The organism is Yersinia sp. LJYL362, from assembly GCF_048323875.1.
Genome location: NZ_JBLWEX010000311.1, coordinates 1 through 52,717, shown reverse-complemented (window position 1 = coordinate 52,717; position 52,717 = coordinate 1). Strand labels below are relative to the sequence as shown.

Genomic DNA, 52,717 nt, shown 5'->3' with positions numbered 1-52,717 from the left:
TGGCTGGTGGGCAGTTTAAATCCTCAACTGATGGCAATTCAGCCTTATTTATCGGTAATGTGACGGGCAAAGAGTTTAACCGTGTATTTCTGGCACAATTGCGGCCAAACGGTAATCAGCGCCCCTCTGTGGTGGTTGCTGATAGCGGCCACATGACCGAACGGCCTGATGGTTCACAAGTGGTTATCTTAAATAAAGGTACCCGCTATGAAGGCACCGCATTATTGCGTGATTTCCGTATTACTGATTTTGTTGATTACCAGGCCATTATTGGTCACCAGGAAGTCCAACAAAATAATAATACGGCTGACCAAATGACCATGAAACAGCTGTGGCGCTCGCATCAGCCCGATGCCCGCGCCGAGTTCCATTGGCGCCTAACGCTGATTGTGTCGGTTATCGTCATGGCGCTGCTGGTGGTGCCCCTCAGTGTGGTCAACCCGCGCCAGGGCCGTGTACTGAGTATGTTGCCCGCTATGTTACTGTATTTAATCTTCTTCCTGTTACAAAGCTCCCTGCGCTCTAATGCAAGCAGTGGCAAGCTGGACCCCTCAGTCTGGATGTGGGCTGTAAATGGGGCTTATCTGGCTCTTGCGGTGATATTGAACCTGTGGGATGGCCTGCCGGCTCGTAAGTTACGTGCTCGATTGAGAGGTGCTGCCTGATGTTTGGTGTATTAGACCGTTATATCGGACGGACTATCCTCAATACCATCCTGATGACGCTATTCATGCTGGTATCGCTGTCCGGCATTATCAAGTTTGTCGATCAGTTACGTAAAGTCGGGCAGGGCGATTACTCAGCAGCATCTGCTGGCATGTACACCTTGCTCAGCATTCCTAAAGATATCGAGATCTTCTTCCCGATGGCAGCGCTGCTGGGTGCATTGCTGGGGCTGGGTACATTGGCTACGCGCAGTGAACTGGTGGTAATGCAGGCTTCGGGCTTTACCCGCATGCAAATTGCCGCCTCGGTGATGAAAACAGCTATTCCACTTGTATTGCTGACCATGGCCATCGGTGAGTGGGTTGCGCCGCAAGGCGAGCAGATGGCGCGTAACTTCCGTGCGCAGCAAATGTACGGTGGTTCATTGTTATCGACGCAATCTGGCTTATGGGCAAAAGACGGTTCTGACTTTATTTATATCCAGCGTGTATCGGGTGATAAAGAACTGACTGGGGTGAATATTTATCATTTCGATAAACAGGATCGCTTACTCTCGGTTCGCTATGCCGCTACGGCAACTTTTGAAGACAATCTGTGGCGTTTATCGCAGGTTGATGAGTCTGATTTAAGGAATCCCATTAAGGTGACTGGCTCGCAAACACTAACCGGTGAATGGAAAACAAACCTGACACCAGAGAAGTTGGGTGTGGTGGCCATGAACCCAGATTCCCTTTCTATTAGTGGATTGCATGATTACAGCAAATACCTGCGGCAAAGTGGGCAGGAGTCGAGTCGGTATGAACTCAATATGTGGGGCAAGATTTTTGCACCATTCTCCGTTGCCGTAATGATGTTGATGGCGTTGTCATTCATTTTTGGCCCATTACGCAGTGTAGCAATGGGGGTTCGGGTGGTCACCGGTATCTTCTTTGGTTTTGTTTTCTACGTACTGGATCAGATTTTTGGCCCGCTTAGTTTGGTTTACAACATCCCTCCGATCATCGGCGCGCTGTTACCGAGTATACTTTTCCTCCTAATCAGTGTTTATTTGCTGCTAAAACGGCGTTGATGGCGTTTTTTTCAACACTTAGACTAAACTTGGTGGGATAACAGTTGCATGCGGAGTTCGGGTAGGTATAATTCACCTCGTTCTCCGCATACTACTTCAGTGCCGAAGTGGCGAAATCGGTAGACGCAGTTGATTCAAAATCAACCGCCGCGAGGCATGCCGGTTCGATTCCGGCCTTCGGCACCATTAGTATGTAAAGAGACCTCAACTGAGGTCTTTTTTTATGTCTAAAATCCAGTCCCCGCAAGGCTCTTCTCGCTTTTTCACTCAACATAAGTCAACCTGATTCAATCTACATCAACTTACTGATGTGGGTACAATTGCGGGTATATCCCGGTTCGATAATGTTTGTACCCACGCAGAACCCTTGAAAGGATACTCAACATGGCTCTGAGTGATGTGAAGGTTCGTACGGCCAAGCCAGAAGTAAAAGCCTATAAGCTTACAGATGGTGACGGTATGGTGTTACTGGTTCACCCTAATGGCTCGAAATACTGGCGGCTACGTTATCGCTTTGGCGGTAAAGAGAAGATGCTGGCGCTGGGGAAGTACCCTGAAATATCGTTGGCTGATGCCAGGGCACGGCGTGACGAAGCTCGTAAGCTGTTAGCTAACGGTGTGGACCCAAGTGAGAGCAAGAAAGCCGTTAAGGTAGAGCAGGAGCAAGAAGCGATAACTTTTGAAGTGGTAGCCAGAGAGTGGCATGCCAGTAATCGCCAATGGTCAGAAGCTCACAGTGCTCGAGTGCTCAAAAGCTTAGAGGACAATCTCTTTCAAGCCATTGGCAAACGGAATATTGCAGACCTCGGAACTCGTGATCTTTTACCTCCCATTAAAGCCGTGGAGATGTCTGGACGTCTTGAGGTGGCTTCCCGCCTGCAACAACGTACCACAGCGATAATGCGCTATGCAGTACAAAGCGGTTTAATTGATTACAACCCTGCGCAGGAGATGGCTGGCGCTGTTGCTACCGGTAAAAGAAAGCACCGTGCTGCACTCGAGTTAAACCGTGTTTCAGAGTTGCTTCATCGCATCGACTACTACAGTGGCAGGCCACTCACTCGGCTAGCGGTAGAATTGACTTTATTGGTTTTTATCCGTTCCAGTGAATTACGCTTTGCCCGTTGGTCAGAAGTGGATTTTGAAACCGCCATGTGGACCATTCCTGGAGAACGTGAACCACTGGAAGGTGTTAAGCATTCGCATCGAGGTTCAAAAATGCGCACTCCCCATCTTGTTCCCTTATCCCGCCAGGCTCTCGCCATTCTGGAAAAGATCAAAAGCATGAGTGGAAATCGTGAGCTGATCTTTATCGGTGATCATGACCCACGTAAACCAATGAGTGAAAACACGGTAAACAAAGCCCTGCGTGTTATGGGGTATGACACGAAGGTTGAGGTTTGCGGCCACGGTTTTAGAACTATGGCCTGTAGTTCATTGATAGAGTCGGGATTGTGGTCGAGGGATGCAGTAGAACGGCAGATGAGCCATCAGGAGCGCAACTCAGTGCGGGCAGCTTATATTCATAAAGCCGAGCACTTAGATGAACGTAGACTGATGATTCAGTGGTGGGCGGATTATCTGGATGCGAATCGGGAAAAGGGGGTTAGTCCGTTTGATTTTGGGAAAACTATGCTGATCAGTAACTAACATCTTTATAAGGCATGCAGAATTTCATGCCTTATTTTTTGTATCTGCCGAAGGCTTACGGTATAAAATAGTATTGGCTTGGATCTGCGGCATATGACCATGTTGTAAAAAATACCGCGATTTGGCTACTCAGATGGGAAATGTGATATTAGTCATGTTTGGAGAATATATGATAAATGAAATAGCAATCGATTTTAATGCGGGTAGAATATGTGAAGCTATTGCCAAAATTGGCTATGAACCACATACTGCAATTATGGATATAATTGATAACTCAGTAACAGCTAGTGCAAAAGATATCAGCGTTAATTTAATTCTTTCTGAAGGTAAAAACCTAAAATCAAGAAATGCAGTGTCTACTTATGTAATTACTGACAATGGGAATGGCATGGATGCAGATGGTATAAAGAACGCCTTTTCACTTGGCTCTAATAATAGTAATTATGCGCAAAATAGTTTGTCAAAATATGGATTGGGTTTGAAATCAGCAGGGCTTTCATTAGGTACATCAATTACTATCATAAGTAAGGTTGATAACTGTATATATGGTCCTTTTACATTTGATAGTGACGCTATTAAGGAACAAAATAAGCTCTTTATAAATAAAAGGGAACTTGATGGTTTTTTGGGGCTAATACCAAGTTTTTTTTCTGAAAGCCGATCAGGAACAGTTGTATTGATTCAAGGATGTGAAAGTATTAACCAAGCATCGCCCAAGTTAACGACAGAGAAGTTGAAGAAGCGTCTTGGGGTGACTTATTTTTCTTTTTTAAAGAAAGATGATCCTTTAAGAATAATATTAGATATAAAACCATATGGTCAGGTTGGTAATATAATATCTATTCAGCCAAGGGATATGTTATTCATGGATAGTCCTGATTTTAAGGAGCGGTACATTCCAGATGAATATGATTATTATAGCCCAATTCTTGCTATGAAGGATGAGTGGATTCTGCAAGATGTAAAAGGAAACGATCTTCCTGTTATAGAGATAAAAGCTGTGGTTTTTCCACAAGCTAGTATGTCTGAGTCTAAATCTCCACTTCCTCAAAATTTAAAGGATAAGATATCGGCATATGAGATATCCAAAGAAAATAGTGGTTTTTTTATATATAGAAATGGCAGGTTAATACGCTGGGGAGATGATTTAGATGGAATAATAACAAAGGACGATTTTAATGTACGAATAAGAATGGATTTAGAAACTGCTCATGATGATGTTCTGCATGTTGATATTACAAAACAGAGATTAGAAATTGATGATGAAACTAGAAATAAATTAAAAGCAATAGTTGATAAGGCTCTGGTTACAGCAAAAAACATTCGAGTTGATTGTCAGGATAAATTAAAATCGACAAAAAATGAAGAAGGATTGGGATTTACTGCAACTATAGAAAATGTTTCGGAGGATGATCCTGATTTAATTACAGGCCAGCTGAATTCTGAAATTATTAAGAGAAGAAATGACAGTGCTATAGATGGAGAAAATGCTAAGCAAGAGCTAGATATAAAAATAGATGATAAAGCTCATCATAGCTTCAGAAAAATTATATATTCAGAAAAAGTTGACTATGGAATGGTTTGGAAAGCGTTTTATGATGCGACAGAAGGCGTTTTTGTAGGTATTAATAAAAATCACCCTTTTTATAAAGAGTTTCTATCTAGATACCCAGAGAATAGCACTGAACGAATTGTCTCAGAAGCTTTGATATTTTCAGTTGGACTTGCTGAAAGAAATACACGTGACAATTTTGTAGAGGTTGATGTAGAGATATTTAATAAGATTTTTAAAAAATTCCACAATAATGTAAACAATTGGTTGGCCGAATGGTCTGGTGAAAATATTAACTTGGCTGAATAATGATTAAAAGTAATGGTATCTTAGTTGGAGCAAGGTATTGTTCTAACATATATTTTATTATTCACAATGGTTATTTATACATTGGTGAAACCGGAGGGCACCCTTCAATTAGATGGGGAGGTCATCTGAGCAAGGGGGGAACCCTGAGGGAAAATTTGAGGAGATTTGAGGAGGATGATATTAATGAATATAAAGAAATTTTTTTCGCGAGCATTGCAACTAATATCATTGACTATGAAGATGATTTAAATAGAAAGATAGCTAGAAAGGCTGTTGAGTACGAAGTTCAAAGACATTTTATTTTAAATTCATATGTTTTTGGTGAAGAACTTCGTGTCGTATCAACGGCCTCTACCAATCCGGTAAGACATAGCTTTGGTTTTGATCCCGAATCATTTTCGCAAGCCATACTACAAATGGCTGTTGAAAAATACAAAAAATGGAAATCAATGCTAGAGTGTGGGGACCTTTAAGAGGGTATTTAAGCCTCGTGATATGTGAATTTTGATAAAGTCATGGATATTCTGATCTACCATATCTTGTTTGCTTCTGAGCAATACGATTGATTCATAAACCTTATGCTCGCTACCAGCAAATGTTCTCCAAGTCATTTCAACATTACTATCCGAAGGAATATCTTCCTTCGGTGGTACTGTTGGATCTGCTAATGATTTACAAAGTGCCCAGCGGCATAGTACATTCCAATTTTCTATACCTGTTTTGCGTTTAAGAGTTATAAGCTGCTGCTTCTGTTTCTCAGATAAACGAATAGTATCAATATGTTGCATAATTAAAAATACCCATCTTTAAAGCTGGACGTTTTGCTTTCTTCATTATAACTAATATAAAACTCGCGACTTACATACGGCTTAAGTTCTTGATGATATTCATTAATAATCTCCTCGTCAGTGGATAGCAAGATTACTTGCGGACCTGCTTTGGGGAAGTAGTTATTTACCAAGTTACTACGGTGTTTACCGTCTAATCTACTAAGAGGGGTATCAATAACTGTTGGTAATTCTTTACCTGATGCTTCAGCTAGACCCCACAATATGGCGATTGCTAGTAGCTGTCGCTCACCTGCTGAGAGTTTAGCCGTCTCAAGTATATTATCTGCTGCATCATATAGTGTGATAGCGAAGCTCTCAGGGCAAATTTTTAACTCACTGATAAGCTGTGATTTACGACCTAAAGCATCAAATTTCTGCTTTATTAATGTCTGCAGCCGATCAATATTTTCACTTATTAACAATTCAGCAAAGCTTTGCAAAGTTGTTTTTAACTTTTTAATATGGCTACTTACTTGGATTGTACGTTTTTGTTCGAAAGTATCTTTGTTTTGCTGTGCCAACAAATTGGTGTAGCGCTGTAATAAAATATTACTTTTTGCAGTTGTCTGTTCAAGCAATTGTTGTTTACGTTTGTGCTGTACTATGAGGCTTTTAAGAATTGCTTCACATCCAGCTAGTTCACTAATTAAATGCTGGACTGATTCATAATCAGGCACTGTATCCAGCTGTTTTTGCAGCAAGGCTTGTTGCTCAAGCAATTGTACTTCTTCTTTTTGCAAATGCAGCCGTTGTTTCTCTTCCTGCGTAATCCGTTCTTCTAAGCCATTAAAAATACTCATGTCCGTTTTCAGAAAGCATTCGATATTAGCCAGAGTCTGTTGTACCTGTGCTTGTGCGGCTATAATTTTATTAACGTGAAAAATGGTCTGCTCAGATGCAGCAGTAGTTTTTAGTACATTGAGAATTTTTTCGTTATAAGTACTAATTGCTTCGTCCAGTACTTTGGCCTGTGTTGCCTCAGTTTCGAGACAGATTTGTGCTTTAGTCTGTTCAATCAGATCTCTTACCAATCCTAGCGGACTGACACCTGCAGCCAGTTTAATTTGTTCTGCTTTATTTAGACTTAATTTAGTTTCAATAGTGCCTAGCTCAAACTTGAGTTCGTCACGTTTTTCTATCAGGTGGGCACCAGCATTACGTACAGCTTGACGAGCTTTGTTGACAGCAATATTTGTGCTACTGATATCATGCTCTATTTCAACCAGTTCTTTTTTCAAATCTGAAACTGCAACATTGTACTGACCCATCTCATTTTCACAGGCCTCCACTTTCGCAATGATGCTTTGGTCAACGTTGGATACACGACGTTTTTTATCGACTTGAGAAAGGTCAATTTGCAATTGCGAAAGCAAATCCAACCCTAACAGGCTCTCAATACCAGTTCTGACTAGTTCTGATGAGCGTTGGGGGTGTGCCAAGTTTTCAATTTTCTCGCCATCAAAGAAGAATAAATCTGATAGGCTAAGTGGGATAAATTCGTTAACAAACTCATCCCAGTGTTGGCTCAAATGCTCATTTAGTTGAAGGTCTACATACACTTTAATTTTATCTTTAGTCTCTAACCCCTTCACATACCAGCTACGTTCAATATCGTAGCGATTAATTCGATTTTCTGTTTGATGTGTAAAGGTTAAATTTATTTTAACTTCGGCTTCAGGAGGTGCAAAACGATTTTTACAACTGGCTAAAAATGCACCATAAACTGTGCCTGCTCGGTTAGAACATCTCGCATGTTTGCCGTACAACACTAACTGTATGGCATCAAGAAAGGTTGTTTTACCTCCACCATTTAATGCGCCTAGTAAGATTACTGGCTTACCGCGTTCCACTTCGAGATTAATCGAGTGCTCACCTTGATAAATACCGAAATTTATAATTTGTAACTTGTTAAAGATCATCGCTGACAACCTCGGTTTCAATCAGCAATGAGCTATATCCCCGTTCTTTGACTGAGCGGGTAATGATAGCAATCTGCTCATTAATAGATTCTTTTTCTTTGTCCGACAAATTTGGTGAATTGTCATGTTGAATTTGTAGCTCGAGCCTTTTACGTTCAAGGGCAAATATTTTTGCCTCATCCAAAGAGGAAAATGCTCCTTTTTCTAAGCTGTCTGTTAACTCTGCAGCTAAGTTAGCTCGTCGTAATTGGCTTTTATGTCTATTGGCAATAGCCATAGCAGCACGTATTTGTTGGTACATTAGACCATCATCATCGTTATTTTCAGTGCAGAAGGTTTTGAGTTTATCCAACACTATTTTGTTCAGAATAGGATGATGAGCACGGCGTGAACCGGGGTAAGGTTTCCCCATTATTTTTTGGTAAATTGTGGGAAGGTTATCTTCTACTTCCAGTTTTTCTTCCAGCCAGATACGACGTATTTCTTCCAGTTCTTCTAAAGGTAACAGTTCAAGACATTTTACCTCTACAGGTCCCATTTCCTGCACTGCTACCTGCGCTAGTAATACTTTCTCAAGTAGTTCTTCACGAAAACTCTGTATATATGGGCCTGGAACAATATCAGCCCCATTTTTTGTTATGTGAACAGTCAACGAACCATTCATACGGCGAAAATCACGACGAGATTTATCACGACGGAGTTTGTTTAGTTTCTTATCATGATCGACGTCGTTAACATCAATTTCATTGCGTAGTGCTAATAATGGATACATCCATTCTTTTTCTTCGTCATTAGCAATCATCGCTGACATTGATTTATCTTCAGACACCATAGTGCAAACATAACAGCCAAATCGACTATCACCACAGCTTTGGGTACTTTTATCGACTACGAGTGGGCACTCGCCACCTTCCGTTGCTCCTTGGTACATACCCATTAAATCCTGATTGGGGAAATTCCAAGGGTTAGGTACCGAGTTCAGGTATACCCAAACATCATCATTAGTCCAGTCGGCAATAGGAGGATAAACCCAAACCCTATCCAGGGTACCATTTGCCGTTAGACCATCAGCTCGGCGGGTGTTGGTTTCAATATTTTCATAGTGTTCCATTGTTGCCGCGCGGGCTGTACTTTCAGCTTTTCGGGTTCCTAAGACTAAAATAGCCTCACCTCGTTTATCAACTAGGTTATTGATAAAAGTATTGGAGGGGGCAATTTTAAGCCGATCGGTACACCAGCGGAATTTATAGCGTGGAGCAGGGTAGCCTTTGCCAATGAGATTAACCCAAAACCGATCTTTGACATCTGGTGTCAGGCGATGTGGTTGAATAGGAATGTCCTGTTGTATTTTTGCTTCAAGCATTCGTTCTAATGACTTTTCTACCCACATTGAGACGATAGGATTTTCTACCAGCGTATCGGTACTGATGACATGAACATCTTTATGGCACTTACCCTCTCTTTTTAGTTCTTGTAGGGCGTACCATACGAGTTGCAGAACAGCTGTTGAGTCTTTACCTCCACTGTATCCAATGACCCATGGAATTTGATCTGATGAGTATAATTTCTTGATATGGGAAATAGTTGCTGCAACAGTCGCTTTGAGACCTTGTTCGTTGAATGCAGAGTAAGGTCTGGTTACTGACAAACTCATTTTTTTGTTCCTAAAAATTTATCTTCGACTTTTTGTTGCTCAGCGCTTAGCGGAAGCTGTAAATGTTGTTTTAAGGCGTTTAATGTCAGTAAAGCAGAATTTACACTATGATCCATACGGCCTTTGTTAAAGCAGCGCTCTACCCATAACTTGTTGGTGCGAGCCCAATTTAAACCCTGGAATTTTTTTAGCCATGGTTTCCAATTTGTGTGTTCAGCAAGCAGTTCATTGCCGAACATAGCAAAGCTTTTCAGCAGAATTGCGCTGAATAATACATAATTCGCCCTGTCTGCCGGTTTTATCTGATGATTTTTTGCTTGTTGCCAGAGTGGTAAATTGTTTGCTAGTTCGTCCCAATATTCCACAGCTTTTTCTGCTTGTTGTTGCCAGTTTTTTTCAGTGATATCAGAGCAAAGCTCCATACAGGCAGCATGCACTGAACTATGCATAAAAAATTTAGCTGATCGCTTGCTAATACGGCTGGAAAATTCAACTACGCCATTAAAAAACTCGCTACCTTGTACGACATGATTAGTCAAATTTTCTTCAGGTGTGGAGCCGTATAAGACAGCGATGGATCTATTGGCAGGGATAGGGTATAGATTCAAGTCACGGAAGATTTTTTGGCGTTGCTTGAGATTTTTATCAACGAAGAAAACGACTGATATCGTTTCATCACCAAGCGCGGGGTCTTCCTCTAACGCTTGTTGAATGGCCGCACTGCGGTGCTGGCCATCAGTGAGGTAAAACTCGGCGTCTTCATCTACGACAAGATTGCCAATTTTATTGCCATGGCCTTCTGTTGCTATTGGTTCAAAATAAGTCTGTCCCTCAATGCATGCGGTGATAGCTGAAAATGTGTAATCATCCCGATTGCTATGGATATAGCGAGCAATTTGTGGGATACGACTATGATTTAATACCCGCTGAGCTTTGTCACTTTCTGCAAGCATAGATTCATCTAGAGTGAAAATCTTTTTGAGTCTTTTTAGTGGGCACATCACAATATAGTATTCGTGCCCAGCTTGAATCCCTCGGATCGCGGGGAAACTGATTCCAGATACGATGTGGTTCACTACAGACCTTCCTCTATGCTGACAGCTCGCATTTTGTTCGAACGAAAAAATCAACTTGTTCGTACGTACATGACATGGCATCCTAACAAAATCGTTGAATGATGTCTTTAGATTTTTAGGATCAAGCAAATGACAGTCTATCTTGATTACAATGCTACTACTCCTGTGCTTCCAGAAGTGGCTGATATTGTTAATAAAATTATGATTGAAGAGTATGGGAATGCTGGCAGTCGTACTCACGAGTATGGGGTTAATGCAAAAAGGGTAGTAGAACTTGCTCGCGCCCAAGTTGCAGCAGTGGTAAAGGCAGATAAAACCGAAGTTATTTTCACTAGCGGTGCAACAGAAAGCAATAATATAGCCATTTTAGGTCTACGCGAATTTGCTGAATTGACCGGGAAAAAACACATCATCACCAGCAAGATAGAACATAAAGCTGTATTGGAACCTATTGCACACTTAGAAGATCAAGGTTTTAATGTGACTTATCTGGATGTCACTTCAGATGGGGTGATTGATACTGCGCAATTAAAAAGATCATTGCGAGAAGATACGGTACTCGTATCGATTATGCACATTAACAACGAGACTGGAGTTATTCAGCCCATAGATGAAGTGTGCCAATTATTGAGTGAGCATAATGCGTATTTGCATGTTGATGCGGCACAAAGCTTTGGTAAGTATTCGTTCAATCTTGAAAATACGCGTATTGATTTCATTAGTGTGAGTGGACATAAGCTATATGCGCCAAAAGGTGTCGGTGCTCTTATCATACGACGTCGTGGTTATCTTAAATCGCCTTTAAAACCAATATATTTCGGTGGTGGTCAAGAAAAAGGATTACGACCGGGCACATTGGCTACTCCATTAATAGCCGGTTTGGGTTTAGCTTGTGAAGTGGCAACTAAAAATGTAGATAAATGGTTTAAACATGTTTCTGTGCTAAAAAACGAATTTATTTCCATTGTTACTGAAATTGGCGCAGTAATTAACGGGAAAAATACTTCACCCTATGTTTTGAATTTTTCTATCCCGGGAATTAATTCAGAGGCGGCGATGGTTAAGCTTAAAGGAGTTATTGCCGTTTCAAATGGCTCGGCTTGTACTTCCACTAGCTATATTCCATCTCATGTGTTAGTCGCTATGGGTATGGACGCTGAGCGGATAGATGGAGCTATTCGAGTTTCCTTTGGTGTTTGTACACAACAAATTCCATATAAAGATATTCAGAAACAGTTAAAAACATTGCTTTGATATTGTATTCGGGTGTGAAAATTGGTGTATGAAAAAGTTCAGGCTGAATATAAAAACTTTACTGAAAAACAGTATAGTTTAAAAGATGCTGAAGCAGAGTAGGCTATTACTGGATTTTTGTGATGGAACTATTTTTTGAACCTGTCAATCATCAATATAAAATAAAGGTCTTGTTCAGCCACTTTTTTGCATATGTACCACTTCTAAAAGTTTCTGCTGCAGCTCGCGAATCGCTAGAATTACCTAACGGACCAGTCTCATGAGATCCAAACGATTTAATCGTTTGCGATGCTATAGGCATCTAATTTACTGATATTATTGTTTCTAACAAGAATATTCAATTTTCTCGCTGACACTCTATAGGCTATTTTTGATATAGATGCTGGTTAATTCGCCACTTAACATCAGCACCGCGTGGCGCAGTTTCCCTGCAGATGAGAGAGCATCGCTCTTAACACCTTATGTGAGTTAATGCACGCAGCTTTATTATCTTCACCAGCAACATCTTTAATCATATGTGTCAGACATGGGGTTTATACCTCCGCCCACACTTTGGTCAATCATTACCAGTCAATTCTTGCAGGGCTCCAGTGGCTGCTTGCACAATTTTCTAGTATGTCTCACCAATACCATAATTCTTCATGACATCTTTGTAGACTTGCAACGCTTTTATCTCTTTAGTGCCGGGGTGAGAGTATCGCTTTTTGCCCGTGCATCTTTCGCTGCAGTAGCGGCCTGTATTTGCCCATACGTGCTAATAATATCAAACACCTGCCCGCCAACCTCGTCAATAAGCTGTGCTTCCCGCAGGCGGTTTTGCTCTTTATCTTTATCAACGATAGGTGAAAGGGGGGAGTGCTTGATGTCGCGACTCAAGCCATCGACATTTTGCTGCTGTTTATCTGTGTCACGTACAGTAATAGTGCTATCGGAGGCTCCGTATGCGTGATGTCTTCGGCACGTTCGTCGACAGCGCACAGCTCAGATTGCTCAACAGGTCAGAGCGTTCCCTACCTCCAGTGCTCAGGCTACCGTCCTGATGTTGAGCTTTGAAATTGGCTTTATTCTCAATATTACTGAAACCGAGTGTGCCGGTACTGAGCGACCGGTACGTCTAGCGATTTATCCTCTGGCGTTAATGGAGCAGGATTTTGGGGTAGGGTCAAATGTCTCGATTTGGCCTACATTGTTCATCACTCGGTCCATTTGACATCTATTATCCTACGGCTGATGTTGAGGTGACTGCTGAATATGTATCGATTCTCTGATCGTTAAATCGCCAACAATCGATAGCAAGTTCCATCATTAAATATTGCCTTGCCACTATATTTTCAGCCGACCATTGATGATATTTATAGTTATAATGTTCTTTAAAACGATTTAATGCCGTGTCGATTCCAATGGAATATGTATCGTTAAGCAGGCGCGTCATGAGTATTTCAGAACTGGTATACTGCTGTTGTTTTCGAGAAAACCATTCAGTACTTAAATCGTTAAAGTTATTTACGGCCTGATTTATTGTTCCTTCAAGCAAGGTAACATTCCCCAGTTTATATACAAAAGTTGAATGCTTATCGTCAGAAAAATCACTTTCAGTAGGTGAATTTTTGACCGTCTGGGGGAGAATATGCTCGATCTGCAATTGCTGAATAGCCATCTGATTTTTCTGCGGGAAACAGCAAAGCTGGCGAATATGGTTTTCTAATTTACCGAGGATGAAACGTTCACGATATTGTGGCGTAAAATGATAATGCGCAATAAGTGAAAATTGCTGCTTAAAATCGGCCAAACGTTCACTAATGAAAGGCACCAAAGTGGTCGAGACAACCTTAGCGATATCTTCTTTGGTATTCATTTTTCGCAGTTTTGCTGCCCACTGGGTAAAACGCTGCTCATAGGTTTTAGTCTGAATCCCCATGGTGTTGGCAAAGAATAAAAAGCTTTCGAGTTGTGCTCCTAGATAATCTATAACGTCATCAGGGCAATTTACGTCCAGTGCCATTAGCAATACCAGATGCTGGCGTGAGCGGTATTTATTAATGTAACCGATGTTACTAACGTGAGGAAAACGGGTATCCTCGCGCCAATTAGCGGCTTCATTTGTTGCATTTACCAGGCTGGCGTAGCGTTCTGAGAGTTTCTCCAACTCTTTAACCAGAACTAAAGGCTGCGATTCATATTTAAGTTGGCTTTCACCTTCGGTTGAAATAATCCACTTATAAATATCATCTTCCCGCAAAATGCCATGATGATAACGTGACATTAAAAAGTAACGCAAAAAACGAAGTGGGTTATCACTCTCGCCACAGGCCTCAAGGTTGTTGGTTATTGACTTCCAGATGGTCTTGATTTGTACGAATTGAGTCTCTTTTGCCTGTCTGAAAAGCAGATTTTTAACCAAATCCATCGCGTTGAGACTAGCTCCACGCTGGTTGATAGTTTCAAATATTTTTAGTGCACTACTGAGATTCTCAGATTCAATCACAACCAGTTCAACTTTTGTCAGAAAAAAACGAGAGAAAGAAATTAGGTTATCTATTCCTTCTCCTTCTCCTAACTGGCCAGAAAGATATGCGTGAATATGGTGATAAGCACCAGCCATTTTCTTGACTGAGGCGGTTTCCGCAAGACCGTCGATTTCTCCCTTGATAAGTTGAGTCATAAATCCTTGACTCTCATCATACTGGAGGTCGAGGCGTATTTGGACTTCATCACTATTGATATCGTAACTGGAGAGCCATTCATCAATAGTTTTCAGGTACTCCTGACCTTTTTTATCCAAGGTATCTTTGCGTTCTTTGAGTAAATTGCGTAGAGCACACATGGTGATGACAATGGTGGTCAGACGTTGCTGTCCATCAATAACATCATATTTTTCACCATTTTTAACGATGATAATTGAGCCGAGGAAATAACCACTTTGATCTTTCTGATCCGGCAGGTATTCGTTATCCAGATCGATGAGAAACTGCTCAACCTGATCGTCAACCTTCCAGACATACTCGCGCTGATAGTCCGGTACCAGAAAGTAATAATCATTTAATTTTGTGATACTTTTTACATCGGCTTCAATTTTCAAGTGATGTCCTTACAGTAAACGGGTCTTGCCGATTAATAGTTCTTGCATCATAGCATGTTTGATTTGACGTATTTTTTCTAGGTGTTGTTCAAGTGCCGGAGGTATCCCTATGCAAGTAAATGCTACGAAACGTAGCTTACTCAATGGTCATTACTCAACTGGCTTCCGTCGTGTACAGGTGCTGTTGGCATTGAGGGCACGTCTTTGGCCCACAGTATTCATATTGGCAGAGCACACAGAAGTAAGTCCTGTGTGGCAGAGTAGTCCTTGGTAGTGGTGGCGTCATGATGGTGTTCCGCTGGGTATTTAAGGTGTGGGTTGCTTGTGACGATATTGATGCGGCTCTTATCGGGTATCGGTATTGGCAGTCCCTCTCCGGTTGGAAATCCGGATGTTCCTGGTCATGAATGAATAGACGTCCTGCAAAATGAGAATGCCGCAATTGCAGCGGATTATGACAAGAGGGGCAGTAATAGTGCTCCGTTATGGAATCAGGAAATAGGTGTGTGCTATTAACATGATGGCCCTGTGCCGTCAGGGCCGTTCTGATGTGTTGATACATGATGATATCCTTAAGTACCCCAAGTTTTATGCATGGCTAAAGCAACCTCCGGTCAGTACGGTGGCTTATGTCATTGGCTTGGGGTTATGAGAGAGAAAAGCTGATAAGGTGGGAAGCTCGGGGCTTAGAAGCCGTGTTGGGATGTTTTGATGCTGTGAATACCGGTCTGGCAGGGTTTACAATATTTCTCCCCATGGTAGTTAGCCGTGCATTTCATACAGTGCCAATCTGCTTTCTGAACCAACGGGTTAGCCTCAGGGACTAACCTGCGTAATGCTCTGACCCTGTCGATTTCTTCCTGTTCCGGATTGAGGTAAGGGCAGTCATTACGACCGCGCGTTGATATAGGCTCCTCGATATGCTCAAACCAGGGAGCTCTGCCTGTTCCTGCATCGTGGAGCACCACCGGGCAGCCACACAGATGGCATACGTATTGATGATTGAATGCTGACAACGCTATACGTGCTGATGTTAATCGTCCGGTGGTGCTGATGGCGATGAATGATTTTGCGTACACGGTATGACTCCTTTTCGCCGGGCTGCAGGCATGGCTTATCCGTCCCTTGAGGGCAGATATCGATGCAAGTACAGGTGCGAAATCTCGGGTGGCGTAAATCGTGGGGAAAGTGGGGTGTTGGTTAATGACTAATCAAGGGACTCAGGGCGGGACTGGGCGATGCGTTCATTTAACCAGGCTTCCAGTTCGCTTTTCAGCCAGCGAGAGCTTCTCCCCAGCTTGATGGGCCTGGGGAATAGCCCCTCACTGATAAGCTTGTAAAACCATTTATCCGATAATCCCGTGAATTTTTTAATGAAAGCCATCGTGACCATTTGGTCATCAAGTAATGTAGACATTCGAATTCTCTCTCGTTAAGTGAAATGAGCGAGAGCGTTGTGTGATGTTATCAATACTCAATGTGGGTATCTGACTGTCACCACATGCTGCTTCTCATTTCATTCGTCAAAGAGATAAAAAATTACAGAGCCCCCTGTGTACCGGTGGTTACATCAGGCTAAACGCAGGCAGTGACAACACTCTGGGCCTGCCACGCTTTTTATCCGGTAATTCCGTGCGCTCTCCTTTCCCAAAAGTCCGTCCTTTGTCGGGTAATGTCAGTCGGGCAAACGTATCGACTTTGGTCAGATAGGTCACTGCTCTTCGTAAGCCCTCCCTCATGGGGTTATCGGCATGGCTTACCAACCCAATGCCATTGATTCTGTAGTTTGCTTTCCGGGCATTGCAGTTGAAATAAAGTCCTGTGCCTTCGGTGATACTGTCCCGCCAGTACTCACCTATCAACCTGGCCAGGGTCACATCCTCGCGCACCTTAGCGCCATCAAAAAAGAAAATCATGTGGTAATGAAAGCCCTTGTATTCACCAAACTCCAACTTCCAGATATAGCCCACTACGTGTTCAAAGAGTCGATTGGATTTCATATTTCGGAACAGGCGTTCACGATGCTGCCTGGCCAGTGTGGCGGTTATTTGTTTATTCGCAGCGCGTTGATAAGATAAATCAACACGCACCACCAGTAATTTTGCGTATCGGTCAAACAGATTATCAATGTAGCTAAATGCACTTCGTTGATTCTTTATTGCCGCCCGCTGGAAATAGCGCAGTGCCAATTTATGCTTTGCGCCAGAGGTTGCTGCCCTGAAATGAGCCAGGAACTGATTAAGGCGTTGCACCTGCATTTCAATATTGGCCATACGAGCAACCCATGACCGTAATGAATAGTGCTCAGTTAACTGACAGAACAATACCAGCGTTGGGTGGAGCGTTCGTTGTGTAGATGCAATATTGGGCAGACGTGTAATTATTTCAAGTGTCTTTTTCCCTATTGTGGTGGTATTGAGTGAGGTATATCCCTTAAGTCTACAGTGCGTCATGCTGAATTCAGTTTGAGTAGATTGTGCTATCTGAGTGACTGTATTGACCCATTTCATCATGTCGTTGAGGTAATTATAATCGTAAGAAAGGGAGAGTGTTTCCTCGTCATCATTATAAGCACTTGTTGACAATGATAAGTATTGTTCATAGTCCATGTCCATCATTAGGTTCCCTACAAAATCTATTGAATGGCTTTATCGAGAATAAAGCCTGAATATTTGCCATTTAGTCATTGATGGATATTAACCAGACTCACCACAATGCTTTACTGAGTATTGTCTATGACTAAGAGCATCACTGGGGTTATCTGTTATATGGGGTGCTATAATAAATAACCTGCCTACGTCTAAAATCTAATGTGTTTGTTGCTATTGCCTAATGTTTCTTATCACTAGGATTAATATTATTATCCATTACCTAATGTTATCATTGCTACGGTTAGTGGCATTGCTTGTCAGCATACTTAACACTATGGCTATGCTTAATGCCACTACCTATTACTTAATTACCACTCAATAATATAAACTCCTAAATTAATTATTTTATTTAGCCTGCTTGGATTAAAACTTCAGTAGAAGATAATAGAATGACAGCGTCAAATAACGATTAGTTAATGTATTTACCCTTATGGTAAGTTAGTGTTTTTCTGACAGTAAAATGAATGTTATTGCATTAGGGCGCTATACTTAAGTACAACGCCAATAAAGGGGCTTGGGACCGAATGCGTATTGCGCTTACTGTAGGATAAAGAATCTTTGATACAAGTAGGGGGAGAATGCGTTCATCCATCGCGTATCGTTCGGGTTCTATTTATGCGACGCAAGAGGCGGTATATTCAACCGAAGACATTAAAAAGTACAGTGAGTACTGTCATTGGCTGTTAATCGTGTTTGCTGGGGTTCATCTCATAGAAGACCTGGGTAAAAAATTACATAAGCTATCACTTTGTTTGTATAAGCGAAGAAATAGCCGTACTCGATAACAGATAGATACAAGGGCTGGTTATAATGAAAGTCATGATGCAGTGTTTAGTAATGAGTTAGGAGTGTCCGATGTATCAAGTATCCTACGGTTATCCTATCGGGTTTAAATACACCAAGAAACTTTGTTTATAGGGATATTCACTTAACCATTTCTTCAATATGTGACTCCTGATACCTAATTAGTACGATTTCCCGACACACGTCCTTGACGTAGCAAGAATGATGGCTAACATGTACTACATCAAATCCTTAACTTGTACATCAAAATGAAAGAAAAATTATATAAAAATGATTTTAAATTTATCATTCCAAATATAGCTAAGACCTCTGAATTAATAGATTTCAATGAAATAATTAATGACTTTTTTAAATTAAAGTCAAAGTATAATATCTATAATTACAATAAAATATCTGGTTTTTATGATGTTTTATCAAAGGTTGAGCCGGACTTTAAAGAGCTTTTAAAAATTAATCCCGAGGGAATATATGTTAACTATTTAAATGAGCTGACTCGGTTGAGAGATTTAATATGGCCTCTTCTTGAACAAAAAGAGAATTTTTATAAAGCCTTGTCAGTGCATTTTTTAAACTTTAAAGCAAAGTACGAAAACATTACAACACAGAGATTTTCATTTTCTCTCAAAAATAATAATATGTTTTCTCCTGCGAACGTAACTCTGAGTGATATTATTAGAAATGCATTAATACTTGGTGACTACTTTAAGCGCTTCCTTAATCTTTCACGGCACAGAGTTATACACGATAAGATATGTGGCTATTTTTGGACATGGATGCGGATGCCAAATGGGATGCCATATTTACATGTCAATTTTTATATGAAGCGAGGATTTAATGCGAAACTTCCTTGCGATATTATCAATCTTTGGTTAAAGTGCTCACTCTATAGAGGGGAGGTAATCTATTTTTCAATTGGTTCTGATTTTGGAAATTCAGAGGTTTATCACGGAAAAGTGAAAACAATACAATCCAGGAGTCTGTCAGGAAATAGGACTGACTCTTTTGATGGATTTTATTGTGATTATAATTACTCTGTAATGTCAAATATGCATAGTTACTATAAATTTGCTAGCACTCCTAACGACATTAAAAAATTCCATCAATATCTTGATATTGTTTCCCGTGAGCACTATGCATTAAACCTTATTCCATCCGATAGATTTCCTGTGTTTGTAAGCAGCAAAAAATCAAAACCAAAAATCATACGTAGTTATGGGTTATCTCAACTGAAATAAAAAAATTACACACCTATATCACTGAATCGAACCTGGCCATGGTATTTCATCGTGGCTTTTCATTCGTTTCAAAGGTGATATATGGATGATGACGTTCCGTTTAGTTCTTTTTACACCTGGCTCGATTTACTGTACCAACACGCGGTTAATGGCGGTACAGGGCTGGACTCCGCACAACAACTTGCCGATATTTACTTACAACACTTTCCTGACAAAGTGACCTCTGCCTCCAACTTAATTCTCTGGGAATCAACCAAAGCGGCAACCAGTGGTTTTATTACCGGGCTGGGGGGCGCGGTGACATTGCCGGTGTCTATTCCCCTTAATATCTCCAGCATTCTTTTTCTTCAATTCAGAATGATTGCGGCAGTGGCGATTATTGGTGGTCATTCCGTTAATGATCCCACAACCCGAAACCTGATTTATCTCTGTCTGGGCGGTAATATTGCCAAAGATATTCTCAAAGAACTTTGTACACGGCGGGTGATTAGTGCACTTTCTGACAGTACCGCTCGTCATCTTCAACAGCAAGTGACCACCGAATTAGTGACCCGGCTAACAACACAATGTACCGGAGGAGTAACACGCTTTATTCCCCTTATTGGTGGCGTCTTCAGTGGCGGTTTTGACTACCTGTCGACATGGACCGTAGGCCAGCTTGCCCGGACGATTTTCATTTCCGACTGAGCCTTATCTCTCATTTTCCCTTTGATTGTATTGGGCTTATCGAGCCTGAATCTCTCCTCTTTAATTCAAGGAACTCTTATGACACGTCTGGCCTCCCGCTTTGGGCGAATAAATTCTGTTCGCCGCGACCGCCCATTAACCCATGATGAGCTGGCACACTATGTCCCCAGTGTATTTTCTGAAGAGAAGCATGAATCCCGCAGTGACCGTTATACCTATATTCCTACTATCAGCCTGTTAGGCAGTTTAGCTAAAGAAGGCTTTCAACCGTTCTTCGCCTGCCAGACACGGGTCCGTGACCTGGGCAAGCGGGAACATACCAAACATATGCTGCGTTTGCGGCGGGAGGGCCAGATTCAGGGGAAAGAAGTCCCTGAAATCATCCTGCTGAACAGTCATGATGGTTCCAGCAGCTATCAGATGATTCCGGGCATGTTCCGCTTCGTTTGCGCCAATGGCATGGTGTGTGGTGACTCTTTTGGCGAAGTGCGTGTACCGCATAAAGGAGATGTGGTTGGGCAGGTGATTGAAGGGGCTTATGAAGTGTTGAGTATCTTTGATCGGGTGGAAGAGCAGCGTGAGTTGATGCAGGATATTAGCTTGTCCGCGCCAGCCCGTCGGGCCTTTGCCCATGCGGCGTTGAACTACCGTTATGGTGAAGAACACCATCCGGTGACCGAAGCGCAGATCCTGACGCCGCGGCGGTGGGAAGATAAAAAAGACGATCTCTGGACGACCTATCAGCGCGTGCAAGAAAACATGCTGAAAGGCGGACTGACGGGGATCTCGGTCAACGGCAAACGGGCCCATACCCGTGCGGTCAAGGGAATTGAGGGTGATATTAAACTCAATCGCGCCCTGTGGGTCATGGCGGAGCAGATGCTGGCCCATGCTCAGCCCCGGCATCAGTGACACTGCTTTGTCCCGATAACAGTCAGTGCCGGTGCGGCCGTCTGGACAGGTCATGTCCAATAGCCACGTTTCGCCTGTTGCAAAAAGTATTTTTATCGGCATAACGCTGATTTTGTGCGGGTTGGCCGGTCTTTCTCTACTCTGAAAAATAGTTCATCCTGTGGTCATACCCTGTCCAGGGGGGCGTGTAAAGTAATCAACGGATTAACCACACGTTTCATTCTGGAGAACGGTAGCGATGGCAACTTACCGCCCTGACCCTGATTTATGCTTCCTTGGGCAATGCGACAACGATGACCTGGAATTCCTGGTGTCATTACTCACTCACGATCCGAAAGACGGCTCACTGCGCTGGTCAGAGACACTGACCGGCACCGATGAGTACAAGAGTCATCATCCCGATCACCAGCAGTATTGGCAGGCCATTGCCGCAGAAGTACAGACTTTTGGTGCCAACAGTTTTGCCAGCGTACTGCGCGGGGGAAAAGGGGTGACGTACCGTGAACTGTTGTGTGATGCCTGTGACAAAATGAAGGTGAATTACAGCAAGAAAACCAGTACGGAGAATATTGAACTCAACATGCTATTGAAGGTGTTGGAGACAAGTTTGTCCGAAATGTCGCCTGACGAATTGAACGAATTCGCCAGTGGCATGGAAATTGAACTGACGAACCCCACCCCAGAGTTGATCCTGATGGCCATTCAGATAGCGATACGGGCATCGGGTTTTGCCGCTTATCGCCTGGCGGTCGTCGTGGTGAGCACGGTAGCAAAAGCATTACTGGGGCGCGGATTGCAGTTTGGCGCTTATGTGTTGCTGACGCGCGCTATCAGTGTTCTGGCGGGGCCGGTGGGGTGGGCACTGAGCTCATTGTGGCTGGCCACTGACCTGGCCGGGCCTGCGTATCGCATTACCATTCCATCCTGTCTGTTTATCGCGTATATGCGCCAAAAAGCGCTATACCAGTAAGGACGATATCTATCGTGTCTGACATAACAATGGAACAAGGCTTATGTCTGAAGTCAGCATGCACTATGACCGGTTAGCGGTCCGACTGGCATTGATTATCGGGCGGTTATTTATGGGGGAAGGGTTATCCATTAACGCACTGGCCAGTGAATTTAACGTTTCCCCCAGAACCTTGCGACGTGATTTTAATCAACGACTGATATACCTCGATCTAGAACAAGTCGATGGGATTTATCGGCTCGCCAAATCACCTGTCGGGTCCAGAACTGACGGCGATATTATTCACTTTGCCAGAGTGACACATATGGCCCAATTTTTTCCGGCACTCGATAGCAAATTATTGTCGGTCCTGCTTAATAAGAATGTGGGGTCGCCTTATGTGGTCTACCACGCCCCACCGAAAAACCCTCCGGCGTTATTCGGGGGATTTTATCGAATAACCCAGGCCATTATTGATAATGTCTTTATTGAATTAAGTGTGCAGGGAAGTGAATACTTTAATCTTGCGCCTTACCGATTGGTTTATTTCGATGGCTACTGGTATTTGGTGGGGGAGCATAATCTCACGCTTCAGGTGTTCCTGCTTATCCATATTACGGATGTGACATTAACCCCCAGGCGGTTTACTAAAAAGGAATACATCACGGCATTAACAGCAGAGGCGGACTTTATAAAAGCGCTGCCCCATTTTCAATTTGTACGCAATTTGGTTTTTAATCTGAAAAACAAATGAACAATGCTCAACATTAAAGGATATTACGATGAAAAGAAGACATATTGTCGCCCTGTTATGGGCGTTTTCCACGGGAGCCTTTGCTGAAATTAACCTGTCAGAGGTCGAGCACTGGACAAACAAGGGGACACCCAACCTGTATTACATGAACACATCCCTGGATGCTGTCGTGGCGGAAACACCCCATCATGCGTTGGTTCGTGCAGATGCGGGCACCAGTTGCCCCGCCGGGTCGTATTACTTATTGAATAAGCAAGACCGCAGTTACCTGCCGGTCGACAGCGGTACGTGTGATGACCGCAAGTTGAAAACGACACTCAGTGCAACGCAGTTAATCTTCACCTCTCACGGCAAGGTCACCGCCCTCTACCCACTGAACTGATGCGGTATGACGTGTACTTTTTATCAAAAATTGAATAAGGGATTTTATCATGCACGATGTGACCACGCTAAAAACACAGCTTCAGACTAACACATTACATCTGGCTCTCTTGACGGTGGCTACGGGCGGGATTTACCCGTTACTGTGGTTATACAAAAACCAATCCACCGTGTTCAGCGTAACCGGGAATACTTTCTCCAGTGCGAGTTTCATCATTTGGATAGCCGCATGCATAGGGCTGTCGCGGGTTTTGCCTGGATTAAGCAGTCCTGACGAATACGGTTATAACGCCGCCGGAGAAACGCTGACCATCATGGCGGGGCTATTGACGCTGGGAGGGGCTGTTTTATATATCATCTGGGCATTCAAAGCTCGGACAGCATTGCAACACTATGCGTTACAGACATTCCGTTTTGAATTAAAAATGAATGTATTCTATACCTTGGTATTTAATGTCTATTACGTCATGTATTGCATCAATGCCCTGCCTGAGGCGCTGGCAAAACATACCATCATCTATGGCCAGACAACGATGCCGGAGAGTACCTCTGGTACTAATAATATCACCAAAGGGGAGTGAATATGGACCTAAGACAGACGCTGTTGCTTTCTTCCACTCTCGTTATCTCCCTGATGTTGTTGGCAGCGCCTGTTCAGGCCAAACGGGAGGGGGACTACATTCTGTATCGGCTGGTGAAACAGCAAAACAGTCCTGTTGGTGTTGGTTTGAAAATGTGCACGTATAAAAGTGAGATCGACGGCGCAACGGTAGATATCAATGTGCTTACCTGTAAGGATCATGTTTTCTATTACCCCAAATTGGGTTTGTTCTATGACACTATTAACTGACCTGCACCAATAGCCTTAAATAAGAAGTGTATTATCACGGATAATATCATTTCCCTATGCAGGGGAATCAAACAACAGGATGTATTAATACTACCGTATTAATTACCCTCATAAAACCTCCCTTCCTAAAGGTTTCCCTCCTTACGGATTGTTTGCCATAGAATACATCTCACTGATGTTAATAAATGTAATCTAATACACAAGCAGATACCCAGTAGAGGGGTATCTGCCTTTATGCCGTTATAGGACATTAACCATTTAAATTATAAAACCGCTATATCACCGAACAGGGGTTTTATTTTTACAGGAATTAGCTATGCAAGATGAAAGCCCGCAACAGCGTATTATCACGATGGCGTTATTGCTGCTGGATAAACAGTTAAAACGAAAGTCAGTTGTCTTCCCCTCTACAGCGGAAGTGAAACAGTATTTGCGTTTACAGCTGGAGCAGCAAGAAAGAGAAATATTTATGGTGATGCATCTGGATAACCAGCACCATCTAATCCATTGTGAAACGGCCTCTCTCGGTACCCTTAACCAAACCGCCGTCTACCCCCGCGAAATCGTTAAAACCGCGCTTTACCACAATACCGCTGCGGTAATACTCGCACACAACCATCCCTCCGGTATCCCCGAACCCAGTAATAACGACCGGCAGATGACTGACAGAGTACGTGCGGCACTCAACCTTATTGATGTGAAAGTTTTAGATCACATCGTGCTGGGGCAGGGGGCGCTGGTGTCGTTTGCTGAGCGTGGCTGGCTGTGACGACAATTCCCGGTAATGCCGTTCAGACACCGTTTCACTCGCATGATTTGAGCCACTGCTCTGGTACCCGGTCAATATCAGACGATGATATCTGTGCCTGGTGCAGCCATCTTTGCTATCGACCCGGTGAAACCAGCCTGTGCCGGTTGATTGCCGAAGACAATGACTGGCCCGCCTGCTTTGACGCCAATGGCTACGCACAGTCTTGTCCCCAACTGCAACTGATTTTCACCGCTTCCCAGCCAACACACGATGGATAATTAATCGTACCTCAACGCACTCCCCCGGTAAGTACTCACTCACTTTTATCCCCCCCCACAAACAGGCTCCCTCGGTTTTCCGATGGGGCCTGTTTTGTTATTAACCGCTTATGACACAAGGGTTTTTCCCATGAACCAACACCGCAATACCGAAACAAACAGACTCACCACCACCCGGGTTTCTGATGCGAAGCGCATCCATTTCTGGCCTAAATACTTTGGTCAGGTGCCCAAATGGGCGTTGATTGAACCGCAGGTTTTTCGTTGGCTGGACCGGTTGTGTGCTGACTATCAGGGAGACTTTTGGGACTTCTACACCTTGCCCAACGGCGGCGCATTTATGGTGCCGGGCACGGTGCAAGACTACGTGCTGCTTAACGCACTCAATGGCAATGGGGCCACCGTCAGTCGTGAAGCAGCCGGTATCACCGCCTGCCTGATGACCTATAGCCATTGTGCCTGCAGAACGGAAAGTGAGGCGATGACCGAACACTTCTACCGATTGCGCAAATATGCTTTACAACACCCTGAAAACCAGGCCATTTTTGACTTGATTGACTGACAAGCAGGAGTTCCCCCATGCCACATCAGCCTATGCGTGCTTCACTCCCCACCTTGCCTTTTGCCCAGCAACAGATTATCAGCCAGGCACTGGCGATACTGGAAACCCAACTCCGACACCGTCCCTACACCTTGACCTCACCCGAGGCAGTGAAAGCCTGGCTGCAACTTCATCTTCGTCCTCAGGGGCAGGAGTGTTTTATGGTGCTCTTTTTGGACAACCGCCACCGCTTGATGGCCAGTGAAACCGTTTCTGTCGGCACCTTTAATGCAACCACAGTCTATCCTCGCGAAGTCGTTATTCGGGCATTGCACCACCGCTGTGCTGCCGTTGTCATCGCCCACAATCATCCTGCCGGAGATCCCACTCCGAGCCAGGCTGACCGCACACTGACTGCCCGACTGATTAATGCGCTGAACATGGTCGACATCCGCGTACTGGACCACCTGATTATCGGTGAAAGAGAGCCGGTTTCGTTAGCCGAGTTGGGGTGGTTGCCATGTTAACGACTATCCAACAAACCAACATCCTGACCCTTCGGGGTCTGCAATGCAGTACCGCACACATCACCGAGGACGACAATGCGCTGCTGTACCGGATTTCGCATTGTCAGGATTCGTTCAGCGATGGTGAGTGGCTACTTTTCACTGGCACCGGTTACCTGATGAGATTAGATGCCTGGACCCACCCGGTATTGCGGCTCAGGCAGTTAGGATTCTCCAAAGCCTGCCGCCGTCTGGTCACCACATTAATGAAACGCCATGGACTAACCTACCTGCATATTGATGCTCTGGGCGATGTGTTGCCCGGTTTTGCAACGTTCTACTGGTGATACCACCGCTCGTCTCCTGACGTAATCCCGCATTATCCACATTGAGAACATCCCCATGAAACCACGTGCCACCCCACCGGGCGCATTGCCCGTGTCTGCGATTTATCAACAACTGCTCGCTTTCCTGTTGGAGCACCACTACGGCCTGAGCCTCAACGATACGCCCTATCACGATGAACAGGTGATTGCGCAACAGATAGAACAAGGGATTTCAGTCGGCGACACCATCAACACTCTGGTTGAGAAATATGCCTTAGTACGTATTGGCCACACCGGGTTTAGCGCACTGGCGCAAGACCCGATGCTGAGTAAAGGTGATATCGCCCGCGCACGCCAGGCTGCTGGCCTGTGGCGAGCGCATTTTCCGCCCACCTTGCTGTACCCAACCGAGTCCCTCAACCCTATTCAACCACAGAGAGAAATTTAGGATGGATAACAACATTACCGCCGCCCCGACATGGGGCCTGCAATGTGATATTACGCCGCGGTTGGGAGCCCGACTGGTTCAGGAGGGAACACACCTGCACTTTCTGAGCGACAGAGCCAACATAGTGGGTACCTTTTCCCTTGAAGCCACTCAGTCTCTTGATGCGGCATTCCCCGCACTGATAACCAAACTGGCGTCGCAGTTGCTGTCCGGGACGCTGGATCCACGCCGCCAGCAAGGCATTACGGTTCGGCATGGAGAATGGGTCTGTGACGCGGATACGCTGGGCAGTCACGGTTACCTCTATATCGCTGTGTATCAGAAACTGGTTTGAACAGCAGACACTGGCACCTGAAACATCCCTCTTCCTCGACGCCAACAACAATAGTTGGCGTTTTGCTTTTATGGAGTTCCTACGATGTCTACTTCACTCAGCACAGTTATCGATGAGCCACAGGTTCTAACCGGCCACACCGATGTGATTTGCTCCACCAGCATTGAACGTATCATCACCGTGCGTAACACCGCGCTGGTGCAGATTGAAGCGCTTATCCACCAGCTTGAGGATATTTCAGCAATAACCAACAGCATCGGTGGTGGAATTGCAAAGGACTGGGCCATGCGACAAGATTTCCGCTGCGGCAGCTGGCTCATGGAGAAAACAGAAACGGCCATGAAAGCGATTGCCCGCAACCTCGATCGCGGTATATGGCGAGACCTGATGAAGAAATCGGGCATACTCAGTTTGATGGATGCCCAAGCCCGTGACCAGTGGTACAGAAACCTTGAGGGAGATAATATTCCTGCCATCAGCGAGGAAAGTATTTACAGCACATTTGAGCAGTTGCACCGTGATAAGGACAACGTATTTGAGCGAGGGGTGATTAATGTGTTCAAGTCGCTATCCTGGGATTACAAGAGCAACCATCCTTGTAAGTTTGGCAAGAAAATTATTGTCAACAATTTGGTGAGTTACACCCAATGGGGATTTACCCTGAACCACAGCTACCGGCGGGATCAACTGGCGGATCTTGAACGGATGTTGTTCCTGCTCGAGGGCAAGGCGATCCCGGACAACCGGGGAGATGTGACAACTCGGCTGTATGAACATATGAGTGCCAATCGGCAAATGACGAAAGTTTATGAAGACGATTACTTTTCGATAAAATATTTTATGAAGGGCTCAGCGCATCTGACATTTAGGAAACCTGGGTTGATGGACAAGATGAACGATATCATCGCTAAACATTACCCAAGCGTATTGGCAGAACGGGTATAGGGCAGCAGTGCATGTTAGGTTGTATTAGCTGTGCCTTTATCTAACGGTGCCCTCTGGTAGGGCACTATTAAATCTGACCGTCGGATAAGAGCCAAAAGCGGACTTTGCTAACATCGAAACGTACTAATCTGCGGGGACAGGTCACAGACACAGCTGGGTCCGCGCCTGAATTCAGGGTATATTCGATGTGTTACGCAGGTAGATAAAGTTAGTAATCGAGTCGAATTTTTATTACAGGAGCTTTTCAGTGGACATCGGGCGGCTGCAAATCGAAGGTGGTTTTTTGGATGGTTTGGATCTCAAATTCTCCAAAGGTCTCAATGTGATCATTGGCGCTAGGGGGACTGGAAAAACTTCAGTAATAGAGTTAATCAGGTACGCTCTAGCCGCTCCTAGCCACACTACCGAGGCAAAAAACCGCTCATTCGACCATGCCAGAGCGATACTGGATGGGGGGGAGGTGACTGTCGTGCTAAATGATCTGGTGGATGATATCACCATTTTCCGCACAGCTGACGACGACAAACCACGATCTACAGCTAGTTTCGTTGCGCCAATAGTTTTGTCTCAAACTGAAGTCGAGACTCTGGGGCTTAGTGATGCAGGTCGCTTGTCATTGATTGATGGATTTATCCATGGTCGGAACATTATGTCTGCGACAGAAGCTGAGGTGATCAGTTCTCTAAAGAGCATTTATAAAGAAATTCTAGCCATGGAGGCGGAGATTGCTTCGCTGTCTGAGGATGTCAGTAAGGTTCCGAACCTTACATCACAGTTGCTTGATTTTGAACGGCAGCTTCGGGATCTTCAGGGAAATTCAGATGAGGTAGGCATAAAACAATCTGAGTTATCACTGCTCACAGAAGAACTTGCTACAGCGTCTGCTCGCGAGGATATCATCGCTAGATTCGGAAAACATGCTTTCGAATGGAGAATGACCTTAGATAACTTGCTTCTTGAAAATTATGGTCCAGATGCTTGGAATGGTGAGCCAGAAAATGATCCGGTTGCGGATCTTCGCGGGTATTATAACTCTGCCATTTCAAGAATAGCTGAGGTCTCGAAAAACTTTCAACAAATTGAGCATATCTCTAAGCAGCGGCAGGAGGAGATATCTTCCAAAAATTTCGAAGTCGAGCGTAAAGCTCGGGTTTTGCGCCTTGAACTTGATAAAGTATCCGAAGGTACCGGTGCGTTAAGCCGGAATATTTCTTTAATTAAATCACAATTATCTCAAATAAATACCCGCCAAAGCCTCTTGGATGAAAGATGCAGAAGATTAGACGCGCTACGCAAACGACGTGATGAGACTGCAATTGAGCTTGAAGAGATTCGTCTTAAACGCTACACCCTCCGGAGTGAAGTAACAGAGAAGATCAATTTGGCCCTAACACCTTATATTAAATTAGATATTGAGCAATTCTCTCAGCTAGGCGAGTATTCCAAAGCCTTAACTGATGCGCTCAAAGGAAGTGGCATTAAATATAATGACTTGGCCTCAAAGATTTCAGAAAATATCAGCCCGCGTGAATTAGTGGCGATCGTAGATAAGGCTGCTTTCGAAGAGTTGGCAGATCTAGTGAATATACCTAAAGAGCGGGCAGCTCGGGTACTAGCACAGCTTCGTGAATTTGGGCTCGCAGATATATTGACATGCGACATACAGGATGATGTAAACATGTATCTTCTTGATGGTGTCGACTATAAAGAAGTTTCTACACTCTCTGCTGGCCAGCGCTGCACAGTAATACTATCTATAGTTTTACAGCACTCTGAAAGAGTGCTGATAATTGATCAACCTGAAGACCACTTAGATAATGCATTTGTGGCTAATACAATAATAAAAACGTTAAATGGTCGTAAAGGGCTCGGACAAATAATTTTGTCTACTCATAATGCCAACATCCCGGTTTTGGGAAAGGCGGACTTGGTAATTGAGTTGACTTCTGATGGAAGAAATGGGTTTGTACAGGTAAATAAACCTCTTAATCACCCTGAAGCCGTAAACGCTATTACAAATGTGATGGAGGGTGGTTCCATTGCGTTTGCCACCAGAGCAAAGTTTTACGAAGATAATTCGCTGTGATGGATCGTGAGCAAGCAGTTACTTCAATTATGAGCACCTCAGTAGATGAACGACTCGAGGCTGCACGCTTTTTCACCAATGCTGCGGAGCCAACTGATGCGTCCATGTTGATGCTAGCACTGTCGAAAGAAAATACTCGATGGGTGAAAAGAGCGCTTGAACGCGCTATTGAAAGACTACAGGTTGGGCCACCAAAACAAGAGCTTAGTGAAGCGGCGACTGAAGAATACGTCATGGATACTAATTCGGATCGGTTGCTTAAAGATCTCCGGGCGCAGGCGGTAGACGAAGTTTCCAGAACAATTCTGCATGAGTTTTCTCCACTCATAGGGTCTCTCCGACTAGTTGCAGCAATGGAGTTCGACGCTTATGAAACCTCGCGAACCAAGCATTGTGTAGAACGTTTGAGTGGCCTGCTAGACGCTGTCGGAAAGTTAAAAAAAGCGGCCGCTACTCCGTCATTTAATGAATTCGATCTCTCAGAGCTTATCACGGAATGTATTGCAGTTCTTAACATTACCCATGAAAACATAGTGTTACGGGTTGCCGGTATCAAGCCTTATATGGTCCAGGCGGATCGGGATTCGTTAGGATTAGCCATAGATAATGGAATCCGGAATGCAGTCGAAGCAGTTAGGGAATTTTCAAGACTCACCCCAGCGGAAATTTTAATAAACTGGGGCCCCGCCGGAGCCGAGAACTGGCTTGTCATTCTTGATTGCGGCCGAGGATTCTCGGGAAATCCTGAGGAAGCGTTGAAGCTCGGAGTTTCAAATAAGGATGGGCATTTCGGTTATGGGCTAGCTACTGCACAGCTGTCAATGCGCTCTATGGAAGGGGACGTTTACGTCTCAAACAATGCCGAAGGTGGAGCACGGTTCGAATTAAGATGGTATAGGGATTATGCAAATATTATTCGTTGAAGATAACTCATTTTACGCAGCCACACTTGTTTCTGCCGTAAAAGATAAGTTTCCTGAGATAGCTTGGGTCGTTGTCGATAACTCTAGTTCAGCAGAAGCTCTTTTGGATAAAAATTACTACGATCTTGTTATTCTCGATCTTTGCATGCCAAGCATCCCGTCCGGGCTTGAGAAAGTCGTAGAGAATGGACAACAGCTTTTTTACTCTGTGCAACGGTTAATGCCGGGGACCCCTATTTATATTCTCACTGGTTCCGAACTGGATAGCTTCGCTACAAATCTTTTAAGACACGGAGAAAGGATTAAACTCTGGGGGGCAGCAAGAGAGTTCTCTACCGTTCTATACTTTAGAAAAGATGAAACCCTAGAGCTCGTGGAGGAATTGTCACAGGTTTATGACGAGATAGTATCCTTAAACGCTACAGTTATAAATACCCGAGGTATACAGATAGAGTTCGGAAGGGGACAAGAGCGAGCGCTGCAAAGCTTTGTGCGAAGCATGGGTGGATTTGATGGGGTCTACTATCCATTGAGTGGGCTATCTGGCTCGTTGGTCGGCAGAATCGAAGTGCGCGATGATCGTTTTAATGTAATAGGTGTATTCGTAGCCAAGCTGGGATTGTCGTCAAAGATCCAGAAAGAAAATGAATCTTACGCGCGGCACGTTAGACTTATGCCTATGAATACATTTACGCCTTTATTACTTAGTATGGACAAGGGGCTTAAAGAGTATAGCGCAATATTCTACACGCTCGCTGAGGGTTATACAGAAACCTTATTTAATGTTATCCGAAATGATCCATGCAAGGCTGTAGATGTGATTAAAAAGGTTCGCAATAGCATGGAGCGTTGGTCCACCGCACGAAAAGTTTCTAGAGTGAAAATCGGTGAAATTAGAAGGACTAAATTAAATGATACTGATTTTAATAAACTAACAGCTCAGTATGACATCGAAGAGATAAAGGATATTGAGGACATTTTCGTGAATATTTCCGAATCGTGCATTCACGGAGACCTACATGGTGGTAATGTCCTTGTTAATCAGGTTGGAACTCCGATCCTAATTGATTTTGGTGATGTCGGTTTTAAGTATACGGGCCTCGACCCGATAACCCTAGAGATGAGCCTTATTTTCCACCCTGACTGTGTAGTGTCAGAAATTTCTCATGAGATACGTCCCTCCATGAATAATTGGCCGAACATTGATAGATATTGTCAAGATAATCCTTTTAGAGAAGTGATCAAGTACTGTCGAGACTGGGCTTACGACATAAGTGGTGATGATAAATCTGTATTAGCTGCCGGCTACGCGTTCGCAGTGAGGCAGCTGAAATACGACACAGTTAGCGCTGATGATACTATTGTGCTTATAAAACGAATTGTTGACGCTATCCGAACGGGGAACTAAGCCGGATATAAAAATCACTGGCAAACATACGGTTGCGTTCAATTACAGGAAGCCATTTCCCTCAGCTATTCGTGACTGTGATAACTTATCAGGGGCGATGAGCCCCTTAGGTTTATTTCCTTCGAACATGCGCCATAACACCTTCCTCACAGAGTAGCTTTAGATCATTGGCTCGCGATCCCAGCTAACAATCTCATACGTGCGGATATAGCGAAAACACATAGCCCTACCAAAGAGTATCTTAAGAACAATGGACTAAGTAATGATTTCATAAATTATATACGTTATGAGGATAGCGTTGCATCGACCCGTTGAACTCACAGCCCATAGCTGACCTAGGTCGTTGCCGTGGGCTGCTTTGTGCCAGAAGCGGATGTTGCTAATGTGAGTTCGTCAACAAGTAGTTTAAGGAATAGGTAATGCAGGTAAACAGATTCGAGTTGCATTACGTGAACTGGAGTGTGAAAAAGAACTGGAGTTGCATCATTAACCCAATAAACTGTATGCAAAACAGAATGAAGTGGAAAAGTCAGTCTCTGCTGCTATCAGAATTCGCGAATGATTACAGGATTGACCAATCGCCCCATGTGAGATAAATGCTTCATGAGACGATACTTTTTGTTGAGCTGCCCCCCGGGCCACACCGTACTCCCTATAACTTTAACTACTTAACTTTATGAAGAATATTCCCGATTTTACTGCGAAAGGGTATCTACCAAAAGGCAGACATAGCTGTTCCGCGCAGCAGTTTATTGACCGCTTCTGCATGATCAACGACAAACGCCAAGTTCTGAAAAAAGCATTTATAGATATTCTCGACTTCGCAAACTCGCGCAATGCAATATGTGTTTTCGTCGGCGGTTCTTATGTCACCAGCAAGGAAGACCCCAACGATTTGGATGTGGTAATCGTACTTCATTACAAAGAACACATCCCATCGAGGCCGGAACGCCTGGTTCTCGAAGGAAAACGTACCGATATTATGTTCTGCTCGGCAGACGACCCTGTTGTTACCGCCTCGTTTATAAAACTGCTGTCTTTCGAGCGATACGGCAGTGGCGTGGGTATAATGCAGATCAACCTCAATCACCCGGATGAACCGTGGACTACTCATCACGAACCGGATGACGATACCTATGAAGTGATCAAAAGAGCCTACTTCAACCGACATCTGGTCGACTTGAATGAGGCCCCGGGCGTGCTAGTTACTATCCACGGGATCATGACGCATGCGGAATGGAATGCGAATCTTATCCCTATTGCGAGCAGCCAGGGGTGGATCGTTGCCCCCTACATCTACGGCTATACCACCCCTGACATCCTTCTGAATAAGGGGAAGAGAAAAGAAGCGGTGGACGCCTTCAGGGATTGGATTTATTCGATTAAGCAGGATTTTTGCCAGAACGGCGAACAGATTTCAGTGATTGCACACTCCTTTGGTACCTATCTGGTAGGCGCTTACCTTGATGGTTTCGAGGAATTTCCTCCGGTCAACTTCAACACCCTTATTCTTACCGGCAGTATTCTGAATGAAGACTATGACTGGGAAAGTTGTGCCGGCTACAAAGTCGCACGGGTCAGAAATGAAATAGCACCTAACGATCAGTGGGTAAGCTGGATGCAGAGGAAGCCGTCAGAATGGCTTGGCCTCGATCCGCTCTTCGGTCAAGCCGGAACAAAGGGCTTCACCTCTCAGAGCCGCATTCTGACTCAGCCCACTAATAAAATTTTCGATCACAACAATGTCATTAAAAAAGATGTCATCACGTCAATGTGGATGCCGTTTCTGAGCAGCAACAAGTACGCGGCAGAGGAAGAAGGGTTTAAGCTAATAATGGCCAAATTTGCGCATAAGGAACCCTAAGAATGGCGGCCAATGAAGAAGCCAGACTCTGACGGTTTCTTATGACAGGAAGACGCCATTTACAGCAGGTAACAGGCCATTATTTCTGATTGGCCAGTGTCTAGTGCTAGTAGTGTGCACTTAACGTAAAGGACAATATGACTAACAATCAGTTCTATGAACTTTATCGCCAGCTTGCCGCATTACGGACCAGTAACGCCGACTGCCACCCCATTATCGAAGAATTGACCCGGCTATATCACGAGACAGTGAGGGACTCTTCCCCGGACGAATACCTGGCGGCCGCAGATATCTGTCTCCATGAAATTGGTCAGTCAGAGCGGCTTTTCACAGTAGCCCTAGCCTGCTGGCTTACCGAGGATGAATGCCTCGACCTGGCAAAAGCGCTTACGCATGAAGCGAGCGTAAGCCACTTACAGGCAAACAGCCCAGTGGCGTATGATCTTTCTTCCACAGAAGAATCGCGCGCCAGACTGGCAGCGTGCCGGCTTTGTGCACTTCATGTTTCTCCGGCGATATCCCTCGGCTGGACCTTAAGCCTGGCAACCTCCTTCCCTACAAGCGCAACCACGCTTAACACGGCTCTGGCGCTCCTGCAGCATCATATGGAGGATTACCCGTCGACCACGCTACGACTTCTTTCCAGCCCGGACTCCCCGTTTTCTTCACTGGTACTGGCGCAAACCGGGCTCAAGCTACTGGAACAACAACTAAGCCATCTGAACGCACTGCCGAAACTTCGCGAGCTTGTGATGCCACCGGAAATGCGCCTGATATACGCCAGCCTGAAGCGCAGCGAGAACCGCGATATTCAACGGCAGTCAGAAGAAAAATCGATTTTTGGCCAGTTCATCACCCAGCAGCATTTCAAGTACGCCAGTAAGACAGCTATTGAGATCCTCACCGGCGACGATGTCAGGGAAACCACCTTGGAAATGATGCCCTTTCAGATCGCGACAGAGCTACCCACGACCTGGCTTACCGATCCGGTTTCCGGAGACCTTGCCAGGAACAGACTGTGGAAAGGAGTGTTGGAATGAGTATTCAACTGGTTCTCTCTCATTATCTGGCCGGTCTGCGAGAGCGCAATGAGCTCGATGCACTACTGCCAGAATTACTTAAAGCTATGGGGCACTCCGTGCTCAGCCGCCCGCAGATTGGCCCTGGGCAGGCAGGCGTTGATGTGTTATCGACCAGACCGGATGCGGACGGTATCGATGAGGTGTACGCCTTCATCATCAAATTCGGCGATCTCGGGCGGGCAGACTTTTATGGAGGTCAGCAGTCCATCGAGCCGTCCGTACGCGAAGCATACACCGACTTCCTCCGAAATCGCCTGCCGGAACAACTCAAACCTCTACGCAAAAAGATCGTACTCGTGTCCAACGGCGTGCTGTTACAGGAGGCCCAGGCCGGCTTTTCAGCTCTGACGGAAGACGTCGCTGAACGCCCGTTCTGCAGACTCGAATTCTGGGGTAGCGATCAGCTTACACCCTGGATAGAGCAGTTTCTGTTCGACGAAACATTGCTGCTGGCCCAGGGAAAATCCGATTTGCGCGCAGCTCTGGCGGGTCTTGAAGAGTCAGGGTCGGCTACTGGTCGTTTCATTCGCTTTATCGACGCCTGTTTTGAGTGCCCTACCGCGAAAACGAAACAGAGTGCAGCAACGCGCAAGAAAAACTTTTTGAGACGTTGCGCCGCAGCCTCGATGGGCTGGGCGGTACTACTTGTCTGGGGAAAAAGCGAAGGGAATCTGAAGCCCGGCGTTATTACTGGGGAGTATTTGCTACTGCGCATGTGGGCTGAGGCAGTGAAACTTAAGCTGGATGCCGACCGTGCGTTTAACAACCGATTTGAAACCATGGTGGACCTGCAGACACAGGCTCTGGTGGACTACTTTGAGAAGGTGATGCCCACCCTAGAGACACCGCGTGCGGTCCTCTCTTATCGTCCAGAACGCATCTTCTATCTGGAGCTTCTGTTTGAGGAGCTGGGACGCCTGGCCACCCTTCTGCTACTACTCCAGCGAAAGCCCGATCAGGAGGAGTTTCGGACACAGATCCGGGAGGCCATCATTCACCTGGTGAACCAGCATCCGAGTGTACGGCTTCCTCTGTATGACGGACACACCATTGACCTCACCCTGATCTTCTGTGCACTGATGGGGGAGTCGGACTGGGGCAATACCCAGATTCTTGCCGGTGAAATTGTCGACCGGCTCCACCGTGCACTGAAAACAGATCGCTACCTGCCTGTGGACACCGACTCTCTGGAAGATGCTGTCGCACTCGACAGAGCAAGCGCCGCCAACCGGGACTTCTTCCAGACATCAACACTTGTACCGGCACTGGCTACTGTGGCGTCAGTGCTCAATGACGAGGAAAACCTTGAGGCCTTGCGCAGTCACGTGCTGCCATTGATGAAAGGGGTCACGCTTGAGCGCTGGTATCCCACTTCGTTACTCGAAACACTCAGCGGATCACCGCTGGGGGTTCAGAGTGTCGGGATATCCAGAGCGCTGTCCGGACTCAGGCCTTCAGCGAGGGAAGAGGCTGAGGCGTCAATTAAAACATTTGACGGTATGGCGTCCCCCTCGGACTTCAGATGGTCAGGTCGCTGGCAGGTGCTGATCGCGCTGTCAGCACGCCTGCACCGACATCCCTTACCCACCTGGTTTATTGCTGAGTACAGGCGACCGGAACATTTCACTGAGTAGCTGACCAGTTCCCCGTAGAGCAACACGCGTCAATGTTAGTCATGCCTTCATTACCTATGCGAAAACTTCCACTTTTCGCTCATAGCGGACTATGGTCAAGGTTGTTGGCAATTGGGGGGCAATGATAAAAGCTTTTTGGCCTGCCTAAACCTTGCTTTGATAGCCATATTGATGTTGTACTTATATGGCTCTGTACCCACTTGCGGTGTCTGATTTTTGTACGGATTTTTGTTTGTGGGTACAAGTGCGGGTACAAGCTCTTAGTGTTAAAAATAAATAATATTGATATCAGTAGGTTGTATGATATTGGCGAGTCCGGCCTTCGCACCATTAGTATGTAAAGAGACCTCAACTGAGGTCTTTTTTTATGTCTAAAATCCAGTCCCCGCAAGGCTTTCCCTCTCTTTTCAGTCAACCGACGTCAATCTGAGTTACCCCACATCAACCTGCTTGTGAGTATACAAGTGAGTATATATGCTGGTTCGATAACGTTTATATACTCACGGCGGCATATGGAAGGATTACCATCATGGCCCTGACTGATACTAAGGTTCGCGCTGCAAAGCCTGAAGCAAATGATTATTCGCTTGTCGATGGTGACGGCATGTCCTTGCTGATAAAACCTAACGGTTCAAAGTACTGGCGCTTTCGCTTCCGTTTTGGCGGCAAGCAACACCTAATGGCCTTCGGGGTTTACCCCGAGACATCTTTGGCCGATGCCAGACAAAAAAGAGAAGCAGCCAGAAAGCTTGTTGCTGCGGGCATAGATCCCCGTGAACATAAGCGTACTGAGAAAGAAGAGTTGGCTAAAGAAGTTATCACCTTTGAGGTGGTCGCTAGAGAGTGGCATGCCAGCAATAAAAAGTGGTCAGAAGCGCATAGCGCTCGTGTGTTGCAAAGTCTGGAAGATAAGCTGTTTGGTGCTATTGGTAAACGTGCTATCAGTGAACTTAAGACCCCTGATTTGCTTGCACCAATTAAAGCCGTAGAGATGGCTGGATGTCTAGAAGTGGCTTCCCGCCTGCAACAACGAACCACAGCGATAATGCGCTATGCCGTTCAAAGCGGTTTAATTGATTACAACCCCGCGCAGGAGATGGCGGGCGCTGTTGCTACCGGTAAAAGAAAGCACCGTGCTGCACTTGAGTTAAACCGCGTTTCAGAGTTACTTCATCGCATCGATTACTACAGTGGCAGGCCATTAACCCGGCTGGCGGTAGAGTTGACTTTATTAGTCTTCATACGCTCCAGTGAATTACGTTTTGCCCGTTGGTCAGAAGTAGATTTTGAAACCGCCATGTGGACCATCCCTGGAGAACGTGAACCATTGGAAGGTGTTAAGCATTCGCACCGAGGTTAAAAAATGCGCACTCCCCATCTTGTTCCCTTATCCCGCCAGGCTCTCGCCATTCTGGAAAAGATCAAAAGCATGAGTGGAAATCGTGAGCTGATCTTTATCGGTGATCACGACCCACGTAAGCCCATGAGTGAGAACACGGTGAACAAGGCTCTACGCGTTATGGGATATGACACGAAGGTTGAAGTCTGTGGCCACGGTTTCAGAACCATGGCTTGTAGTTCATTGATTGAGTCGGGATTGTGGTCTAGGGATGCAGTAGAACGGCAGATGAGCCATCAGGAGCGCAACTCTGTGCGTGCGGCTTATATCCATAAGGCCGAGCACTTAGATGAGCGCAGACTGATGATTCAGTGGTGGGCAGATTATCTGGATGCAAACAGGCAGCAAGCTATCTCACCTTTTGATTATGCAAAAGTAAATAATCTATTCAAATAACCATCACCAGTCTTTTATTGTAATACGTCTCATTCAATAGTTTTTATATCACTGAAAGCCTCTGTCAAAAGACAGGGGCTTTTGCGTTTTAATCAACCTAAAAGGAAATCATGATGGAAAATAACATTTGTTGTCCGGTAGACGCAGATCTGAAAGACAGATTTAGCCAGATCGATACAAATGACTTTTATTGAGTTCATGATGCAGTACCTCTGAAAAAGAACACTCAGCATAAGTGTGGCAGGACTTACGCTGAGGGAGGGACGTCCATCACATCACCAACAACATCTCTGTCACTTAAGAAATCATCCGTTTGTGCCAAAATAAACTGCTTTAAAAACTGATCAATGCGAATATTCAGCTTAAATAGAGGTAGGGTTACACCGTCTTGTTTTTCAAAATAGACCTTGGCTTTTTCTTTATCTACCGAATCTTTTAATGCGTCGAAGCGACCAAAGTCGTTGAGATTCTTGTCATTAACACTATCAGCCATTAATGCTATGAGCCGTTCTTTATCTAAACCAAGAGCATTAACAACGGCGTTTAATTGCGCGTTTTCAGCATTATTTTTGTAGGTGTTGATGTAGTCTCTAAAAGTATGGCCTTCAATTAACTGCGCATCGCCGCGCTGCAAGTCGTGCAAGAAGAGCTTGGCGTACTTTTGTTCGCTTTGGGTGAGCGATGCAAACGACTTGTGTAGCTCATTTAATGTGGTTTCAATATTCGCAGAGTCTTGATGTTGGTTCAGCTCTTTTAAATATTTATCAAAGCGGCTGTTCATGTAGTCGGCATCGATTTTGCCGGTATCTATCTCAGTTAAATAACCACTGATATCAAAGGGCACATCGCCCTCACCTGCGCCACCGCCATCACCTTTGCCTACCAGCTCTTTATAGCGCAGAACCAGGCTCAGGTAAGTTTGTTCGTCTATGGCCAGCGTTACCTCATGTTCTACATCATTTTCAGTAAAGGAATAGATCGACTGTTCCCAATGAAAACCTTGTACTTTAGCTGCTTCCAGGTGTTGGCTAAAGGTGTTAAATAATTTGGCGAATTGGGCGCAGGTTTCTATATCGTCTGGCAGTTTTTCAAAGTTCTCAACACCCGCACTGACGAATAGCTCGGTAATGTCCGCCACTAATTCATTTATGGCTTTAAGGTTACTTTCTAACCTATCAACAAATAAGCCGATAGGTCTGTCGCCGGAATAGAGTTTTACCGCATCGTTAATGTACTGCTCCATGGTGTGTGGATAACGATAATAACGGATGATGCCGTGGGGTTTGTCGGGGCCAAACAAGCGATTGGTGCGTGAGAACGCTTGAATAATATTTTGGTATTTAATTACCTTATCTAAATACAAGGTATTAAGCCATTTAGAGTCAAAGCCAGTGAGCATTTGATCCACCACGATCAATAAATCTAATTGCTTTGAAGGCTCGGTATGGATGCGCTCGTAAGGCTTTTTATGGGCAAGGCGTGCCGCTAAATCTTTTTTAAAGGCCGCGTGGCGGGCAAAATCAAAATCCTGGCCATAACGCGCGTTATAGTCGGCCATAATTTCGTCCAGGCCATCGCCTTTAAAGGTGGGGCCACGGTCGCCACTGCCGTCGTTATCAATATTTGGGTCAAATAGAGCCGATACTTTAAGTTCAGGTTTGGCGGCTTTTAAACGGCGGTAATAGTCAATGGCTTCGGCAATGCTGCTAGTGGCCAAAATAGCGTGAAACTTATTGGCCTGGCTGAGCACATCCCACTCAGCCAGAATATCTTCTACTACTTTTTCTTGATGGGCTTCAGTGAGATATTGCTCTTTTGGCACATAATCTTCGATGCCTTTGACATACTTACCTGTTGCATCTTTATGGCCAGCCATTGGCACATCATTCATAAAATAATTAAATTTTTTCTTTTTGGCAGCCGTAGACATTGCATCTGCAACCGAATCGGCCTTAGCCTGTTCAAGGGCGACGGCCTGGCGTAGATCTTTATCTTTAAAGGTACAGACTTTGTAAGGGTCAAAGCCCAAAACATTGCCGTCGCGAATACCGTCGGCAATGCTGTAGCGGTGTAGCTCGTTGCCAAATACGGTACTGGTGGTATTGCCGTTTTTTTCGTTTTCTTCTTGAATCGGTGTGCCGGTAAAGCCAAAAAACAAGGCGCGCGGAAAGGTACGTTTAATAATAATCAGCATGTCGCCAAAGGTAGAACGGTGCGCCTCATCGATAATAAACACCAAGCGCTTAGCGCGGATTTTTTCTATGTCGGCCGAATTTGTTGCTGTTCCCTCATCATCAACTTCTTCAAAAATATTACTCATTTTTTGAATAGAGCTAACAATTAAGGTATCGGTGGGAGCGGTACTTTTTAATTTGGTAATGAGTACGTGAGTATTTTCGGTGGCTTGAACGTCTTCGCCATCGCCAGCAAAATTGCGATATTCCGCGAGCGACTGGGTGCCCAGCTCAATCCTGTCCATTAAAAAAATGACTTTATCGGCATCTTTCGATTGTGCAATCAACTGCGCCGATTTAAAGCTGGTCATAGTTTTACCCGAACCGGTGGTATGCCACACATAACCACCGAGGCGGTCAGGGTTATTGGCAGCGCTACCCAGTTGCTGCCAGTTGGTTTTGGCCACTTTGTCAGATATCGCATTGGCGGCGTAATACTGATAACTGCGCATCACCTTAAGCACGCCGTCGGTATCGTCGGCGACGGTATAAAAGCCAATCAACTGGTGTGCCATAGGGATAGAAAGTAAGGTAGAGGCGATGTCTTTCCAGTGGTTCATGGGTTCGTTATTAAAATCGGCCCAGTTAAATTGATAGTCGGGGTTAAACTTGCCGTCTAGCCCGGGGTTGGCAAAGTATTTGGCCTCGTTTGGCTCCATGGCCACAAACACCTGGATGAGCGAAAACAGGCCGCTAAATACACCCTCTTTACTGTACTTTTCAATTTGGTTGACTGCCTGGCTAACCGGAATGCCGCTGCGCTTTAGCTCGACATGGATCACCGGCATACCGTTGATCAGTAAGAGCACATCGCCACGGCGATCATTGCGCAAAGGGCTGCCGCGTTCAAATTTGGGTTGTTGCACAATTTGGTAACGGCTTTGCCCTGCGGCGATTTCCTGGCGATCGTATATTTTTAAGCTGACTTCTTTGCCCATATGCAAGGTATCGGCTGGGTTATCGCGCTTAATCGCCACGGTTTTGCCGTTAATTAAACCGTTGAGCTTGAGCGGGGTTTTAAGTTCTTTGATTTGCTCAATAATTTGCTGCATTTCAGTCGCGGTTAACGGCACATCGTTTAAGCGATCCCGCTGGCGATTATTTTCAAACAAAATGGACGCCCAATTTTGCAGTAAATCCGCCTCGGTTTTGTTTTTGAGTATCTCTGTTTCCCAGCCCTTATGGGTCAGTACCTCAATAAAGGCCTGCTCAAATTGCGCTTCGGTTTTAAAGGTGGTCATGATGGCGCTCCCTGTTAGATAAACATTTTGCTCAAGCAGGCCTGCTTGATGTTATTGAGTTTGATGATTTGTTGTTGGTGTTGGTTGATCAGTGCGTCGAGCTTTTGGAAATAGTTACCGATGGCGGTTTGTTCTAATTCATTGGTTGTATAAACTGGCAAATTATTAATTGCGATCTTCGATAGGCTTGGTACTCCTGTAGATTCATCATGTTTTTTCCAGTCAACTTTTTGAAAAAGACAAAACAAAAAATCCAGATTAAAACTTGTAAAGGGTACTGCATAAAAAAGAGTATCCACTGTCCAAAAGGGGGCACGTAAAATATAGGGTTTATCTATAGTTCCTTTTCTGCCAATTCCAATTGCATCTTTATCATTTGACAACGCACTATCTACACTATGCATGTAGCCGCCTGTTCCATAAACAGGTATATGGCCTTTACCTAAATGCTTGTAGTCTTTTCCACTTCGAACGTCAATGACGCTTGATAAAGTTACCTCTTTCCACCCCCCACTAAATCCTTTAAAGCGGATTTCTGGGATGGTTTCGCCTTGTTTGGGGAACATTTTTTCCAGCATGGCTTTTTTAATGTTGCTGAGTTTGTCATGCTTTTGTTGGTGTTGGTTGATTAGTGTGTCGAGCTTTTGGAAGTAGTTGCCTATTTCATTGCTTTCTGAAATATTCTTAGGAACAAAAAAGCAAGAGGATGATACAAGTCCCCAATCAGAACGAGGCATTTTCGAGCCTGCTGAAAGGTTTGAAATCAATTCAAATTCATTGGTTTGAATTAAAGAAAATAAAAACGTACTTGCAACATTGTCGGCACGCAGCACCCAAAAATCTCCAACTGCGAGCCCTCCAAAGTCAGCTAGAAACCAGTTTTTCAGATAGGGTCGCAATTTACCAAATACAACATCACCAGCTTCAAATTTTAAGCCGGCTTTAAAGGTTTTTTTCTGATGAATATCCTTATTGAATCTGCCTTTCCCTGCAACTATATCTTCGTATTCAACACAAGGTAGACATGTACTTTGATGATGTGTTGATACTCTGGTAGCGATGTCTGAAAAACCTCTCTTCTGCCACTCCCCACCAAACCCCTTAAACCGAATTTCTGGCACCTTGCTATCAATACTCATCTTATTCGCCCTTCAATAAGTTGGTGAGTTCAGCCAAGCCCTGCATATCAAACTCATTGCCGGTGAGCTCGCTCATCATCTGCGCCAGTTCTTGCTCGGTGTTTTTTATCTCATTCGCCACTTGCGAGTAAGTGACGGCGTATTTATCGGCAAGGGCTTGCACTTGGCTAGTCAGTTGGCTAATCACGGCGTTTGGCATGGCGGCGAGTTCTGCGCTTAATGGCGCAATCCATTTAAGGTGCAGCAGGTTGTTCACCTGTGCATCAGTTAATGTTTCGATGGTCGTTTTGGTTTTTAAGTGCAGGGCAGTGGCGGCATCTTTGACCGTTTTTTTCAGGGATTTTTCTTCATCGATTAATTTGTTCGCGCGAATAATTTTGGCTTCATAGCTGTCTTCGGCAAATTTAGTTTTGGTATCTTTTTGCTCTTTCAAGAAGACTTTGGCTGCCTTACCGACTTCGGTATTGGCAAAGCCGTCTTGGCTTTCTTTGACCGTATCTTGTTCTTTTTCTTCTTCGGTTAGGGATTCTAAAATTTCTTCCAGCATGCTGGCGATTTCTGTCAGGCGGGTTTCTTTAGCGGCCAGAGCTTGTAAGTCATCATTTAAGTAAGTTTGTTGCACTAAATCAAACGGCAGTATGTGGCCTTTCCAGCCGTCTTGCACTTCAGTGTCCTGGCCATTTTTTTTCTTTATAACAATATTGGCATCAACTTGTTTGGCGGCGGTAAAGCCTTCGGTTTGCATCATTTCTAAATCGGCGCTGATGAGTTGCCATTGGTTGTTTAGAAATTGGTAAGCCTGGTATTTGTCGATTAGGGTAATGGGGGCTAAGCGAGTAAATAGCTCGGCACTTAATATCGCCTCTTGTTGGCTACGCTTTACGCTTTGCCAGTTTTGTATTAACTGGGTGTTTAGGTAGTCATCAAAGCCATTAAAGGCTTGGTTGTAGGCGCTGATAAACTCTAACACTTGCGGGTGCCCACTAATACTGGCGTTGACGTCTTGTTTGGCAATGGCCAGCTCACTGTAAGCGGCGGATTTTGGCGTAAACAGAGAGCCGTGCAATTGCGGGAAAGCTTGCCAAAAATGATGTAGCTCGGCAATTTCGCTGTTGGGGATGCCGCCGAGCATGGTGGCGTGTAAATCCCAGCTTGGTGCCGCCGCAGAGGAATCCACATAGCGCGGTATGTTGAGATTGTAGCCGTTGTCGCGCAGGGTTTGTTTGCTCACCAGTTGCGAGAACTTGTCGATACTTTCGCGGTTAATCACCGCATCAGTAATGCGTTTGATGTCACTGGCTTGCAGTTTGTTGTTTTTGCCTTCTTTCATAAAGTGTTTGGAGGCATCGACCACCAATACATCGGTGTTTTGGCGTTTTTGCTTGAGTATCAAAATCACCGTGGGAATGCCGGTGCCAAAAAAGATATTAGCTGGTAAACCGATAACAGTATCAATATGATTCTGCTCAATGAGTTGCTTGCGAATTTGACCTTCTTCACCGCCACGGAACAAGACACCATGGGGCAGAACAATGGCCATAATGCCATCGGGTTTTAGGTGGTAGAGGTCATGCAGCAAAAAAGCAAAATCGGCTTTGGTTTTAGGTGCCAGGCCAAAACGTGAATAGCGTGGATCGCTGTCTTTAAAGCTGGGGTCCCAGTTTTGTGAGTAAGGTGGGTTGGACACTACGGCATCGACATGCAAGGCGTAGTATGAGCCTTGAGGATCGCTATCATCAAAATACGGCCAATCTTCTTCCAGGGTATCGCCATTACGGGTTTTAATGTTGCTGGCTTTGATACCGCGCATGATGAGGTTCATACGGGTTAGGTTATAGGTATTGGCTTTTAACTCTTGGGCGTAATAGGTGATGCTGTCTTTGTTTTTAGCGTATTTCTCGAATGCCTCACCGATATTGATCAGCAACGAACCCGAGCCGGAGGTAGGGTCGTAAATTTTGATGGTATCTTTGTGTTTTAACTCGTGGGCGATGATGTTCGACATGAGTACTGAGACTTCATGAGGAGTGTAAAACTCACCGGCTTTTTTACCTGCATTAGCGGCAAATTTCTCAAGCAGGTATTCGTAAATGTAGCCCAGTACGTCATACCCTTGATTACCATTCATGGGGATGCTTTTGATCAGGTGCAGTAAGTCGCTGATGGCTTTGGTGCGTTTGCCAGCACTTTCACCCAGTTTGCTTAAACCGGTTTCTAAGGTGGTAAAAATGCCTTCAAACAGTTTTTTGTAAGTTGGCGAAATCAAACGGCTAAAGGCCGAGAGCGCATCGCGTACGTTAGATTCATCAAAGTCGGATGTGGAATCAACCCAGGTAGAAAACAGATTATCGTAGGCAATAAAGTAGCCCAGGTTGTCTTGCACGTATTTAACGGTGTCGGCGTCTTCTTCATTGAGGGCTTTGATATCTTCGGGTGTCATACCCTGTCTGGTGACAAACTGCACCAGTTGGTCGCTTAGGTATTTGTAGAAGATAAAGCCGAGTATGTAATCTTTGTATTCATTGGCTTCAATTTTAGAACGCATCTGGTTGGCGGATTCCCAGATTTTTGCCGCAAGCTGTTGTTTATTCACAATGAGTCCTGTTAAAAGCAATTCTTTTTCGAAACGGGCTATTTTAGGGTTTTGATTGTACGTTTGATAAGAGCTCCTTGCTAGCGGCAAGGCTTTACGAGCTTGGGTCAATGAGGAGTCTACAGTCTCGATTCCTACCAAGACAGCCATCTTCAGCTGCGACAGCTTCGATGTTGCTTCCAACAACGCGAGTATTTATCCATCGCGGTGGGATGTTTGGGGATACTGGAGCAGTAGTTACAGTGAATTTTGACGCCTTCAGATACCGAATTGAGTTGGTTGGGAAGTAACTTACTGAGTTTGGTCTAAATCACATTTAACTGAATTTCTTGCTGCCCCCCTGAACCGGCAGTGACGTAATTCAGATTAATCCGATAAGATACAGATATCTCATTTTTTAATCGCCCTACACACGGAGTATGTGATGGTTCAGGATTCCTCTGCATTAGCCTCTTTCTTTCGTTCTCATATCGCAAAAAACAATCAATACAACCCAAACTGGGGCAAGCACTATCGCCAACTCGTAGAACAGATCCAAGCCGAAAAACCCAACTTCTCTGCGGAGACGATTCGGGACATTTGGTACGAACGCAGCAATGGCATCTCCAGCCTCAAGCAGGGTGGTATGTCCCAGTTTGAATTCGAAACGGCGGAAAAACAACTGCTCGCTCTCACCCGCCAAATGGCAGAGGAGTGTACGCAGGATAATTACGACCGGGTAATTGAGCGCCTTAAAAAATTGAAAACAGATGGGATATTATACAAGGAGTACAGGGCTCTCTGTCACCGCGCCTTTGCCGCGCTCTACCCATCGAAAATCACCAACGTCGTGAATGTCAGCAACTTTTTCAGCTGTTACAACTACTGCAATAACCATTTCCAGCTCGATCTTTCTAAGAATCAGGAGTGGTTCGCTTGCAACCTTGATCTCAAGAAAGCGTTGCACCGCGCACTGGGCGATGATGTCGATCCAATTGAACTGAATATGTCCCTCTGGCATCTCTACACGCAGGTGATTCAGAAGAAAAACGATATTACGTTAATCGGCAATGAGACTTCCTTACCGGAGGATGAGCAAGACGGGGAGGTTACCACCCCGCAATTGCCAAAAAATACTATCCTCTATGGTCCTCCAGGGACCGGTAAAACTTACCGTACCATCGACCTGGCCGTACGCGCCTGCGAACCGATAGCCTACTCGCTGCAGGAAGGAAAAGAGGAAAACGAAAAACGCCGCGAGCTGAAAAAGATTTATGACAGCTTGATTGCTGAAAAGCGGGTACGCTTTATTACCTTCCATCAGAGTTTTGGCTATGAAGAGTTTATCGAAGGGTTAAGAGCAGAGACCACAGACGACGGCAATGTACGCTACGAAATTAAAGCGGGCATTTTTAAGCAAATCTGTGAAGATGCGGCCTTTGGTCACGCAGGGGTTCAGCAGGACCTTGATGACGCACTTGTCCGTCTGCAGGAACGTTTAGCTGAGAGTGGAAGCATTACCCTTGAAACGTTGCAGGGTAAGGCTTTCGAGCTGGTTTACAAAACTCAGACCAACTTTGGTATCTTCCCGTCGCAATCGAAAAAAGAGGATTTGGGGCAGGGTTACAACGCTTACCTCAAAGATATCCGTCGGGTTTACCAAGACCCGCGGGCAAAAGTCCACAACCCGTCCTATGTTCGTAGTATCCTTAATTACCTGATTAAACAGGAAGGCTTGCCTTCCAACTCACAAGAATCTGTACCTGAAAAACGGCAAAACTACGTCCTGATTATTGATGAGATTAACCGTGGCAATATCTCCAAAATCTTCGGCGAACTGATCACCCTGATAGAGACCTCTAAACGTGCCGGAGAACCGGAGGCACTTAGCGTGATCCTTCCTTATTCTTCCACCCCATTCAGCGTGCCGGGTAATCTCTATTTAATTGGCACCATGAATACCGCCGACCGTTCGCTCACTGCATTGGATACCGCATTACGTCGCAGATTTGAATTTGAAGCTATGCTGCCGGATATCAATGTCTTGAAAGATACGGTTATCAAAGGGATTGATTTGCCACGCCTTCTGCAGACTTTGAATGACCGCATTCAGGTGCTGTACGACAGAGAACATACATTGGGTCATGCCTTTTTCATCCCAATTGTTCAGGTAAAAGAGGACGAAGAGCTGGCATTTGAAAGGCTCAAGCGGATCATGCGAAACAAGGTGCTGCCACTGTTGGAGGAGTACTTCTACAACGACTGGCAAAAAATTCGTATGGTGCTGGGCGACAATCAGAAAAGCGAAAACCCGCACCTACAGTTCGTGCGTGAGGTGAAAGACCAGAAACAGTTTGCCGATCTTTTTGGCAATAGCGGAACTGACGATCTGCATGATATGGGGGCCAGTTTCCATCTGGCTCTAGAGGAGGACAAGGTCTGGGATAATCCGCTAGCCTGGCAACAAATTTATGCGCCACATAACAGTAACCCTGGGAGCAGGGAATGACGTCCCGTCGACACTTTACCGTCTTCGAATACGGACACCTGGTTGACGAGAAAGATAGGGGCCGCATAAATAATGCCGTCGTTCTGCCCACGAAGCTGTTTGAGTGGCTTGAGCAACGTTGCCTGAAAGATGACGCGGATAACACACATCGTCTGCTAACCCTGCGCAGTCGGGGTAGTGTAAAAACGCTTCAAGTAAAAAATTATGCTGGTGTTATTTCTCTTCCGGGTAATGCGTTTATTGAAGTATTGCCAAAAACGGGACGGCGTGAAGACAACATTGATATTGCACGTCAGCAGCTTTTGATGATGCTACGCACGCTAAAATCTTTTCGCCATATTGCCACTTCAGCATCCAGAGTCCGAACCTCGAAGATGCCGCTGATGGATGTATTTATTCAGCAGTTTATCGATAGCGTACAGCAAATTGTGCGCCAGGGTCTAAAGCGTGACTATTTACGCCAGCAGGACAATCTGCCGTGGATGAAAGGGAAGTTAAGGGTCTCCGCTCAATTAAGCAAAAACTGCGTGCGTCGGGATCGCTTTCAGGTGGAGTTTGACGATTACAGCGCCGAACGTCCGGAAAACCGGATACTGAAAACAGCCATCGATAAGATCCGCCGTCAGATCAGCAACCCGCAGCTACTACTACAAGTCAACTCTTTGCAGGTGCACTTTGACGATATTGCGCCTGTTGGTGATGTTTGCATGGCCTTCGACCAGGTACGTCTCGACCGGCATATGTGTCACTATGAACTTGCCTTGGCGTGGGCGCGGCTGATTTTGATGGGGCAGTCGCCCCACTGCATGCAGGGCGACGCCAACGCAATTTCACTGCTTTTCCCAATGGAAGCTGTGTTTGAATCTTTTGTGACTGCATGGATGCGTCATCGTTATAACGATAACTGGCATGTGAAGGCACAGGTAGATTCACATACCTTGGTTCGTCTCAATGGCAAAGGAGTATTTAAGCTTAGACCCGATATCCATCTACGACCTCGTGGGGAGAATGGGGACCAGGCGATGATTTGTGATGTTAAATGGAAAATGGTGGAGAGCGGAAAGGCGACACTCGAACAGTCGCAGGCTGACCTTTACCAGATGCTGGCCTACGGTGTGAACTATCAGGAGGGAATAGGGGATATGCTGCTGATTTATCCTTCGCATGAGGGTTTTAGTCAGCCATTACCTCATCCCTATGAATTCAGCCATCAAAAGGAAAACCCACTGCGTTTATGGGTTGTGCCATTTTTCATTGGTGACAGTTTGCAAAGTTCTGATCTGCGTTTCCCTGATGGGAAAATATTGATTTAAAACCGTGTTATTCTCTTTCGTACAACTAGCCATAACGGTGTTGTACTGATATGGCTCGGTACCTACTTGCACTGTCTGATTTTTGTACGGATTTTCGTTTGTGGGTACAAATTCGGGTACAAGCTCTAAGTGTTAATAATAAATCATATTGAAATCAGTTTGTTGATTGGTATATGCGAATCCCCGGCCGGCCATTAGTATGTAAAGAGACCTCAACTGAGGTCTTTTTTTATGTCTAAAATCCAGTCCCCGCAAGGCTTTCCCTCTCCTTTCTCTCATAGGTCGGCTATCCCATTACCTCGGGAGTACTAAAGTCATTAACTTTTTTTTCAGAAAATCAGGATTATTTGTTTACAGCTGTTGGGCTGTTCTATATTGGCTAACCTATCTCTTTCTATGAGTTAGGATTGGAGTCAGTTCTATACCGGTTTTTATTCAAAATGATCTTGTTCTGATGGCACTTATATTAAGTTTCCGCAATAACAGGTATTGCTGTGTTTTTAGTCATGATGAAACCATTTAAATTAGTGCTATCTTATGATTAATCAATAAGCTAATAAGTGGGTGGGAAATGTTGATTCCGCGACAGGAGTTAAATGTGTGTTTGAATAAGATTGACTTATTTCAGGTTGAACATGCTAAAGCAAGGTCGAACGTTGGGCTATATTTGACCTCCATTTTACTGCTTTCTGGAGTGATGTTCTATTCAGTTAATTTGTATGCGGCACAACCCCTTTCCCAGAAATATTTATTGACTCAACCCGGTGATGTTATTCAAATCAAACTCAGTGAGTTGAATCCAACCCAAATCTCGGTAGGTAAACTCCAGATTGCGGGTGATCTGGCTGACTATGCCAGGGATTCTAAAAACCTTTTCAATGAGTTATGTAAAGTGCAAGGGGCCGGGAAATTAGCTGAAAATAGCGCGTTATCGACCCCGAAAGACCCCTCTTCATATACCTGTAAACTGACTATTGGCACTAAAAAAGCGGATATGAACACGGTTGATATTGGCCCCATGGGAAGGCTTTATCTGACTGATGGTCATCATGCGTTTAACAGTTTTTGGGATGTCCCTGGTGGTGGCGGTGATGTGATTTTAAGTGTTCGGGTCGGGCAGGACGTGAGTCGTGATAGCAACGGAGTTGCACTGACTCAAGCGCAGTTCGAACAAAAGATGGCTGAACTTAAACATTTCCTTCCTATTGATGCAGAAGGGAAATCAATTACTTTCTCTCAATTACCCCAAACTTTGGGTATGAGTGCTTTTCAGGACGATCCGTATCGTTCAATGCTCTATTATTTACGCGGTATATCTTACGACAAGTCAGATAAAAATCTTAATCCTGAAACAGGCAAACCTTATCCAGAAGTCCCTTTTCTAGAGTTTTATTGGGGACAACTCTTACGTAGCAAAATGGATTTAAAACTCTATAACCTGCATCAGCAGGATGACTATATCAAGGCGCTGAAAGATGCAGCAGCACTGATGACAAATATGCCTAATAAACAACTGATTGAAAACTCAGGCCAAACGGCAGCAGCTTTAGGTCAGATGAATAGTATTGATGAAAAGCGTTTAAATAAACTGGCGAAACCGGGTTCTAAATTAGCTAAGGCGCTTGAATATCATGCCAGTCAGCGACTCAATATTAAGTAGTATAGTTAATGGATTGGAAGTGAGATGAGCGGCTCCCCCTATGGCAAGTGGCTCTTGCTCTGTGGGTGGAGCCGTGAGTTATGGATAGATTTCCCCGATGAGGCCCTGGTGAGGCGATATCAGCATTTGCAGACAAAGCAGGAAAAAATGATTACCACTACAAAGTGTGTTGGTATTTTTTAGCTCTGTCACAATAACTATAAACACTTTGCTGGATGGCGGGAACGGGTGAAAACCACTCTTGTAACACTTTAAGGAAAATGATATTACAAGCAGTTGTGATCAATTAATTTAATGGCAATTTGCATTATTAAAATAGGAAGGCATGTTCCGCAAATGAAGATAAACGTTACAGATACACCAAACCCACAGGACGAAGAGTATGTTATTAATGGCCTCTGGGCTCACAATAATAAAACTCAAAAGGTAGATATTCATCCGCTGTTCTTAACTGTGACCGATGATAACGGTAAAATTGTTGCGGGCCTGGTTGCCAGAACGTGGTGGGGGGGGCTTGAAATTCAGTATCTTTGGGTCAGTGACGAAAAACGTAAAAGTGGTTATGGTCGCCAGCTAATGGAAACAGCCGAAAAAGAAGCCTTGCAGCGTGAATGTCACATGGCTTATGTCGATACTTTCGATTTTCAGGCCAAAGGCTTTTATGAGAAATTAGGCTATCGTGTATATGGCAATTTAGGCGGGTATGCTAAAAAGCATACACGACACTATCTGGCAAAAGAAATTTAACCCATTCTTCATCGGCGAGGTCGCCATGGATTTGCCCGATAAAAATAATGAAACTTATTTCAAGGGCCTTATTGCCATGATGGAGCACTTAAGTGAACCA

At 44.8% G+C, this 52,717-nt stretch carries 45 protein-coding genes, 1 tRNA gene and 3 pseudogenes; 36 read left to right on the top strand and 13 right to left on the bottom strand.

The annotated features are described in order from the left end of the window. From ACNSO8_RS25160 to ACNSO8_RS25135, 6 genes are all read left to right on the top strand, one after another. Positions 1-665 (top strand): LptF/LptG family permease (locus ACNSO8_RS25160; RefSeq protein WP_418396275.1); only part of this gene is annotated, 665 nt, incomplete at its 5' end. Then, the gene (gene lptG, locus ACNSO8_RS25155) at positions 665-1,735 is read left to right on the top strand and encodes an LPS export ABC transporter permease LptG (RefSeq protein WP_418396274.1); all 1,071 of its coding nucleotides are present in this window, start codon (positions 665-667) and stop codon (positions 1,733-1,735) included. The genes ACNSO8_RS25160 and lptG, both read left to right, overlap by 1 nt. A 101-nt stretch (positions 1,736-1,836) precedes the next feature. Further along, positions 1,837-1,921: transfer RNA gene (locus ACNSO8_RS25150), tRNA-Leu, on the top strand. Between the two features lie 198 nt (positions 1,922-2,119). Next, the gene (locus ACNSO8_RS25145; protein WP_418396273.1) at positions 2,120-3,385 is read left to right on the top strand and encodes a tyrosine-type recombinase/integrase; all 1,266 of its coding nucleotides are present in this window, start codon (positions 2,120-2,122) and stop codon (positions 3,383-3,385) included. 169 nt (positions 3,386-3,554) lie between these two features. After that, a complete protein-coding gene (locus tag ACNSO8_RS25140; protein WP_418396272.1) occupies positions 3,555-5,246 on the top strand; it encodes an ATP-binding protein in 1,692 nt (563 codons plus the stop codon). Continuing rightward, a complete protein-coding gene (locus tag ACNSO8_RS25135; protein ID WP_418396271.1) occupies positions 5,246-5,719 on the top strand; it encodes a hypothetical protein in 474 nt (157 codons plus the stop codon). The genes ACNSO8_RS25140 and ACNSO8_RS25135 overlap by 1 nt, the downstream gene beginning before the upstream one ends. On the opposite strand, the gene dndE is transcribed toward ACNSO8_RS25135, so the two are convergent. Genes dndE through dndB form a run of 4 tightly spaced genes read right to left on the bottom strand, consistent with a single transcriptional unit; the run spans position 5,699 to position 10,725 of the window. Further along, positions 5,699-6,034 carry a DNA sulfur modification protein DndE gene (dndE, locus tag ACNSO8_RS25130; RefSeq protein WP_418396270.1) on the bottom strand — a complete coding sequence of 112 codons (336 nt, stop codon included), beginning with the start codon at positions 6,032-6,034 and terminating at the stop codon, positions 5,699-5,701. The genes ACNSO8_RS25135 and dndE overlap by 21 nt on opposite strands. Before the next feature lie 2 nt (positions 6,035-6,036). Continuing rightward, positions 6,037-7,995, bottom strand: a complete 1,959-nt coding sequence (gene dndD, locus ACNSO8_RS25125; protein WP_418396269.1) for a DNA sulfur modification protein DndD — start codon at positions 7,993-7,995, stop codon at positions 6,037-6,039. Then, positions 7,985-9,649: a DNA phosphorothioation system sulfurtransferase DndC gene (gene dndC / locus ACNSO8_RS25120; protein ID WP_418396268.1), complete on the bottom strand. Its 1,665-nt coding sequence runs from the start codon at positions 9,647-9,649 to the stop codon at positions 7,985-7,987. The genes dndD and dndC overlap by 11 nt, the downstream gene beginning before the upstream one ends. After that, positions 9,646-10,725 (bottom strand): DNA sulfur modification protein DndB, encoded by a 1,080-nt coding sequence (dndB, locus tag ACNSO8_RS25115; RefSeq protein ID WP_418396267.1) that lies wholly within the window; start codon positions 10,723-10,725, stop codon positions 9,646-9,648. Before dndB ends, dndC begins: the two co-directional genes overlap by 4 nt. Positions 10,726-10,854: 129 nt before the next feature. Here dndB and dndA point away from each other — a divergent pair, with 129 nt between their 5' ends. Continuing rightward, positions 10,855-11,979 (top strand): cysteine desulfurase DndA, encoded by a 1,125-nt coding sequence (gene dndA, locus ACNSO8_RS25110; protein WP_418396266.1) that lies wholly within the window; start codon positions 10,855-10,857, stop codon positions 11,977-11,979. 714 nt (positions 11,980-12,693) lie between these two features. On the opposite strand, the pseudogene ACNSO8_RS25105 reads toward dndA, so the two are convergent. The 3 genes and pseudogenes from ACNSO8_RS25105 to ACNSO8_RS25095 all read right to left on the bottom strand — a co-directional run. Next, positions 12,694-12,912, bottom strand: a pseudogene (locus tag ACNSO8_RS25105) (hypothetical protein); the annotation flags it as partial. Positions 12,913-13,195: 283 nt separating this feature from the next. Continuing rightward, positions 13,196-15,058, bottom strand: a complete 1,863-nt coding sequence (locus tag ACNSO8_RS25100; protein WP_418396265.1) for a DUF262 domain-containing protein — start codon at positions 15,056-15,058, stop codon at positions 13,196-13,198. A gap of 154 nt (positions 15,059-15,212) precedes the next feature. Next, complete coding sequence (locus tag ACNSO8_RS25095; protein WP_145600059.1) at positions 15,213-15,620, bottom strand: putative zinc ribbon protein; 408 nt, start codon at positions 15,618-15,620, stop codon at positions 15,213-15,215. Here ACNSO8_RS25095 and ACNSO8_RS25090 point away from each other — a divergent pair. Then, positions 15,561-15,710 (top strand): hypothetical protein, encoded by a 150-nt coding sequence (locus ACNSO8_RS25090; protein WP_418396278.1) that lies wholly within the window; start codon positions 15,561-15,563, stop codon positions 15,708-15,710. The genes ACNSO8_RS25095 and ACNSO8_RS25090 overlap by 60 nt on opposite strands. A gap of 34 nt (positions 15,711-15,744) precedes the next feature. On the opposite strand, the gene ACNSO8_RS25085 is transcribed toward ACNSO8_RS25090, so the two are convergent. The 3 genes from ACNSO8_RS25085 to ACNSO8_RS25075 all read right to left on the bottom strand — a co-directional run bounded on the left by ACNSO8_RS25085 (position 15,745) and on the right by ACNSO8_RS25075 (position 17,673). Then, complete coding sequence (locus ACNSO8_RS25085; RefSeq protein WP_418396264.1) at positions 15,745-16,137, bottom strand: putative zinc ribbon protein; 393 nt, start codon at positions 16,135-16,137, stop codon at positions 15,745-15,747. Positions 16,138-16,265: 128 nt separating this feature from the next. Next, complete coding sequence (locus tag ACNSO8_RS25080; protein WP_418396263.1) at positions 16,266-16,475, bottom strand: helix-turn-helix transcriptional regulator; 210 nt, start codon at positions 16,473-16,475, stop codon at positions 16,266-16,268. A gap of 148 nt (positions 16,476-16,623) precedes the next feature. After that, the gene (locus ACNSO8_RS25075; protein WP_418396262.1) at positions 16,624-17,673 is read right to left on the bottom strand and encodes a YagK/YfjJ domain-containing protein; all 1,050 of its coding nucleotides are present in this window, start codon (positions 17,671-17,673) and stop codon (positions 16,624-16,626) included. A gap of 1,088 nt (positions 17,674-18,761) precedes the next feature. On the opposite strand from ACNSO8_RS25075, the gene ACNSO8_RS25070 reads away from it, so the two are divergent. The 23 genes and pseudogenes from ACNSO8_RS25070 (at position 18,762) to ACNSO8_RS24960 (ending at position 39,202) form a co-directional block, all read left to right on the top strand. Continuing rightward, positions 18,762-19,748: a hypothetical protein gene (locus ACNSO8_RS25070; RefSeq protein WP_418396261.1), complete on the top strand. Its 987-nt coding sequence runs from the start codon at positions 18,762-18,764 to the stop codon at positions 19,746-19,748. Positions 19,749-19,829: 81 nt separating this feature from the next. After that, positions 19,830-20,435, top strand: a complete 606-nt coding sequence (locus ACNSO8_RS25065; protein ID WP_418396260.1) for an EcsC family protein — start codon at positions 19,830-19,832, stop codon at positions 20,433-20,435. Positions 20,436-20,513: 78 nt separating this feature from the next. Then, on the top strand, positions 20,514-21,347 hold the full coding sequence (locus tag ACNSO8_RS25060) for a DUF932 domain-containing protein (RefSeq protein ID WP_418396259.1): 834 nt from the start codon (positions 20,514-20,516) through the stop codon (positions 21,345-21,347). Positions 21,348-21,585: 238 nt separating this feature from the next. Further along, on the top strand, positions 21,586-22,317 hold the full coding sequence (locus ACNSO8_RS25055) for a DUF3944 domain-containing protein (protein WP_049603967.1): 732 nt from the start codon (positions 21,586-21,588) through the stop codon (positions 22,315-22,317). A 43-nt stretch (positions 22,318-22,360) separates the two neighbouring features. Then, complete coding sequence (locus ACNSO8_RS25050; RefSeq protein WP_418396258.1) at positions 22,361-23,050, top strand: helix-turn-helix transcriptional regulator; 690 nt, start codon at positions 22,361-22,363, stop codon at positions 23,048-23,050. Between the two features lie 28 nt (positions 23,051-23,078). Next, positions 23,079-23,432, top strand: coding sequence for a hypothetical protein (locus ACNSO8_RS25045; RefSeq protein WP_418396257.1), 354 nt, complete (start codon positions 23,079-23,081; stop codon positions 23,430-23,432). Between the two features lie 49 nt (positions 23,433-23,481). Then, on the top strand, positions 23,482-24,012 hold the full coding sequence (locus tag ACNSO8_RS25040) for a hypothetical protein (RefSeq protein ID WP_418396256.1): 531 nt from the start codon (positions 23,482-23,484) through the stop codon (positions 24,010-24,012). Between the two features lie 2 nt (positions 24,013-24,014). Continuing rightward, positions 24,015-24,281 carry a hypothetical protein gene (locus ACNSO8_RS25035; protein WP_418396255.1) on the top strand — a complete coding sequence of 89 codons (267 nt, stop codon included), beginning with the start codon at positions 24,015-24,017 and terminating at the stop codon, positions 24,279-24,281. Between the two features lie 316 nt (positions 24,282-24,597). Beyond that, entirely contained in the window at positions 24,598-25,050 is a 453-nt protein-coding gene (radC, locus tag ACNSO8_RS25030) for a RadC family protein (protein ID WP_050877766.1), read from the top strand. Further along, positions 25,047-25,310 carry a hypothetical protein gene (locus ACNSO8_RS25025; protein ID WP_418396254.1) on the top strand — a complete coding sequence of 88 codons (264 nt, stop codon included), beginning with the start codon at positions 25,047-25,049 and terminating at the stop codon, positions 25,308-25,310. The genes radC (ACNSO8_RS25030) and ACNSO8_RS25025 overlap by 4 nt, the downstream gene beginning before the upstream one ends. Before the next feature lie 130 nt (positions 25,311-25,440). Further along, positions 25,441-25,872 carry an antirestriction protein gene (locus ACNSO8_RS25020; protein ID WP_418396253.1) on the top strand — a complete coding sequence of 144 codons (432 nt, stop codon included), beginning with the start codon at positions 25,441-25,443 and terminating at the stop codon, positions 25,870-25,872. Positions 25,873-25,904: 32 nt separating this feature from the next. Then, positions 25,905-26,378, top strand: a complete 474-nt coding sequence (gene radC, locus ACNSO8_RS25015) for a RadC family protein (protein WP_418396277.1) — start codon at positions 25,905-25,907, stop codon at positions 26,376-26,378. Continuing rightward, positions 26,372-26,704: a DUF5983 family protein gene (locus ACNSO8_RS25010; protein ID WP_050877764.1), complete on the top strand. Its 333-nt coding sequence runs from the start codon at positions 26,372-26,374 to the stop codon at positions 26,702-26,704. Before radC (ACNSO8_RS25015) ends, ACNSO8_RS25010 begins: the two co-directional genes overlap by 7 nt. A gap of 55 nt (positions 26,705-26,759) precedes the next feature. Beyond that, positions 26,760-27,131 carry a TA system toxin CbtA family protein gene (locus ACNSO8_RS25005; protein WP_418396252.1) on the top strand — a complete coding sequence of 124 codons (372 nt, stop codon included), beginning with the start codon at positions 26,760-26,762 and terminating at the stop codon, positions 27,129-27,131. 1 nt (position 27,132) lies between these two features. Next, a complete protein-coding gene (locus ACNSO8_RS25000; protein WP_050877762.1) occupies positions 27,133-27,465 on the top strand; it encodes a type IV toxin-antitoxin system YeeU family antitoxin in 333 nt (110 codons plus the stop codon). Between the two features lie 84 nt (positions 27,466-27,549). Continuing rightward, positions 27,550-28,410: a DUF4942 domain-containing protein gene (locus ACNSO8_RS24995; protein ID WP_418396251.1), complete on the top strand. Its 861-nt coding sequence runs from the start codon at positions 27,550-27,552 to the stop codon at positions 28,408-28,410. Positions 28,411-28,657: 247 nt separating this feature from the next. Next, positions 28,658-30,496 carry an AAA family ATPase gene (locus ACNSO8_RS24990; RefSeq protein WP_418396250.1) on the top strand — a complete coding sequence of 613 codons (1,839 nt, stop codon included), beginning with the start codon at positions 28,658-28,660 and terminating at the stop codon, positions 30,494-30,496. Beyond that, the gene (locus ACNSO8_RS24985; RefSeq protein WP_418396276.1) at positions 30,496-31,419 is read left to right on the top strand and encodes an ATP-binding protein; all 924 of its coding nucleotides are present in this window, start codon (positions 30,496-30,498) and stop codon (positions 31,417-31,419) included. Before ACNSO8_RS24990 ends, ACNSO8_RS24985 begins: the two co-directional genes overlap by 1 nt. Continuing rightward, the gene (locus tag ACNSO8_RS24980) at positions 31,400-32,827 is read left to right on the top strand and encodes a response regulator (protein ID WP_418396249.1); all 1,428 of its coding nucleotides are present in this window, start codon (positions 31,400-31,402) and stop codon (positions 32,825-32,827) included. Before ACNSO8_RS24985 ends, ACNSO8_RS24980 begins: the two co-directional genes overlap by 20 nt. Positions 32,828-33,503: 676 nt before the next feature. After that, on the top strand, positions 33,504-34,691 hold the full coding sequence (locus tag ACNSO8_RS24975; RefSeq protein WP_418396248.1) for a DUF6932 family protein: 1,188 nt from the start codon (positions 33,504-33,506) through the stop codon (positions 34,689-34,691). Between the two features lie 137 nt (positions 34,692-34,828). Next, positions 34,829-35,731 (top strand): hypothetical protein, encoded by a 903-nt coding sequence (locus ACNSO8_RS24970; RefSeq protein ID WP_418396247.1) that lies wholly within the window; start codon positions 34,829-34,831, stop codon positions 35,729-35,731. Then, the gene (locus tag ACNSO8_RS24965) at positions 35,728-37,407 is read left to right on the top strand and encodes a hypothetical protein (protein WP_418396246.1); all 1,680 of its coding nucleotides are present in this window, start codon (positions 35,728-35,730) and stop codon (positions 37,405-37,407) included. The genes ACNSO8_RS24970 and ACNSO8_RS24965 overlap by 4 nt, the downstream gene beginning before the upstream one ends. A 529-nt stretch (positions 37,408-37,936) precedes the next feature. Continuing rightward, positions 37,937-39,202, top strand: a pseudogene (locus ACNSO8_RS24960) (tyrosine-type recombinase/integrase). 247 nt (positions 39,203-39,449) lie between these two features. Here ACNSO8_RS24960 and ACNSO8_RS24955 read toward each other — a convergent pair. The 3 genes from ACNSO8_RS24955 to ACNSO8_RS24945 are packed head-to-tail and all read right to left on the bottom strand — an operon-like array spanning position 39,450 to position 46,409. Continuing rightward, positions 39,450-42,677: a type I restriction endonuclease subunit R gene (locus ACNSO8_RS24955; RefSeq protein ID WP_418396245.1), complete on the bottom strand. Its 3,228-nt coding sequence runs from the start codon at positions 42,675-42,677 to the stop codon at positions 39,450-39,452. A gap of 14 nt (positions 42,678-42,691) precedes the next feature. Beyond that, positions 42,692-43,816: a restriction endonuclease subunit S gene (locus ACNSO8_RS24950; RefSeq protein ID WP_418396244.1), complete on the bottom strand. Its 1,125-nt coding sequence runs from the start codon at positions 43,814-43,816 to the stop codon at positions 42,692-42,694. A 1-nt stretch (position 43,817) separates the two neighbouring features. Next, positions 43,818-46,409: a type I restriction-modification system subunit M gene (locus ACNSO8_RS24945; protein WP_418396243.1), complete on the bottom strand. Its 2,592-nt coding sequence runs from the start codon at positions 46,407-46,409 to the stop codon at positions 43,818-43,820. 424 nt (positions 46,410-46,833) lie between these two features. Here ACNSO8_RS24945 and ACNSO8_RS24940 point away from each other — a divergent pair, with 424 nt between their 5' ends. The 5 genes and pseudogenes from ACNSO8_RS24940 to ACNSO8_RS24920 all read left to right on the top strand — a co-directional run. Beyond that, a complete protein-coding gene (locus ACNSO8_RS24940) occupies positions 46,834-48,897 on the top strand; it encodes an McrB family protein (protein ID WP_418396242.1) in 2,064 nt (687 codons plus the stop codon). Continuing rightward, positions 48,894-50,210, top strand: coding sequence for an McrC family protein (locus tag ACNSO8_RS24935; protein ID WP_418396241.1), 1,317 nt, complete (start codon positions 48,894-48,896; stop codon positions 50,208-50,210). Before ACNSO8_RS24940 ends, ACNSO8_RS24935 begins: the two co-directional genes overlap by 4 nt. A gap of 604 nt (positions 50,211-50,814) precedes the next feature. Further along, positions 50,815-51,870 carry a ParB-like protein gene (locus tag ACNSO8_RS24930; RefSeq protein WP_418396240.1) on the top strand — a complete coding sequence of 352 codons (1,056 nt, stop codon included), beginning with the start codon at positions 50,815-50,817 and terminating at the stop codon, positions 51,868-51,870. A 336-nt stretch (positions 51,871-52,206) separates the two neighbouring features. After that, positions 52,207-52,617, top strand: coding sequence for a GNAT family N-acetyltransferase (locus ACNSO8_RS24925; RefSeq protein ID WP_418396239.1), 411 nt, complete (start codon positions 52,207-52,209; stop codon positions 52,615-52,617). Continuing rightward, positions 52,574-52,717, top strand: a pseudogene (locus ACNSO8_RS24920) (LuxR family transcriptional regulator); the annotation flags it as partial. The gene ACNSO8_RS24925 and the pseudogene ACNSO8_RS24920, both read left to right, overlap by 44 nt.

Coding starts and splice junctions, on each gene's coding strand:
- ACNSO8_RS25010 (WP_050877764.1), top strand. CDS start 26,372: ATGTTAACGACTATCCAACAAACCAACATCCTGACCCTTCGGGGTCTG.
- ACNSO8_RS25075 (WP_418396262.1), bottom strand. CDS start 17,673: ATGGACATGGACTATGAACAATACTTATCATTGTCAACAAGTGCTTAT.
- ACNSO8_RS24955 (WP_418396245.1), bottom strand. CDS start 42,677: ATGACCACCTTTAAAACCGAAGCGCAATTTGAGCAGGCCTTTATTGAG.
- ACNSO8_RS24995 (WP_418396251.1), top strand. CDS start 27,550: ATGTCTACTTCACTCAGCACAGTTATCGATGAGCCACAGGTTCTAACC.
- ACNSO8_RS25065 (WP_418396260.1), top strand. CDS start 19,830: ATGGATGATGACGTTCCGTTTAGTTCTTTTTACACCTGGCTCGATTTA.
- ACNSO8_RS24985 (WP_418396276.1), top strand. CDS start 30,496: ATGGATCGTGAGCAAGCAGTTACTTCAATTATGAGCACCTCAGTAGAT.
- ACNSO8_RS24935 (WP_418396241.1), top strand. CDS start 48,894: ATGACGTCCCGTCGACACTTTACCGTCTTCGAATACGGACACCTGGTT.
- ACNSO8_RS24980 (WP_418396249.1), top strand. CDS start 31,400: ATGCAAATATTATTCGTTGAAGATAACTCATTTTACGCAGCCACACTT.
- ACNSO8_RS25000 (WP_050877762.1), top strand. CDS start 27,133: ATGGATAACAACATTACCGCCGCCCCGACATGGGGCCTGCAATGTGAT.
- ACNSO8_RS25135 (WP_418396271.1), top strand. CDS start 5,246: ATGATTAAAAGTAATGGTATCTTAGTTGGAGCAAGGTATTGTTCTAAC.
- lptG (WP_418396274.1), top strand. CDS start 665: ATGTTTGGTGTATTAGACCGTTATATCGGACGGACTATCCTCAATACC.
- ACNSO8_RS25140 (WP_418396272.1), top strand. CDS start 3,555: ATGATAAATGAAATAGCAATCGATTTTAATGCGGGTAGAATATGTGAA.
- ACNSO8_RS24925 (WP_418396239.1), top strand. CDS start 52,207: ATGAAGATAAACGTTACAGATACACCAAACCCACAGGACGAAGAGTAT.
- ACNSO8_RS25035 (WP_418396255.1), top strand. CDS start 24,015: ATGGACCTAAGACAGACGCTGTTGCTTTCTTCCACTCTCGTTATCTCC.
- ACNSO8_RS25045 (WP_418396257.1), top strand. CDS start 23,079: ATGAAAAGAAGACATATTGTCGCCCTGTTATGGGCGTTTTCCACGGGA.
- ACNSO8_RS25145 (WP_418396273.1), top strand. CDS start 2,120: ATGGCTCTGAGTGATGTGAAGGTTCGTACGGCCAAGCCAGAAGTAAAA.
- ACNSO8_RS24965 (WP_418396246.1), top strand. CDS start 35,728: ATGAGTATTCAACTGGTTCTCTCTCATTATCTGGCCGGTCTGCGAGAG.
- ACNSO8_RS25005 (WP_418396252.1), top strand. CDS start 26,760: ATGAAACCACGTGCCACCCCACCGGGCGCATTGCCCGTGTCTGCGATT.
- ACNSO8_RS24950 (WP_418396244.1), bottom strand. CDS start 43,816: ATGAGTATTGATAGCAAGGTGCCAGAAATTCGGTTTAAGGGGTTTGGT.
- dndE (WP_418396270.1), bottom strand. CDS start 6,034: ATGCAACATATTGATACTATTCGTTTATCTGAGAAACAGAAGCAGCAG.
- ACNSO8_RS25050 (WP_418396258.1), top strand. CDS start 22,361: ATGTCTGAAGTCAGCATGCACTATGACCGGTTAGCGGTCCGACTGGCA.
- ACNSO8_RS25040 (WP_418396256.1), top strand. CDS start 23,482: ATGCACGATGTGACCACGCTAAAAACACAGCTTCAGACTAACACATTA.
- ACNSO8_RS25095 (WP_145600059.1), bottom strand. CDS start 15,620: ATGTATCAACACATCAGAACGGCCCTGACGGCACAGGGCCATCATGTT.
- radC (WP_050877766.1), top strand. CDS start 24,598: ATGCAAGATGAAAGCCCGCAACAGCGTATTATCACGATGGCGTTATTG.
- ACNSO8_RS24975 (WP_418396248.1), top strand. CDS start 33,504: ATGAAGAATATTCCCGATTTTACTGCGAAAGGGTATCTACCAAAAGGC.
- dndC (WP_418396268.1), bottom strand. CDS start 9,649: ATGAGTTTGTCAGTAACCAGACCTTACTCTGCATTCAACGAACAAGGT.
- dndD (WP_418396269.1), bottom strand. CDS start 7,995: ATGATCTTTAACAAGTTACAAATTATAAATTTCGGTATTTATCAAGGT.
- ACNSO8_RS25055 (WP_049603967.1), top strand. CDS start 21,586: ATGGCAACTTACCGCCCTGACCCTGATTTATGCTTCCTTGGGCAATGC.
- radC (WP_418396277.1), top strand. CDS start 25,905: ATGCGTGCTTCACTCCCCACCTTGCCTTTTGCCCAGCAACAGATTATC.
- ACNSO8_RS25080 (WP_418396263.1), bottom strand. CDS start 16,475: ATGTCTACATTACTTGATGACCAAATGGTCACGATGGCTTTCATTAAA.
- ACNSO8_RS25020 (WP_418396253.1), top strand. CDS start 25,441: ATGAACCAACACCGCAATACCGAAACAAACAGACTCACCACCACCCGG.
- ACNSO8_RS25060 (WP_418396259.1), top strand. CDS start 20,514: ATGACACGTCTGGCCTCCCGCTTTGGGCGAATAAATTCTGTTCGCCGC.
- dndA (WP_418396266.1), top strand. CDS start 10,855: ATGACAGTCTATCTTGATTACAATGCTACTACTCCTGTGCTTCCAGAA.
- ACNSO8_RS25070 (WP_418396261.1), top strand. CDS start 18,762: ATGAAAGAAAAATTATATAAAAATGATTTTAAATTTATCATTCCAAAT.
- ACNSO8_RS24940 (WP_418396242.1), top strand. CDS start 46,834: ATGGTTCAGGATTCCTCTGCATTAGCCTCTTTCTTTCGTTCTCATATC.
- ACNSO8_RS24970 (WP_418396247.1), top strand. CDS start 34,829: ATGACTAACAATCAGTTCTATGAACTTTATCGCCAGCTTGCCGCATTA.